Here is a 47,712-nt window from a genome sequence, read left to right as displayed (position 1 = left end):
TATAATTAGCATGCTGATATAATATCATGAAACAACATTGATGTTGATATACAAAGATTTAGTGACTAATATCCACACTACAAGGTATTTTTTTTTATATGTGTATAAGAGACAGCGCTGGAGCCGCCCCATGTCCACCGCCGCCCTGTTTTCCCCGACCCGCCTCGGCGCCATCGAGGTCCGCAACCGCATCGCCATGGCGCCGCTTACCCGCTCGCGCGCCGACATGGACGGCGTGCAGACGCCGCTGGCCGTGGACTACTACGGCCAGCGCGCGTCGGCCGGGCTGATCATCACCGAGGCCACCAACATCTCCCGCCAGGGCCGCGGCTACGCCTACACGCCGGGCCTGTATACCGATGCCCATGTCGCAGCATGGAAGCCGGTCACCGATGCCGTGCATGCCGCCGGCGGTCGCATCGTGGTGCAGCTGTGGCACGTGGGCCGCATGTCGCACACCAGTCTGCAGGAAGAAGGCGCTGCACCGGTCGCGCCCTCGGCGATCCAGGCCGGCGGCCATGTCTTCACCGAAGCCGGCTACGTCCCGCCATCCATGCCGCGCGCCCTCGCCACCGAGGAGATCGCCGGCATCGTCGACGATTACCGCCAGGCCGCACGGCGAGCGAAGGACGCCGGTTTCGATGGTGTGGAAGTGCACGCCGCCAACGGCTATCTGCTTGAGCAGTTCCTGCGCGACAGCACCAACCACCGCGACGACCGTTACGGCGGTTCGGTCGAGAACCGCGCGCGCCTGCTGCTGGAAGTGACCGCGGCGGTGGCCGAGGTCTGGGGCGCCGACCGCGTCGGCCTGCGCCTGTCGCCGCTGTCCACCGCGATCGGCGACACGCCACTGGACAGTCGCACGATGGAGACGCACCTGTACGTCGCGCGTCGCCTCGGCGAGCTGGGACTGGCCTACCTGCACGTGGTCGAAGGCCAGTTGCACGCCGGCAACGGTGCCGACGACTTCGATGTGAAGGCGCTGCGCGATGCCTTCGGCGGTGCCTACCTCGCCAACAACGGCTACGACCGCCAGCGCGCGCTCGACGCCACGGCCGGCGGCCATGCCGACATGATCGCCTTCGGCAAGCCCTTCATCGGCAATCCCGACCTGGTCGAGCGCCTGCGCACGGACACGCCGCTGTTCGATGCGCCGACGGCCGGCTACTTCGGCGGCGGCGCGGAAGGCTATACGCAGTTCACCGCACCGCAGGCAAACGTCGCCTGATCGCCGCCCTCCACCCCTCAACCCAGAACCTCAGGAGTCCACCATGTCCCTCCACGACCTGCTCCCCGGCAAGCTCGGCTTCGGCACCGCGCCGCTCGGCAACATGTTCCGTGACATCCCGGAAGCCGAAGCGCGCGCCACGGTCGACGCCGCGTGGAACGATGGCATCCGCTATTTCGACAATGCGCCCTTTTATGGCGCCGGCCTGGCCGAGATCCGCATGGGCGAAGCGCTTGCCGACAAACCACGCGACGCCTACGTCATCAGCACCAAGGTCGGCCGGCTGATCTTGGATGAAGTCGAGGACGTCAGCGCGCGCGACCCCGGCGAGAAAGGCGAGGTGTTCAAGTACGGCCGCCCGAACCGGATCGTCAACGACTATTCCTACGACGCCACCCTGCGCTCGATCGATGACAGCCTGACACGCCTGAAGATCGACCGCATCGAGATCGCGTGGGTGCACGACGTCGCGCAGGATTTCTACGGCGACGAATGGCTGTCGATGTTCGAACAGGCCCGCACCGGCGCGTTCCGGGCGCTGGATCGCCTGCGCGATGAAGGCACCATCAAGGCCTGGGGCCTGGGCGTGAACCGGGTCGAGCCGATCGAACTGCTGCTGGACCTGGAAGGTCCGCGGCCCGACGGCTTCCTGCTCGCCGGCCGCTACACCTTGCTCGACCATGGGCGCGCACTGCAGCGGGTGATGCCGAAGGTCGCCGAGCGCGGCCTGGGCATCGTGGTCGGCGGACCGTACAGTTCCGGTGCGCTGGTCGGCGGTCCGAACTTCGAATACGCGCCGGCCACGCCGCAGATCCTCGACAAGGTCGCGCGCATCAAGGCGCTCGCCGACCGCTACGGCATCAGCATGAAGGCCGCCGGCCTGCAGTTCGCGCTGGCGAATCCGGCCGTCGCCGCGGTCATTCCCGGTGCCAGCAGGCCCGATCGCATCGCCGAGGACAGCGCGGCGCTAAAGGAAGTGGTGCCTGCCGGCTTCTGGCGCGACCTGCGCAGCGCCGGCCTGGTGGATCCCGACGCGCCGCTGCCTGGCGAGGGCTGATCCACGAACCCGCAAGCCGTTCTCGTCAACGCAAGGGCGGCTTGCGGTCCGGTATGCGCCGGCGCGGCGCCTGCGCTTCACGCTCGTCCATCTCGCGCACGCGGCGTCCGGCATCGCGGATCAGGTCCGGCAGCAGGTGCGCTTCCGGCAAATGCTTCCAGTATTTCTGCGGCATCTCCTGCCGCATCATCCGCGTGTTGAGGCGCGCGGGATTGAAGATGTTGGCGTAGTAGGTGCGCCACAGCGCGTCCTCGGCATCGTCGGCAGGCGCGTCGGAACGCTGCGCGCCCTCGCCGGCCCACAACTGCTCGCCATCCCATTGCACGCTGCGATAAGGGGTGAGGATCGCCCAGCGCATGCCGGCGAAGCGGCGCATGAAGAAGGGCGCCACCCGGTCGACGATGTAATGGTCGGGTTCGAACCAGGCGATGTAGGCATCGTCCTCGCCGTCGATCTGACGGAACCGCACGAACGCCTTCATCTTGTGCGTGTCGCGGCGCACGGCCTGCGCCCAGCGCGTCGCACGGTGTACGTCGGCGTCGGTGGCACGGTCGAGCAGCGCGCGTTCGCCGTTGCCGATCCGCCACAACAGGCGGTACAGCAGTGCGTGCCGGCCCACATCCCGGTGGCACAGCACCGAGGCCGCGAACGGCATGAAGTCTGCCGGCACCGACAGGCCTTTCCGCTGCACCGGCTGCTCGATCACGCCCGCGGCCGCGAGCAGTTCGCGCTGCGCATCGGCCTGCCACTCGACCGCGTCGGGCGGCAATTCCGCTTCCCACGCGTGTCGCGCCTGCGCGCGCCAGGCATCCAGGTCCCAGGCAGGCATCACGGTGGCGCGGAACATCGTGCGCCTCAGCCGAACAGGTCGGCCTGGCGCGGCGCCGGCGCCAGTTCGCGCCGCAGCCGCACCGGATCGTCCAGGCGCTGGCGCGGGTGGTGGTCCAGCAGCACGACGAACGGCAGCACCTTCTGCAGCGGCGCCCGCAGGCGCGCCAGATCGGCCACGCGCAGCCTGCCCTGCCGGCGCGAATCGACGATGCGCTGCACGTTGCGCGCACCAAGCCCCGGCACACGCAACAACATCTCGCGTGGCGCCGTGTTGAGGTCGACCGGAAACCGGTCCGGGTGGCGCAGCGCCCACGCCAGTTTCGGATCGATGTCCAGGTCCAGCATGCCGCCCTGCGTCGCGGTGTAGTCGACGATCTCCTTCACGTCGAAACCGTAGAAGCGCAGCAGCCAGTCGGCCTGGTACAGGCGGTGTTCGCGCTGCAGCGGCGGAGCGCGCAGCGGCAGCTGTGTGGAGGCATCCGGGATCGGACTGAACGCGGAGTAGTACACGCGCCGCATGCGGAACTGGCGATACAGCGCATCGCTGCTGGTCAGGATGGCGCGATCATCGGCGGCATCGGCACCGACGATCATCTGCGTGCTCTGCCCGGCCGGCGCGAACTTCGGCGGACGTTTCCGCTTCGGCTGCACCTCTTTCCTGTCCGGCTTCGCCGCCTGGATGCGCCAGTGCAGTTCGCCCATCGCATCGCGGATGCCCTGCGCCTCCTTCTGCGGCGCCAACTGCTTCAGGCCGGCTTCGGTCGGCAGTTCGACGTTGATGCTCAGACGGTCGGCATAACGGCCCGCGGCAGCGAGAAGTTCCGGCGATGCTTCGGGAATGGTCTTCAGGTGGATGTAGCCGGCGAAGCGATGGTCCTCGCGCAGGCTGCGCGCCACCTCGACCATCTGCTCCATCGTGTAGTCGCCGTTGCGGATGATGCCGCTGGAAAGGAACAGGCCCTCGATGTAGTTGCGCTTGTAGAACTCCAGCGTCAGCCGCACCACCTCGGCGGTGGCAAAGCGCGCGCGCGGCACGTTGCTGGAGACGCGATTGACGCAGTAGGCGCAATCGTAGATGCAGAAATTGGTCAGCAGGATCTTCAGCAGCGATACGCAGCGCCCGTCCGGCGTGTACGAATGGCAGATACCCATGCCCTCGGTGCTGCCGATCCCGCCCTTGCCCAGCGAGTGCCGCTTGCCCGCGCCGCTCGACGCGCACGACGCGTCGTACTTGGCCGCATCGGCAAGGATCGCGAGCTTGTCTTTCAGTTGCATGCGGAGAGTCTAGCCATCGTGCGGTGCACGGCGTGAGACGGCGCAACGCCTCTGTTCCCGCGAGCGGTCCTCATCTTTCACACCGAGGACAGCTGATGGTGACAACTGCCCTCGATGTCGCAACGCCAAATCCGGATGCCGTCACAGCTTGAACAGCGGCTGCAGCTTGCGCGCGAACCAACCGGGGAACCGCAGCGGTGCATCCAGGGCGGAGACGCAGATGCAGGCAGTGCCGGGAACCGTGACGGGCTGGTGCTCGACATCGCTGTCTAGGTCGGCGACGTCGCCGGGGGCGAAGTGGCCGAGTGCGTCGTGGTAGGCGCCACGCAGGATCTGGGTCAGCTCGGTGCCGCCATGGCTGTGCACGGGCATGCTGCGGCCCGGACCGATCTTCAGCAGCAGCAGCGATCCCTTGCCGGTGTTGGCTGCACGGATGCAGTGCACGCCCGGTGCCATCCAGCGCCACTTGAGGGCGCGGTAGGAGGTGCCGAAGTAGGCATGCAGCGGCGTGGGCAGGCGATCGTCGTCCTCGTAGGGCGCGGCACGCGACGGCGCGGCGGCGGCCGGTGCCGGGGGTTCGTCGAGGCGTTCGAGGATCGACGCGCGCAGGCCGGCCAGGCGCGCAGCGTCGACGGCAGCGGGCTGCTGCTGTTCGACCAGCTGTCCGCCGACACGCTCGGCTTCGTCCACGCGCGCGCGGCAGTGCGCGCAGGTCTCAAGATGGGTGGCGGCCACGATCGCCACTTCCACCGCCAGCGCGCCGGCGGCGTAACTGACCACGGTGGACGGATCGAGATGATGGTGCGGATTCACGACTGACCTCGTACTTGACCCTGAAGCCGCAGGAACGCGCGGCGCAGGTGGGATTTCACGGTGCCCAGCGGCATCTGCAGCTCGTCGGCGATTTCCTGGTGGCTCTTGGCCTCGAAGTAGGACATGCGCATCAGCCGTGCCTGCACCGCCGGCAGGTCGTCGATGCGACGCTGCAGGTGCGCGTGCTCCGCGTGGTCCTCGGCCGAGGAGAAGGGACGCGCCATTTCCTCGTCGGCCGCCGGACCGGCATCCTCCAGGATCTGCACCCAGCCCGGCTCGCGCCGGATGCGGTCGATATGCAGGTTGCGTCCGATCCGGAACAGCCAGGTCGACACCGCGCCCTGCTGCGGGTCGTACCGGTCGGCGCGCTGCCACAGGCGCAGGAGCGCCTCCTGCCCCAACTCTTCGGCGACCGCTTCAGGACAGCCCAGACCGCGCAGGTAGAGGCACAGGCGCGGCATGAAGTGGTCGTAGATGCGCAGGAAGCTGGCACGGCAGCGCACGCGGGCGACGGCGAGCATGTCGCCGGTCCAGTCGTGGGCATCGCGCGGAACGGGCGTGGGGGTGGACACCGGACGTGCCGCCCGAGGGGGCGACGGTCTCCTTGTGAGGTCGGTGGGCATGGTATGCCAGGTCCCGCTGCGTTCGTGATGACGCTCTCTACGAAGATGACCGGGCTTCGGATGCAGCCGGCCTGAACGGCGCCAGGCATCCGTCGGGCGCGCGGCTGCGTAGAACCTGCCGACGCTCCAACGGATCCTGCCCATGCCCTGTCGTCCCGCCGCCCTCCCGATTGCCCTGGCCGTTCTGCTGCTGCCCGTCCCTCGGGCAAGCGCCACGACCGAGGTAACCCGCCAGGAAGCCACCGCCTACGCCCGCAAGGGGCAGGCCGTGCTCTACCGCGAGTCGCACTGGCGCTACCGGCAGGACGGCGCGGCGCGCCGTCTGGTGCTGTACCGGTGCGCGGATGGTCGGGCGTTCGCCCGCAAGACGGTGGTGGAGCGACCCACCGCCCAGGCGCCGGACTTCGCCTTCGAGGACGCGCGCGACGGCTATCGCGAAGGGGTCCGCAGCACCGCGGGCGGGCGGGTAGTCTACGTCCAGGAGGCTGCGGGCGGCCGCGCGAAGGAGCGCACCGTGACGGCACCGACCGGCGCGGTGATCGATGCCGGGTTCGACGCCAGCGTGCGCCTGCACTGGGATGCCTTGAATGCGGGACGGCCGGTAACGCAACCGTTCCTGCTGCCGAGCCGCTTCGACTTCGTGCCGGTACGCCTGGATCCAGGACCCGAGGTGCGCTGGAACGGCGTCGCGGCCCGGCGCCTGTCGATGAAACTGGACCGCTGGTACGGCTTCGTCGCACCGACGATGCAGCTGACATATGCCGAGACCGACCAGCGCCTGCTCGAATTCGCCGGCATCGCCACGATCCGCGATGCGAAGGGCCGGCATCAGGACGTGCGCATCGTGTTTCCGCAGCCGGCCGCGCCGGCGGAGGCGCGCGCGCTGCAGCAGGCGCTGGCCACGCCGCTGGTGCGCCAATGTCAGGCATGAGCGTCCTTCACGCATCCGATGCGGGCGTTCGTCCGTAGTAAGGGTTCAAGTGATCGAGACTCCATGATGCCGGCCAGCGATTCCTCCCCTCTTCCGCCGGCGCCACGCAGGATCGCGGCGCTGCGGCGCTGGTTCGACACCCAGTCGCCGGACGAGGACCAGGGCGGCGGCGACCGGATCGACTGGCTGCGTGCGGTGCCGTTCGTCGGGCTGCACCTCGCCTGCCTCGCCGTGTTCTGGGTGGGCGTGTCGCCCGTGGCGGTGATCGTGGCGGTGGCGCTGTACGCGGTGCGTATGTTCGCCATCACCGGCTTCTACCATCGCTACTTTTCGCACCGCACGTTCCAGACCTCGCGCGTGCTGCAGTTCGTGTTCGCGCTGATCGGCGCCTCCAGCGTGCAGCGCGGTCCGCTGTGGTGGGCCGCGCACCATCGCAACCATCATCGCCATGCGGATACGGTCGCCGACCCGCATTCCCCGACCGTGCACGGGTTCTGGCGCAGCCATGCCGGCTGGTTCCTCACCCGGGAAGGCTTCCGGACCGACTGGTCGCGCATTCCCGACCTGGCGCGCTATCCGGAGCTGCGCTGGCTGGACCGCTACGACACCGTCGTTCCCGTCGTGCTCGCCGCCGGCCTCTATGCACTCGGCGCGGTGCTGGAACGGGTCGCTCCTTCGCTCGATACCAGCGGCCCGCAACTGCTGGTCTGGGGCTTCTTCATCTCGACCGTCGTGCTGTTCCATGCCACGGTCACCATCAACTCGCTGGCGCACCGCTTCGGCAAGCGTCGCTTCGATACCCGCGACGACAGCCGCAACAACCTGTGGCTGGCACTGCTGACCTTCGGCGAGGGCTGGCACAACAATCATCACTTCTTCCCGGGCACCGCGCGCCAGGGCTTCCGCTGGTGGGAAATCGACCTGACCTGGTATGGCCTGCGCGCGATGGCGCTGCTCGGGCTGGTGCGCGATCTCAAGCCCGTACCCGCCTGGGTGCTGGCCAAGGCGAGGCGCTGAGCATGCGGATCGCGGTGATCGGATCGGGCATCGCCGGGCTGGCCTCGGCCTGGTGGCTGTCGCAGCGGCACGACGTGGTGCTGTTCGAGGCCAACGACTATCTGGGCGGACACACCCACACGCACACGGTCCAACAGGCCGGACGCGACTACCGGATCGACAGCGGCTTCATCGTCTTCAACCCGGACCACTATCCGTTGCTGTGCGGCCTGTTCGACGAACTGGGCGTGGCGTCGCAGCCGACCACGATGAGCTTCTCCGTACACAGCGAACGCAGCGGCATGGAGTACAACGCGACCTCGCTGGACACGCTGTTCTGCCAGCGCCGCAACCTTGCATCGCCGCGCTTCTGGGGCATGTTGCGCGATCTCGCACGCTTCTACCGCGAAGCGCCCGCGTTGCTGGAGGGCGACGACACCGGCCCGACGCTAGGCGAATATCTCGAGCGAGGCGGTTACGGCGCGATGTTCCGTGACGAACATCTGGTGCCGATGGCCTCGGCGCTGTGGTCCTCGCCGCCGCAGGGCATCCTGGCCTTCCCGGCGCGGTATCTGGTGCAGTTCATGGCCAACCACCACATGCTGACGCTGGGCGAGCGGTCGCCATGGCGCGTGGTCGCCGGTGGCTCGGCGACATACGTCGCAGCGCTGCGCGAGCGCTGGCGCGTGCAGGAGCGCGTGGCCACGCCGGTGCACGCCGTGCTGCGATGCGAAGACAAGGTCGGCGTCGTCACGGCCACCGGCACCGAACGCTTCGATCACGTGGTGATGGCCTGCCACAGCGACGATGCGCTGCGCCTGCTGCACGATGCCGACGCGCGCGAACGCGGCGTGCTGGGCGCCATCCGCTATCAGTCCAACGACACCGTGCTGCATACCGACGCCCGCCTGCTTCCGCGCCGACGCAAGGCGTGGGCCGCATGGAACGCGCACGTGCCGCGAGATCCATCCGCGCCCTGCACGGTCAGCTATTGCATGAACCTGCTTCAGGGCGTGGAGTCGCCCGAGCCGTTCGTGGTGACCCTCAACCGCAGCGACGCCATCGATCCCGCGCGGATCCTGCGCCGCATGCATTACCGCCACCCTGTGTACGACCATGCGATGGTGGCGGCGCAGCGCCGCAAGGCGGAGATCCAGGGGCAGCGGCGCACGTGGTTCGCGGGTGCCTACTGGGGGTGGGGCTTCCACGAAGACGGTATCCGCAGTGCGCGCGAGGTGGTCGACGCGCTGGAAGCGACGCCGGCCGACGCGCGATACGCGGCGGAGGCGGTGACGGCGTGAGTACGCCCCTGGCCAGCGCGGTCTACGAAGGCATGGTGCGCCACCGGCGCCACACGCCACGGCCGCACGCGTTCCGCTACCGCATGGCGCAGCTGTATCTGGACCTGGACGAACTGGACCGCGTGTTCGACCGGCGATGGCTGTGGTCGGTCGATCGCCGCAACCTGGCCGAGTTCCGCCGCAGCGACTACCTCGCACCGCACGACCAGCCACTGGCCGACGCCGTGCGCGACCGTGTCGAACGCGATGTAGGTCATCGCCCGCGTGGCCCCGTGCGCCTGCTCACGCACCTGCGTTACGGCGGCTACGTCTTCAATCCGGTGAGCTTCTACTACTGCTTCCAGCCCGACGGCACCACGCTGGAGGCGGTGGTCGCGGAGATCACCAACACGCCGTGGCGCGAACGCCACAGTTACGTGCTGCCGGTACGCGATGGCATGCCGTACGGCGACGGCTGGCAATGGGGCTTCGACAAGGCCTTCCATGTCTCGCCGTTCCTGCCGATGGACTGTGCCTACCAGTGGCGCTTCGGCACGCCCGACGAGGCGCTGCGCGTGCACATGCAGGTGGATCGCGGCGGTCAGCGCGCCTTCGACGCCACGCTGACGCTGCTGCGGCGACCCTTGGACGGCGCCTCGCTGGCACGCGTGCTGTGGCGCTACCCGCTGATGACCGCGCAGGTGATCGGCGGCATCCACTGGCAGGCGCTGCGCCTGTGGCTGAAACGCACGCCCGTGTACGACCACTCCCCTCTTGCCCGCGAGACCCCATGAACCAGATCGTCGACGTTTCCGCTGCACCGTCCTATGGCGCGCTCGACCGGCTGCTGCGCTCGCAGCTGCTGGCGCGCCTGGATGCGCTGGACCATGGCGTCCTGGTGGTCAGCGATGCGCTGGGCGAGCACCGTTTCGGCACGCCCGGCGAAGGTGCGCTGCCGACCGTCCACCTGTGGATCGACGATCCGGCCTTCTATCGCGCGGTCGCGGCACAGGGCAGCGTCGGCGCGGGCGAGTCGTGGATCGAGGGCCAGTGGCGCTGCGACGACCTGGTGGGCCTGGTGCGCCTGCTGGTGCGCAACCGGGCGCTGCTCGACGGCATGGAAGGCGGGCTGGCGCGACTGGGCGGCTGGGCGCTGCGCAGCTGGCATGCGCTGCGCCGCAATACCCGCGAGGGCAGCCGCCGCAACATCGCCGCGCACTACGACCTGGGCAACGACTTCTTCGCACTGTTCCTGTCGCCGGACCTGATGTACTCGTCGGCGATGTTCGCCTCGCCGGACGACGACCTGGATACCGCGTCGTACCGCAAGCTGGACACCGTCTGCCGCAAGCTGGCGCTGGGGCCCGACGATCGCGTCATCGAGATCGGTACCGGTTGGGGCGGTTTCGCCCTGCACGCCGCGCGCCACTGCGGCGCGCACGTCACCACCACCACGATCTCGCGCGAACAGCACGCGCTGGCCAGCCAGCGCGTGGCCGCCGCCGGCCTGCAGGACCGCGTCACCCTGCTGCTGCAGGACTACCGCGACCTGCAGGGTACGTACGACAAGCTGGTGTCGATCGAGATGATCGAGGCGATCGGCGCACAGTACCTCGACACCTTCTTCGGAAAACTCGGCAGCCTGCTGCGGCCCGGGGGTCAGGCCTTGCTCCAGGCGATCACCATCGAGGACCACCGTTACGTACAGGCGCGCGATTCGGTGGACTACATCAAGCGCTTTGTGTTTCCGGGCAGTTTCATTCCGTCGCTGGAGGCGATGTACGGCGCCAAGACCCGCGCCAGCGACCTGCAGGTCGTCCACCAGGAGGATTTCGGCCTGTCGTACGCCTACACGCTGCGCGCGTGGCGGCGCCGCTTCATGACCCGCCTGCCCGAGGTGCGCGCGCAGGGGTTCGACGAACGCTTCATCCGCCTGTGGGAGTTCTACCTGGCGTACTGCGAGGGTGGATTCCTGGAACGTTCCATCGGCGTGTCGCACCTGCTGATGGCGCGACCCACGCACGGGGCGACGGCATGAACCCGCTTGGCGCCCTCGGCCTCGTCGCTGCGCTGGCTGCCGGCGTGATGACGCTCGGCTGGTGGTGGCAGAAGCGCCACGACAACGCCGGCATCGTCGATGTGCTGTGGTCTGCCTGCGTTGGCGGCAGCGCGGTACTGCTGGCCGTGCTGGGCGACGGTGCGGTGCCCGCACGCATCGCCCTGGCCGTGCTCGGCGGCCTGTGGGGTGCGCGGCTGGCGCTGCACCTGTGGCATCGCGTGCGCAGCGAACCGGAAGACGGTCGCTACCGCTACCTGCGCGAACACTGGCACGGGCACCAGGGCAAGTTCTTCCTGTTCTTCATGGCGCAGGCGTTGCTGGTGCTGCTGTTCGCCCTGCCTTTCGCCGCCGCCGCGCGCAGCCCGGTGGACACCGCATGGCCGTGGATCGTGCTGGCAGTGGCGATCTGGATCGGCAGCGTGGCCGGCGAGGCCATCGCCGACCGCCAGCTGGCCCGCTTCCGCGCCGATCCGGCCAATCGCGGCAGGACCTGCCGCGAAGGGTTGTGGCGCTACTCCCGGCATCCCAACTATTTCTTCGAATGGCTGCACTGGTTCGCCTACATCGCCCTGGCCATCGGCTCGCCATGGGCGTGGCTGTCGTGGTGCGGGCCGGTGGTGATGTACGTGTTCCTGCGCTGGATCAGCGGCATTCCGTACACCGAAGCGCAGGCACTGCGCACGCGGGGCGAGGCATACCGCGAGTACCAGCGCACCACGCCGATGCTGTTCCCCTGGTTTCCCAAATCCGCCACCAAGGAGGCGACACGATGAACGCGATGGTGGAAGAACTGGCGGCCGACCGTGCCGCTCACGGCCTGCTGGGCCTGGCCGAACGCGGGCTGCTACCCGACGCACTCGTCCGCCACGGCATCCGTCAGCTGTGCGCACAGCGGCTGCGCGACGAGCGCCACGGCGGACAGGAAGCGCAGTCCGCGCTGCTCGCGCATCGCCTGCGCGCGCTCCGGCAGGGCGCGCTGGCCGTGCATACCGATGCCGCGAACCGCCAGCATTACGAACTGCCGGCGGATTTCTTCCGTCATTGCCTGGGCCACCGGCTCAAGTACAGCAGTTGCTACTACCCGACGGGAACCGAAACACTGGATCAGGCCGAAGAGGCGATGCTGTCCCTGTACGGCGAGCGTGCCGCGCTGGCCGACGGGCAGGACATCCTGGAACTGGGTTGCGGCTGGGGGTCGCTGACGCTGTGGATGGCCGAGCGCTACCCGAACGCACGCATCACCGCGGTGTCCAATTCGCACTCGCAACGCCAGTTCATCGAAGCGCGCTGCGCCGAACGCGGCCTGGGCAACGTGCGCGTCATCACCTGCGACGTCAACCAGCTGCAGCTCGAGGCGCAGGCATTCGACCGCTGCGTGTCGGTGGAGATGTTCGAACACGTCAGCAACCATGCGGCGCTGATGCGGCGCATCCACGATGCGCTGCGACCGAGTGGCGCGCTGTTCGTGCACATCTTCGTCCACCGCGACCTGATGTACCCGTTCGAGACGCAGGGCGAGGACAACTGGATGGGCCGGCATTTCTTCACCGGCGGCATGATGCCGTCCGCCGACCTGCTGCTGTTCTTCCAGGAGCACCTGAAGCTGCAGGAACGCTGGCTGCTCGACGGCACCCACTACCAGCGCACCGCCAACCACTGGCTGGCGCAGCACGACGCCAACCGCGATGCGGTGATGACAGTGCTGCGCGAGGCCTACGGCGAGGCCGCGGCGCTGTGGAACCAGCGCTGGCGCATGTTCTGGATGGCCTGCGCCGAACTGTTCGGCTACCGCGATGGCCAGGAATGGCTGGTGGCGCATTACCGTTTCCATCGTCCGGCCAGGGAGCACTGACATGCGCACCCTGCCCTTCGTGCTGCTCGCCCTGGTCGTGGCGACCACCGCCGCCTGCCGCTCGGGCAACGTCAAGCCTTCCATCCCGACCGCCGCACCGGTGGACGTGGACCGTTTCATGGGCGACTGGTACGTCATCGCCCACATCCCGTCATTCCCGGAGCGCGAGGCCTACAAAGCGGTGGAGTCCTACGCCCGCATGCCCGACGGCCGCATCCAGACCACGTTCCGCTTCCGCAAGGGCGCGCTGGATGGCCCGGAGAAGACCATGCACCCCGTCGGCACGGTGAAGCCCGATGGCGGCGGCGCGGTGTGGGACATGCAGTTCGTCTGGCCGATCCAGGCCGAGTACGTCATCGCCTGGGTCGATGCCGATTACCAGCAGACCATCGTCGGCCGCAGCAAGCGCGACTACGTGTGGCTGATGGCGCGCACGCCGCGGATTCCGGAAGCCGACTACCAGGCCCGGGTGAAGCAGATCGAAGCGCTGGGCTACGACGTGTCGAAGCTGCGGCGCGTGCCGCAGTAACGGGACGCACGGCATCCCGGCGCATCATGCCGGGAGGAACAGTTCCTGTGCCCAGCCGATGAAGGCCCGAAGCCGGGGCGATGGCAGCCGGGTACGCGGATACACGATCGACACCGGACTGGGAAGCGGCGGACAAGCCTCGAGCAGCGGAAGCAGCCGGCCTTCGGAGAAATAGGCATCCAGCCGGTAGCGCGGCGCCTGGATGATGCCGAACCCCGCGAACGCGGCACCCACGTAGGAGTCGGCGCCGCTCACGCGCACCCGCGTCGGCAGGGTCACGAGTTCGATCCGCCCATGCCGCTGGAACTCCAGCGGCAGCAGTCCGCCCAGCGAAGACGACTTGAAGCCGACCATGACGTGGCCACCCGCCTCCAGTGATTCGATGGTGTCCGGCGTGCCCAGACGCTCGCAGTAGGCCGGCGACGCTGCCGTCGCTTCCGGCAGTTGCGTCAGCCGCCGCGCGATGAGATCGCTGTCGCGCAGTTCACCCACGCGCACGGCACAGTCCACGCCCTCGCGTACCAGGTCGACATACCGGTCGCCTTCGCCGACGTCGAGTTCGATCTCCGGATAGCGCTCCAGAAAATCCGGCAGCCGGGGAAACAGAAGATGACGCGCCAGCGTGCCGTGCACGTCGATGCGCAGCGGCCCGTGCGGCCGCGCATCGCGGAACGCGCTCTCGGCATCCTCGACGTCGGCGATCAGGCGCAGGCAGCGACCATAGAAGGCCTCCCCCTCCAGCGTCGGCGTCACCGTCCGGGTCGTGCGTTGCAGCAGCCGCACGCCAAGCCGGGCCTCCAGCGCCTTGATGGCATCGGTGACCGTGGCCCGCGGCAACGCCAGATCGTCGGCGGCGCGCGTGAAGCTGCGACGTTCGACGATCCGCGCGAACACCTTCATCGCATCGAAACGATCCATTATCCGAACTTCCGAATGGTGATGCCGGATTGTGCCTGATTATCCGGAAGTAGAACGCCAATAAGGTGGTACCACGCCAATACGGCGCGAAGTGGAGACCCCCCATGAACGAACCCTCCCGTCCGGTCGCCATCGTCACCGGCAGCTCCCGCGGCATCGGCGCCGCCATCGCCGAACGCCTGGCCCGCGACGGCCACGCTGTGGTCATCAACTATGCCGGCCGTCGGCAGGATGCCGACGCCATCGTCGAACGCATCGCCGCCAGCGGCGGCGACGCCGTGGCCCTGCAGGCCGACATCGCCGACCCGGACGCCGTGCAGCGCCTGTTCGACGCGGCCGAAGCGCGCTTCGGCGGTGTGGACGTGCTGGTCAACAACGCCGGCATCATGAAGCTGGCAACGTTGGCCGACAGCGACGACGCGCTGTTCGACCGCCAGGTCGCCATCAACCTCAAGGGTACGTTCAACACGCTTCGCCAGGCGTCGCGCCGGCTGCGAGACGGTGGCCGCATCGTCAACCTGTCCACCAGCGTGGTCGGCCTGAAGCTGGAGAGCTACGGCGTGTATGCCGCGACCAAGGCGGCGGTGGAGACCCTGACCGCGATCCTGTCGAAGGAACTGCGCGGCCGTTCGATCACTGTCAATGCCATCGCACCGGGGCCGACGGCCACCGACCTGTTCCTGGATGGCAAGTCGCCCGACCTGATCGAGCGCATGGCGAAGATGAATCCGCTCGAACGCCTCGGTACGCCAGCCGACATCGCCGCGGCCGTGTCGTTCCTCGCCGGCCCCGACGGCGGCTGGATCAACGGCCAGGTCGTGCGCGCCAACGGCGGCATGGTCTGAGCCCCCTCATCCCGTTGGAGACATCGACATGAAGAAGATCATCCTGGTCACGGGCGCATCGTCCGGTTTCGGCGCGCTGACCGCGCGCCGCCTCGCCGATGCGGGCCACACGGTGTACGCCAGCATGCGCGACACGCAGGGCCGCAATGCGCCGCAGGTGGAAGACGCCACGCGTTACGCCAACGAGCACGGCGTGGACCTGCGCACGGTGGAGCTGGACGTGCTGTCGGACGCATCGGCGCAGCACGCCATCGCGCACATCCTGCGCGAAGCCTCCCGCATCGACGTGGTCGTGCACAACGCCGGGCACATGGTGTTCGGCCCGACCGAAGCGTTCACAGCCGAGCAGTTCATCGAACAGTACGACGTCAACGTTGTCGGCACGCAACGCGTGAACCGCGCCGTGTTGCCGCACCTGCGCCAGCAGCGCAACGGCCTGCTGGTCTGGGTCGGTTCCAGCAGCACGCGCGGCGGAACGCCGCCGTACCTCGCGCCGTACTTCGCCGCCAAGGCCGCGATGGATTCGGTCGCGGTCTCCTATTCCACCGAGTTGTCGCGCTGGGGCATCGAGACGTCCATCGTGCTGCCCGGGGCCTACACGTCCGGCACCAACCACTTCGCGCATTCGGGAAAGCCCGCGGACGCGGCGCGGGCGGCGGAATACGAGTCTGGTCCGTACGCCGGCCTGCCCGACCGGATCCTGGAGGGCCTGAAGTCATTGGAACCGGCGGATGCGGATGTCGCCGATGTGGCAGCCGCCATCGTCCGCGTGGTCGGCTTGCCGCACGGAGAACGCCCGTTCCGCGTGCATGTCGATCCGTCGCAGGACGGTGCCGAAGCGGTGAATGCGGTCGGCGACCACGTGCGCCGCGAGATGTACCGCAACCTGGGCCTGGAGAGCCTGCTCAGGCCACAACGCCACGAATGACCCGAGCCGCGATCGGCGACGACACCGTCGTTGCCGACGCCCGCCCCACCTCCCCATCCATTCCGGAGCAAAGCATGAACACGACGATGTCGCGGAATACCTATGTGCTGACAACCCTGATCGCAGCAGTGACGGCCGCAGGCGCGGCCGCCATCAGCCTGTCGCTGGCCCTGCCGGTGTGGGCGATGTTCATCGGCTGGATCGCGTTCTACACGCGCGGCCTGACCTTGCGCGCCGCGATCGAGAACCTCGCCTGCGTCGGCGCGGGCCTGGTGCTTGGCCTGATGGCCACACTGGGCCTGCAGGCGCTGTCGGGCGCGACAACGCCCGCCGTGGCACTGCCCATCATCGTCTTCTGCGTGGCGATCCTGGTGGTGTCGTTGCGCGGCCTGCCGGTGATGAGCAACCTGCTGGGCTACTTCCTTGGCCTGGTGGCGTGGTTCGCCGCGCATCTGGAGCCCTCGCTCGAGAGCGTCGGAAAGCTGTTCGGCGCGGGCACCGTCGGCACCACGGCCGGCCTGGTATCCCACACGCTGGCCTCGCGCCTGTTGCGTACGCCGGCACGGGCAGCCCATTGAGCCCGCTGCAGAGCCTCACCCTTCCCGATGAACAACCTGAAATCCATGTTCAAGGAGACATCGAAATGAATAGTCGACACTATGCTGTGCGCTCCACCTGCACCGCACTCCTGCTGTTCGCCTGTCTCGCCAGCCTTTCTGTCGTGGCCTCAGCCACGACCGGAGAACGACCCGCGACCTGCGCTACCCGTGGCCCAGCAAGTCCTGGCGAATTGCACCGCGAATGGATCCTCGTCGGATGGGAGAAGCATCGCGGCGATCCGCCCTTCGATTTCCGCCAGCGGCTTGGCCATCTGTATCACTGGAACTCCGACGACGTCAGGCTCTACGACACTTTCGACCCCCAGCACCGGGTCGCCCGCAGCGCCGACGAGTGGGCCTCGATCTGGACGGAACCCTTCACCACGCTGAGAGAAGCCAGGCACAGCGTCCTGGACGGCCCGGACGTCATCGACGGCGGAACGTTGTCCGCCTCCACCCTCGAGTTCGCGGCGCGCCTGGAAACCTCCGCGGGCGAGATCATCGGCAATCGGGCACGGACCTCGCTGGTCTGGGAGTGCACACCGGGCGGCTGGAAGATCGTCCGAGAGCACACCTCTGTCCGGATCGTGTCGCGCGAGGAGATCGACACGATTGTTCCCCATTCCGACAAGTGATCGCCCGTCGACAAGCGGGCTGACCGGTCCACCACCGTAGGACACCCAGGAGCAAACACCATGATGGCACGAACGAATTTCTTCGCACTGGCACTCTCGACACTCGCCATACTGGCCAGCGGTCGCGCGCAAGCCCACCCGGAACAACCGACGGCCGAGCACAATCGCCAATTCATTGCACAGGCATTCGCACGCTGGGCCGCAGGCGGAGCGACCTTCTTCGATGACGTGCTGGCGCCCGACATGGTGTGGACGATCAAGGGCACCAGTCCGATGGCCGGCCGTTACGAAGGACGCGACGCGTTCGTGGCCAAGGCGGTCACTCCCTTCGCCGCACGGCTCTCGTCGCCCATGCGACCGACGGTGAAGCACATCTGGGCCGAGGACGATCACGTCGTCGTCCATTGGGACGGCGCCGCCACCGCTGCCGATGGCCAGCCGTACCGGAACAGCTATGTGTGGATCTTCCGGATGGAGAATCTTCGTGCCGCGGAGGTCACCGCGTTTCTCGACCTGGTGCCATACGACGACATCTTCCGGCGAATTCCTTTGCACTAACGGACCGACCGTTGCGTTGTATCGCGCAATCCGGACCGCCACAAGGCATCGAAGTTTATCCATGGGCCAGTCCGCGATCGGACGAGACGCACCGAAAGCCAGCATCGACTTGCGAGAACTTTCAGCGGGGACGGCAAGATCCGCCTGGTACGGAAGTGCATCCCCCCGCGGACTGATAGCCCTTACAGCCGTCCTCGCTCGGCTTGGGCGTAGCGCCCCGGCGATACGCCCATCACCCGCTTGAATGCGGTGTTGAATGCGTGCTCCGACTCATAGCCCAGCGATAGTGCGATCCGCGATAGCGTGTCTCTGCCCTGGAGAAGGCGCTCCCCGGCCAGCATCATCCTCCAGCGCGTCAGATAAGCGATGGGGGTTTCTCCGGTCGTCGCCCGGAATCTCGCCGAAAACGTTGACCTCGACAGGTTCGAGCGTTCCGCCAGAGCGTTGACCGTCCATTGAAGTGAGGGGCTATCGTGCATCGCTCCCAATGCCGCGCTCAGCTGGGGGTCGGACAGGGCGGCGAGCCAGCCCATGTGGCGAGGCGATGGCTCCGACAGGTACAGCCTCAACGCCTGTGTCAGCATCATGTGCGCAAGCTGTTGCGCGATCAGCGAGGAGCCGGGCAATGCCGCGCGCAACTCTTCCATCATGAGTTCGATCGACCAGCGCAACCTGGCGCGATCATCCGAGGTCTTCACCTGGATAAGAGGTGGCAGCGTGCGTAGCAAAGCCTCCGAATGACGGCCGTTCACTTCAAAGCGACTTCCCACCAGGAAGACATCGCCACCACCGTTGTAGGTGACGGTCTGGCCGCCGCGATTGGCGTCGAGCACTTCCGTGGCACGCTTCGCCGCAACCCCTGGGGCACTCCCCAGCACCGCGTGCCGGCCGCTGGGCAACACGAAACAGTCGCCGGCCACGAGTTCTACCGGGGCTTCGATGTCCTGCATCGACAGCCAGCACGCCCCTTCGATGACGGCGTAGCACTTTATGCGCCCCGCCAAGTCATCCAGCGCGATGGCCCACGTGCCACCGGCGTCAAATCCTGCAGTGATGTAACTCCGGGGCTTCAGAAGCGAAAGCACTTCAGACAGGGGGTCCATGCCTTACTCGGACGATTGCGAACAAACGAGCGCCGATGAAGCATAGTTGCGGTGCTCATGGCCGTCTACATTGCACGCACGAACGATCTCCTTGAAGAGATCCCCGCCATGTACCCGGAGCAACGCCCCATGAAAGCAGCTGTAGTCACCACGTTCGGAACCTCGCCATCATTCCAGGAATTCAGGGATCCGGAGGCCGGCGAAGGTCGCGAGGTCGTCGCGGTAAGGGCTGCCGCCATCAGTCCTATCGTCAGGCTGCTGGCCGCTGGCAAGCACTACACGAGTGGAGAGAATGCCGGCTTTGTCCCAGGCATTGACGGGGTAGGCATCGACGGAACTGGACGCCGGGTGTACTTCCTGTTTCCCGCATCGCCCTTTGGCTCTCTGGCAGAGAAGTCGCTCGTTGCCAGCGAGATGATGGTGCCGGTGCCGGAGGCGCTTCCGGACAATCTGGCGGCTGCCATTGCCACAGCGGGGCTCGCCTCCTGGATCGCGCTTACGCGGCGCGCAGGATTGCAGTCCGGCGAGAAGGTCATGGTGCTCGGAGCGACAGGCTCGGCCGGCGGCATGGCCGTGCAGATCGCGCGTCACCTTGGCGCCAGCACGGTCATTGCCGTGGGCCGCGATGCAGCCAAGCTTGAGCGTGTGGACGCAGACGTCCGGATTCCCTTGGATAATGGCGCCGAAGCCGCGTTGCGAGCGCAGTTCGAAAAGGGCGTCGATGTGGTGCTCGACTTCGTTTGGGGTGAACCGGCTGTTCGTGTGCTGAAAGCGGCGACCCACAACCGTGCCGCCCGTACCGGTGAGCCCCGCATGCGCTACGTGCAGATCGGTACGTCAGCCGGTGACGAGGTCCCGCTTCGCGGCGACATGCTGCGAAGCAGCGGCCTGGAGCTGATTGGAAGCGGGATCGGCAGCGTGTCGGTGAGCGATTTCATGGCAGGCGCGGCCGAACTGCTCGCTGCGGCGTCCGCTGCCGGCTTCGATACACCCTTCAACAGCGTGCCACTTCATTCGATTGCCGACGCCTGGCACGGTGATACGGATACTCGCTACATAGTTACCTCCGCAACGTAAAGACAAGCCCGTTACGCCTGGAGCTGGCGACGAATGACGCCTGGCGCGACCAGGTTCAGGCGTTCTTGAGGTCCCGCGGCGGACGCCAGCTTCGATTTGCGCGAGCAAATCCGCCTCCGCCCTGTAATCAACCTATCGCCGCCACGGCTTTTCGATCTCGCCCTACCGGCGTTTCGTAGCTGGCTATTGCGTGATCGCTCGTTCAGTTGGCCCCACCGCAGCCAACCTTGTCCCAGCGACATCCATGCGCGCGCATGAACGCGTAGTTCGCCATCGACGAAGTACGCGGCGGCTTCTTTTTTCTGGATATCGCACTCCTCGGTTATCCGTCGAAGCTCGGCAAGGCTTGTTCCTCGTCCGCACCGCTCGCTGCCCAACTGCGCAGTTGCCCGTGCCGGCAGACATCCGGATCGGGTGGAAGATCTTCGACGACCGCAGCAAGGCTTAAACGCTTCTTAAAGTCTGCGCGCCACGCTGCATCGCCTGCCGAGGTTCGCAGGCCACTCCCCCAACGCTTTCCCTCGAGGTGCCGATCGTGATCAACCGGCGTGTTTCCCATGTTCCTTCGCTAGCGGCGCCTTCGCGAACCGCTCCGTCGCCATCGACTGGTCGCGGTTCGTTCCGCGGGCTTTCCGGATGGTCCGTCATGCTCATGTTCGCCTTCGCGCTGCTGATGTCCGCGTGCTCGGCCAGTGGCAGGACCGCCCAGCCAGCACCCAAGCCTGACTGGAGCACCGCCGACATGCCTCCCCAGGCCGGACGCATCTTCGTGGTAACCGGCGGTACGAGCGGCATCGGCTTCGAAAGCGCCAAGGCGCTGGCCGCCGCCGGTGCGGAAGTCATCATTGCCGCACGCAATCCGCAGCGCGGTGAAGAAGCGGTCGCCAGCATCCGCCAGGCTGCGCCCGGCGCCAACGTGCGCTTCGAAGCACTCGACCTCGGCGACCTGGCGTCGGTGCACGCACTGGGAAGCCGCCTCGCCCTGTCGTTGCCACGGCTGGATGGCCTGATCAACAACGCCGGCATCATGGAGCCGCCGCAGCGCGACACCACGCCCGACGGGTTCGAGATGCAGTTCGCGACCAACTATCTTGGCCACTTCGCATTGACGGCCGATCTGTTGCCTCTGCTGCGCAAGTCGGATGCTCCGCGTGTCGTCACCCTCTCCAGCATCGCGGCGCGACGAGGCACAATCCACTTCGACGACCTGCAGTTCGAACACGAATGGGATACGGCGCAGGCCTATCGGCAATCGAAGCTGGCATGCCTGATGTTCGCGCAGGAGCTGCAGCGGCGCAGCGACGCACAGGGCTGGGGCATCGCCAGCATCGCAAGCCACCCGGGCCTGTCGCGCACCAACCTGCTGCCGTCGCAGGGCCGCAGCACGGTGCTGTGGCGTTTCTTCCAGACGGCAGAACAAGGTGCGTTGCCGACGCTGTACGCCGCGACGGCGCCGGACGCGCAGGGCGGACGCTACTACGGGCCGACCGGCCTGCTGGAAGCACGTGGCGAGCTGGGTCATGCCCGTGTTCCCGAGGCTGCGACCGATACCGAAGCCGCATCACGCCTGTGGAACGTCAGCGAGACGCTGGCAGGCGTGCACTACCCATCGGCCGCAGCCGAATGAGTGGCCAGGACAGCGCAGTCCGGGACCTTGGCCGATGAACGGGAACGCGATGCCACCCTCGCACCGACAACGCTTGCCTTATCGCGCGTTCAATCTCCGGCGCGAAGAAGTCGCGCCGGTCCTGATCGCCGCGCTGTTCTTCTTCTGCGTGCTGACCGCGCTGATGCTGCTGCGGCCGGCGCGCGACGCGCTGGGCATGGAGCGCGGCATCGAGAGTATCCGCTGGCTGTTCATCGGCACCGCCTTGGCGACACTTGCGGTGAACCCGGTGTTCGGCTGGCTGGTCGCACGCTTGCGGCGGCTGCAGTTCATCGGTGCCACGTACGGCTTCTTCGTGCTGAGCCTGGTGGGATTCTGGGCGTTGCTGGTGTTCGCGCCGGGGGCCGTCGGCCAGCGTAGTGGCCAGGTGTTCTACGTCTGGTTCAGCGTCTTCAACCTGTTCGTGACCATGGTGTTCTGGGCGCTGCTGGCGGACCGGTTCACCAGCGACCAGGGCAAGCGCTTCTTCGCACTGATCTCGGTCGGCGGGACGCTGGGCGCGATCTTCGGCCCGTGGCTGACATCGCGTCTGGCCGTGCCACTCGGAACTCCGAGCCTGTTGCTGGTCGCGGGCGGCTTCCTGCTCGCGGCACTGGCCATGGCGTCGCTGCTGGTGCGCGTGGTGCCGGACCGGAACGCGACGGTCGGCGCGACGGCCTCTCCCGTGAACACTACGGTCGGAAACGAACGCATCGGCGGCAGCGCCTGGGCCGGCCTGGCAGCCGTGTTCCGCTCGCGCTACCTCACCGCGATCGCCGGCTATGTCGTGCTGATGACCGTGCTCGCCACGTTCATCTACTTCACGCGCCTGCAGATGGTCGCGGCGGTGGCCGACGACATGGATGCGCGCGCCGCGATCCTGGGCAACATCGACATGTGGACGCAGGTTGCCGTGCTGGTGCTGCAGGTCACCCTGACCGGCAAGCTGATCCAGCGGTTCGGCCTGGGCGTGGCGCTGGCCATCCTGCCCGTCGCCACGGCGCTCGGCTTCGTCGGGCTGGCGATCTACGGCTCGTTCGTCGTGCTGGTGCTGCTGGAGGCCACCAACCGCGCCGTGCAGCGCGGCATCACCCGACCGGCGCGCGAGGCGTTGTTCACCGTGGTCAGCCGCGAAGAGAAATACAAGGCCAAGGCCTTCGTGGACACCTTCATGTACCGCGCCGGCGATGTCGTCGGTGCGCAGGCGGAAGGCGGACTCGGACGACTCGGGCTGGCCCTTGGCGGACTGGCCAGCGTAGTCGTGCCGCTCGCGCTGGCCTGGGCGGCGCTGGCGCTATGGCTCGGGCATGCGCAGGCGCGCCGGGCTGCCGCAGCACGTGGAACGCCGTCCCTTCTATCTGTTCCTCCCGCGCATGCGTCGCGCATGCCCGGCCGGTCGCCGACGCGGGACGGACCATGACCGCACCACGTCGATGCCTGGCAGCGCTTGATGTCGCCGCCTTGCCGACACGACGACCGGCGTCGCCAGCGGATACGCGTGGCGCCGCGCTCGAGCCGTTGCACCCGATGTTCGCGCACGACCCATTCCAACTCCCCCTGAGGAATCGATCATGATCCACCAACGCACCGCATCGCCCGTCTCCGTCCCGGCCTCCTGGCGGGGTCGCCTCGCCGCCCTCGGCCTGCTGCTGGGCAGCGTGGTCACCATCGACGCGTTTGCGCAGACACCGCCGCCACCGGCCTGGAGCGCGGACGACATGCCATCGCAGCAGGGGCGCATCTTCGTGGTCACCGGCGGCACCAGCGGCATGGGCTTCGAGGACGCGAAGGCGCTCGCATCCGCCGGTGCGCGCGTGGTGATCGCCGCGCGCAATGCGCAGCGCGGGCAGGAAGCGATCGACAAGATCCGCCAGGACGTTCCTGCAGCGCGGGTGGAGTTCGAAGCCGTCGACCTGTCCAGCCTGTCGTCGGTCCGCGACCTGGGCGAGCGCCTGCGCGCCTCCCTGCCCCGCCTGGACGGCCTGATCAACAACGCAGCCATCATGGCGCCGCCGACGCGCAGCGTGTCGGCTGACGGCATGGAAATGCAGTTCGCCACCAACTACGGCGGCCACTTCCTGCTGACCGCCGAGCTGCTGCCGTTGCTGCGCAAGAGCGACGCGCCGCGCGTGGTGACGCTGTCCAGCATCGCGGTGCATCGCGGCACGCTGGATCTGGACGACCTGCAGTCGACCGGTGCATACGAGCCCATGGCCACCTATGCGCAGTCGAAGCTGGCCTGCCTGATGTTCGCCTTCGAACTGCAGCGCCGCAGCGAGGCCGGTGGCTGGGGCATCCAGAGCATGGCCGCGCATCCGGGCGTGGCGGTCACCGAACTGGTAGCGCGCGGTCCCGGACTGGACAGCCCGCAGGGACGCCAGTGGTCCAGCAACCGGGCGAACTTCCAGACCGCCGCACAAGGCGCCATTCCCACGCTGTACGCGGCGACGGCAGCCACCGCGCAGGGCGGCAGCTACTACGGTCCGACCGGCCCGAACGAAGTGGCGGGCCCGCTGGGCCTGGCCACTGTTCCCGCCATCGCCCGCGATGCGGCGACCGCCGCACGCCTGTGGGAACTGAGCGAAACGCTCACTGGCGCGCGCTTTCCGACGACCGGCCACTGATCGCACGCCATGACGCGCAACCGGAACGACCGCATCGACCCGGCACATCGAGGTGAACCACCCGCAGCCTCCGCCGATGGCGCGACCGCGCATGCCGTGTCGCGCTGGGGCAGCGGCCTGCTGTTCGCCACCAGCTGGATCAGTGGCGTCGTCTTCGCCGCCTACATTGCGGCGTTCTTCGGCGGCACCCTGCTCGCAGGCGCCGGCGAACGATGGAACGAGTCCCTGCCCGGACTGCACGACCCCGCCACACCGATGGCCATCGTCGCCATCGGTGTGCACTTCCTGACGGGCGTGGTGCTGCTTCTGCTGGGCCCGATCCAGTTCATCGGTCACCTGCAGCGCCGCGTTCCCGCACTGCATCGCGGGCTCGGCCGCCTCTACGTGGCGTCGGCCGCACTGGCCGGCATCGGCGGCCTGTTCTTCATCGCCGCCAGGGGCACCGTGGGCGGCGCGGTGATGGACATCGGGTTCGGTCTCTACGGCATCCTGATGGTGGTGTGTGCCGCGCTGGCGTTCGTCCACGCGCGTGCGGGCCGTTTCAGCCAGCACCGCGCCTGGGCCATTCGACTGTTCGCGCTGACCATCGGCTCGTGGCTCTACCGGATGGAATACGGCGCCTGGTTCCTGGTTGCCGGCGGCGTGGGTACCGGCCGGGGATTCACGGGCTGGTTCGACGCCGTCATGGCGTTCTTCTTCTACCTGCCCAATCTGGTCGTCGCCGAATGGGTCATCCGCTCAACGCGGTCGCGACTGACCCCGCTGGCCAGCATCGGATCCGGCGCACTGATGCTGTTTGCCAGCAGCTTCGTTGCGCTGGTGACCTGGCTCTTCATCCAAGGGGCCTGGGGCCGCCGCATCGCCAGCGGCCTGCTGCCGATGTCCTCCTGACGCCGCGTCGTCCGGCAAACGCCTGCATCCGCGCGAAGACGCCGCGGCGCCGGCGGCGCGCCCATTCCTCCGATTCCCCCATGAAGCAACCGTCATGGCTGGCAGGACATCCCTCGATAGTGGCGCGGTGGATGACGACGCTCTTCGACGTCCGTCGCGACGAGCGCGGCCCGTTGCTGACCGCGGCCTGCGGATTCTTCTTCGTGCTGTCGGCCTTGATGTTGCTGCGGCCCGTGCGCGATGCCGCCGGCGCGGCGGGAGGCATGGAAAGCGTCCGCCTGCTTTTCATGGTGACCGCACTGGTGACGCTGGCGCTCAACCCCGTCTTCGGTCTGCTGGTGGGCCGCGTCGGGCGGGCGCAGGCCATCACCACGACCTACGGCTTTTTCGGGGCGACGCTGATCGCGTTCTGGGCGCTGCTGGGTGCGGGCTCGGGCATGGAAGGACGCGGCGGCCAAGCGTTCTATGTGTGGTTCAGTGTGCTCAATGTGTTCGGCACCATGGTGTTCTGGGCGCTGGTGGTCGATCGCTTCACCCGCGAGCAGGGGACGCGCCTGTTCGCGCTCGTCGCAATGGGCGGCACGCTGGGCGCGGTCTTCGGATCCTGGCTGACGTCACGGCTGGCGCAACCGCTCGGCGCGCTCCACCTGCTTCCGGTGTCGGCTGCGTTCCTGGCACTGGCCATGCTGGCCGCGTGGCGGCTGGACCGCGTCATGCCCGCGCAGGGGGCAGCGAACGGGCCAGCGGAGGCATGGCCACCGGACGATGCGGCACCGATCAGCGGCGGCGCATGGGACGGCATGCGTGCCGTGATGCGATCGCGGTATCTGGCGGGCATCGCGGGCTACGTGCTGCTGATGGCGGTCATGGCCACGCTGGTCTACCTCACCCGGCTGCGGATGGTCGGCACGGTCGCGGCCGGAGCGGATGCGATGGCGGCGATGTTGGCGAGCATCGACATGTGGACGCAGATCGTGTTCCTGGTCCTGCAATGCGCCATGGCGACCCGGCTGGGGCGTCGCCTGCGCACGGGGACCGCGCTGGCCGCGCTGCCGTTGGCCACGGCCTTCGGGTTCGCGGGGCTGGCATGGCAGGGCAGCATCGCCGTCCTGTTCGCGCTCGAGGCCATCAACCGCACGATGCAGCGCGGCGTCGCGCGTCCGGCCCGGGAACTGCTTTTCACGCGGATCGCACGCGACGGCAAGTACAAGGCCAAGGCGTTCATCGATACGTTCGTCTACCGGATGGGCGATGTCGTCGGTGCGCAGCTGGACGCGTTCGGCGGCCGCGCCCTGCCGGGTTGGGGAGGCATGGCCGCCATGGCCATTCCGCTCGGGCTCGCATGGGCACTGCTCGCGCTCTGGCTGGGACGGCGCTACGAACAAGGCCGGCACGGCGCCGCCAAGCGGTAGTGGACCACAGCGACTTGCGCGGGCTGATGGAGGTGGCGTCCGGCGAACAGCGGTCGCAGTGAGGAATGCACGGCCATGCCGGTCCGGTGCTGGTGTGCATGCGCCGCCCGTCCGACCACGCTTCCTGCGCGCCGGCGTACACGTTACGGTGATGCCCTGCCGGCGGCAGGAAAGGGATTCCGGCGCCTCACGTCGGCGCGGCGCGTGCCGATGCCTGTCCAGGGGCCGGTCGTTCGTGGCGGGCAGCGTTCGGACTGCAAGGGAGAACTGCGTGGGAATGCGAGGATCTCGACAGGCCGACGCACTCAGGCAGCGGATCGTGGATGCGGTGTGCCACGAGAAGATCTTTCCCGTGTACCAGCCCATCGTCTGCCTGCGCAGCGGTGCGGTGCACAGCCTGGAAGTGCTGGCGCGCTGGACCGATCCCGAACTGGGTCCGGTGCCGCCGGACGACTTCATCCCGATCGCGCTGGAAGCCTCGCTGCTGCCGCTGCTGACCCTGAACCTGGTCCGGCGCGCCTGCGCCGAAGCCAGCGCATGGCCCGGCGTCCCGCGACTGGCGTTCAACGTGCCTCCTTCGCTGCTGCAGGATGCGCCCGCCGTGCGCCTGCTGGTCGAAGCGATTTCCGGCTCGGCGTTCCCGCAGGAGCGCGTCTGCATCGAGATGACCGAAGACGAGCTGATCGAGGACGATGCGACCGCGGAAAAGGCCCTGGGTTACCTGAAGTCGCACGGTATCCGCGTGGCGCTCGACGACTTCGGGACCGGCTTCTCGAACCTGGTCCGGTTGAGCCGCTTCGGCTTCGACGAACTGAAGATCGACGGCAGCCTGATCCAGCGCCTGGCGACCGACCGCGAAAGCCGCAAGGTCGTGTCGGCCGTCATCGGCCTGGGCCACAGCCTGGAGGTCGCGGTCGTGGCCGAGGGCGTGGAGACCGAAGCGCAGGCCTCGGTGCTGCGCGAGCTGGGCTGCGATTTCGCCCAGGGCTGGCTGACCGGGCGGCCCATGTCCAGCCACGACGTGATCGCCCTGCTGACCGCGACGCCGGCAAGCACCCTGTCGACGGGCCTCGCCCCGCTGTCGCCCTATCTCCGCCAGCACCAGCTGTCATCGCTGTACACGGGCGCGCCGGTGGGCCTGGCCTTCCTCAGCCCGGACATGCGGTACTCGGCGGCGAACACCGAGTTCGCGCGCATGGTGGGCCGGCCGCTGTCCGAGATCGTGGACGCGCACGTGTCCCAGGTCTATGCGCCGGGCATCGCCGAGTGGATCCTGCGCGAGTCGCGCCAGATCCTCGGCGACGGCACCACCTCCACCGTCGAGTTCCGCTTCCCGGACCGCGACGAGACCTTCCTCGTCGTCGGCACCTGCGTGACCGACGAGACGGCGCAGGCGATCGGCGTGTCGGTCGTCGCGATCGACATCACCGACCGCAAGCATGCGGAGGAAGAGATCCGCGCGCGCGAAGCGATCTACCGCGGCGCCGTCGAACTCGGGCCGAACGTGGCCTGGGTCAGCGATGGCGACGGCAAGCTGACCTACATCAGCCCCGCGCCGCACGAGCCCGAGGGCGGCACGATGGACGCGCGCATGGCCGCCTGGTACGCGCGCATGGACCCGGACGACCGCATGCGCGTGCATGCCGAGTGGCTGGCCGCCATCCCGACACAGGATGCGTTCGAGACACGCTTCCGCCTGCGCTGGTTCGACGACCGCTGGCGCTGGGTGTCCAGTCGCGCCGTCCTCAGGACGACCGCCGACGGAGGTCGCGGGTGGTTCGGCGTGTTCACCGACATCTCGCGCCAGGTGGAACTGGAAGAACAGCTGGCCCGCATCGACCCGGGCATCGACGCGCGGTGAGTGAGTAGCGCCGGCACGCGGCGCCCTGCAGCGCGCGTGGCGTTTCGCCTGTTCCGGGCATGCGCGCCACGAGGGTTCGCCGGATGCCCGGCATCAGAACCCGGTGGCCGCCGCCTCGTCGCAACTCATCCGCAGGAACTTGGCGGCGTACTCGATGCGATCGGCCAGCTCGGGGTCGCCGGGCACGAACGACAGGATGTTCGTGGCGAACGCCTGGCCTTTCACGCGCACGTCGATGCGGCCGCCATCGTTGCTGCGCACGACCTGCGCCTGCCTCCAGTCGATGAAGTGGGGACCGGCGAACTTCCGGAAGCCTTCCGTATAGTTCCACGACTCGTTCTTCATCACCGTCACCGACACCATGAAACCGGGCTCCTCCCATGAGGTGCTGCTGTGTTCGTAGGCGCTGGCGGGCATCTGGATGCCGTCGATGCGGGTCGTGCAGGCATCGGCGGTGCCCTGCGCATCGCCATAGGCGAGGTCCGTGAGGGCGAACTCGCCCAGCGATTTCTCCACTGCGTTGGTGCTCTTCTCTTCCTTGATGGAGAGCTTGATGCGGCTGATCTCGACGGTATGCGTGCCCGCCACGTAATTGGGACGGCCCAGCGTGTCGAGGAAGGTGGCGCGGGCGAAGCCTCGCTTGGCCATCGTGGCGAGGAACGCCTGGGCGCCTTCGGCCGTCTGGGCGCCCTGCGCCCCGGCGTTCGTCGACACGAGACACAGGGTCGTGGCGACCAGCACGACGCCGAAGGCAGAGATCTTGGGCATGGCGTTTCCTGGCATGTTCCGATGATGGGCTCGCTTCTTCACAACGACACCAGCACGTCTTCCCGGTGCCGCGGACGCACTTCCTGCATGCCGGCCTCTGAGCCCTGGCTCTGGTTCCACGCATAGTTGAAGTGGCCGTCGCTGATGATCTCGCGGCCGCTGGCGCGACAACGCGCGATGAAGGCCGCCTTGAACGACTGGACGATGTCGTGCGCCTGCTGCCCCGAACCGGGTGGCAGGAAGCCGGGAGCGCCCCATCCCGGTGGTCCGGGACGGGTGATGACGTTCGAGTAGCACATGGGATTGACGGTATCGCCCGGCTTGTTGAGCAGGCCGATGCTCAGGACGAAGCGCAGCGGTTTGGCGGCGGCTTCGGTGGAGGGTGGGCCCGGCACGACCGGCGTGGACGCCACCGCCGGCTGACGCTGCGCACGCAGTTGCTGCTGCCGCGCGCGCTCTGCCGCCGCCTGCTCGGCGAGTTGGCGCTCGCGCGCCTCGGCGGCCTGCGTCCGCTCCGCCTGCTGCGCGACCTCCGCCGCGCTGGGCGCGCGTTGCGGCAAGGCGGCCGCCTGGGCGGAGGCCTGCTGGCGGACGCGCTCGGCCTCGCGGCGCTGGCGCTCCTCCTCGCGCTGGCGACGCTCGATCGCCATGGCCTGCTGGCGCTGGACATCGCGGATGAATGCATCCTGCGCGTCGCGCTCGGCCTGGTTCTTGGCCATTTCGCTGCCGAGGGTATTGAGGAAGACCGCCGCCAGGTTCGGGGCCGGCGCAGGCGCCTCCTCTTCCCAGTACTCCTCTTCCAGCGCGGCCATCTGCTGCATCTGTTCGAGCTGTTGGCGCTGCTGTTCGGCGGCGGCCTGTTCCTGGCTGAGCGCCTGGGCACGGCGCGCCCTGTCGGTCTGGATACGCTGCTGCAGCGTGGCCAACTCCGCCTGCGACAGCGTTCGAGGGCCGGACTTGGGCGGCGTCGGGCTGGCGACGGGCGCAGGTGCCGGCGCAGGCGGCGCCGCGGGTGGCGGGGGATTCGGTGCCGGATCCGGGAGTGCAGCGGCCGGCGCCGCCGCCGGCACGACCGACGCCAGGACGGGCTCCCCGGCTACCGTCGCCACGCTGGGGCCTCGCTTCTGCTCGAAGCGCAGGGTCTTGGTCACCCGGACGATCTGGTCGTCCTTGTCGAGCTTGAGCGCCTCCTCGACGTACTGGCCATCGACGATCGACACCCGCGAGGGCATCTTGAGGAACGAACCCCGACGGATCCAGGTGACCGATCCGTCGGGGCCGATGCGTCCATCGAACGTGTGCAGGCCGCCGCCGTAGACCGAGACCAGCTCGCCCGCACGTGCACCGGGGCGGATCACGGTCTTGGCCAGGATCGCGCGCCCCTCGACGATCGTGTCGTCCGGGCCCCATCGCCACGACGCCCAGTCCCCGTTGCCCGCGAAGTCGGTATCCACCAGGCGCGCGTAAATGCCCCATACCGCTGGATCGGCCGCAGGCTGCGCCATCACCGTCGCAGGGACGGACAGCGACAACACCGCCACCAGCAGCCATGCGAAGACCGGCCGGCTTCTCTTGCATTCCGTCATGGCGCTCCCCAGCGCGTATCGACGCCGGGAGTGTAACGCGTAGTTCGCTCTTTTCCAGACGGCCTGCGGACCACCTGGGCGCGGCCGATCACGGCGGCGGCAGCCGTCCCGCGCGCGGGTCCACGCTGCGTCGGGCGCCTCCGCTCACACCATCGGCAGCTTCAGCCCCTGCTCCTTCGCGCACTGCACGGCGATGTCGTAGCCGGCATCGGCATGGCGCATGACGCCGGTGCCGGGATCGTTCCACAGCACGCGGGCGATGCGCTTGTCCGCCTCCTCGCTGCCATCGCAGACGATGACCACGCCGGAGTGCTGCGAGTAGCCCATGCCCACGCCGCCGCCGTGGTGCAGCGACACCCAGGTGGCGCCGCCGGCGACGTTCAACATCGCGTTCAACAGCGGCCAGTCGCTGACCGCATCGCTGCCGTCCTTCATCGCCTCGGTCTCGCGATTGGGCGAAGCCACGCTGCCGCTGTCCAGATGATCGCGGCCGATCACCACCGGCGCCTTCAGCTCGCCGTTGCGCACCATCTCGTTGAACGCCAGGCCCAGCTTGTGGCGCAGGCCCAGGCCGACCCAGCAGATGCGCGCCGGCAGGCCCTGGAAGCTGATGCGCTCGCGCGCCATGTCCAGCCAGCGATGCAGGTGCGCATCGTCCGGAATCAGTTCCTTCACCTTGGCATCGGTCTTGTAGATGTCCTCCGGATCGCCGCTCAGCGCGACCCAGCGGAACGGCCCCACACCGCGGCAGAACAGCGGACGCACGTAGGCCGGCACGAAGCCGGGGAAGTCGAACGCATTCTGCAGGCCTTCGTCGAACGCCATCTGGCGGATGTTGTTGCCGTAGTCGAAGGTCGGCACGCCCATCTGCTGGAATGCGAGCATCGCTTCCACGTGCACGCGCATCGCCTGCTTGGCGGCATCGCGCACGCGTTCGGGATTGGCCTTCTGTTCGGCCAGCCACTGCTCGACCGTCCAGCCGATCGGCAGGTAGCCGTGCACGGGATCGTGCGCGCTGGTCTGATCGGTAACCGCATCCGGACGCACGCCGCGCTTCACCAGTTCCGGCAGGATCTCGGCGGCGTTGCCGAGCAGCGCGATGGACTTCGCTTCGCCGGCCGCGGTGTATTTCGCGATGCGGGCAAGCGCATCGTCGAGATCGGTGGCCTGTTCGTCCACGTAGCGCGTGCGCAGGCGCATGTCGATGCTGGACTGGCGGCATTCGATGTTGAGCGAGTTGGCGCCGGCCAGCGCCGCGGCCAGCGGCTGCGCGCCGCCCATGCCGCCGAGGCCGGCGGTGAGGATCCACTTGCCGGTGAGGTCGCCGCCGTAGTGCTGGCGCCCCATCTCGACGAAGGTCTCGTAGGTGCCCTGCACGATGCCCTGGCTGCCGATGTAGATCCACGACCCGGCCGTCATCTGGCCGTACATCGCCAGGCCCTTCCTGTCGAGTTCGTTGAAGTGCTCCCACGTGGCCCAGTGCGGCACCAGGTTGGAGTTGGCGATCAGCACGCGCGGGGCATCGGCGTGCGTGGGGAACACGCCGACCGGCTTGCCCGACTGCACCAGCAGCGTCTCGTTGTCGTCGAGTTCGCGCAGCGATTTCAGGATGGCGTCGTAGCAGGCCCAGTCGCGCGCGGCACGGCCGATGCCGCCGTAGACCACGAGCGACGTGGGATCTTCCGCCACTTCCGCATCCAGGTTGTTCTGCAGCATCCGGTACGGCGCTTCGCTGAGCCAGGACTTGCAGGTGAGCGTGGCGCCGCGCGGGGCGCGGATGACGCGGGACGGATCGTGGCGAGGATCGGACATGGCGGGTTCCAGATGCAGATTGGCCGCCATTATCGGCGCCAGGCCCCATCCGGCGCGAGCGATGGCCATGCTGCGGTGCGCGATGGCCCGCGTGGCAGAATCCGGCCATGAATGCCTTCCGCACCGTCGCCGCCGCCCTGGCGCTCGCCAGCCTGCCGCTGATGCCGCCGGCATCCGCCGCGCCACCCGAGCGCGTGCTGGTCTTCACCAAGACGGCAGGCTTCCGCCACGACGCCATTCCCACCGCCGTGGCGACGTTGAAGACGCTGGCGGGTGAGGCCGGCATGGTGGCCGACCATACCGAGGATGCGAAGGTCTTCACCGTCGGCAACCTGGCACGCTACCGCGTGGTGGTGTTCGCCAGTACCACCGGCGACGTGCTGGACGAAGCGCAGCAGGCGGCGATGGAAGGCTTCATCCGCGGCGGTGGCGGTTTCGTCGGCGTGCATGCCGCAGCGGATACCGAATACGACTGGCCGTGGTACGGACGACTGGTCGGCGCCTACTTCAAGAACCATCCGCCGGGAGTGCAGGCCACGCATGTGCAGCCCGAGCGCGACGGCAAGCCGGTCGACACGCGCTGGCCGATCACCGATGAGCTCTACAACTACCGTGCGAATCCGCGACCTCGCGTGCACGTCGTCGCCACGGTGGACGAGCGCGAGTACGACGGCGGAGAGATGGGCGACGATCACCCGATCACGTGGTGCCATGCCTTCGACGGTGGCCGCAGCTGGTACACCGGGCTCGGGCACGACGCGAAGGTCTACGCGAACGAGAACGTCCTCGCCCAACTGGCGCGCGGGCTGCGCTACGCCGCAGGTCGCTCCGACGATTGCTGAGTCGCCCGCCTCCCGCGCATCGCGCGCGAGGCGGCTCACACGACGGGGATCAGTTCAGCGCCGGGTCGAGCGCACGCAACGCATCGGCCAGGTTGGTGTGACCGGTGCTGTCGATGTCGTCCTTGCTGTAGACACGGCCCGGCTGACCGGTGCAGCGTGGCTTGCCGTCGCGCTGGGTGATGCGGCTGCCGGTGTGGCGCAGGCAGTTTTCGTCGGACAGGCGCTTCTTTTCGACGGCCGCCACGGGCGTCTGCGCGTCGGAAGCCGCCGTCTGCGTTTGCTCTGCAACGGCCGGCGCGGGGGTCGGGGCCGGTTCGGGGGCGGTCTGCGCCTGCGCAGTCGCGGCGGCCAAGCTGACCGCCAAGGCCAGCATCAGGGGAAGGCATTTCATGGGCGGCTCCCGGGCGTGAATGTGACTTCACGATACGCCTCCCGCCTGCGGGTGGTACCCCGGCAACGCCCTGCGTTTAGGCCGGCCTCAGGCAGCGGGACAGGCGGCACCCTCGCCGTCGCGGAAGCGCTGCACGGCCGCGGCGTCGGCCGGTTGCGGCGGGATGCCATCGTCGAACAGCACGCGCCAGACGCCGTCATCGCCGCGCTGCCAGACCGAGCCGAAGCGCCCCAGCCGCATGGCCCCGGTCTTCGGGTCCTCGTACAGCGCCGGACCGCTGGAATAGGCGGTACGGCCGTCGCCCCCCAGGGTGACGACGGCGGGATACCAGCGCAGGACCAGCGCAGTGCCATCGATCAGGCCGGCCCACTCGCGGGTGATCGCCTCGCGGCCGCGGGTCGGCTTGCCGCTGACGCCGAACGCGGCGTCCGGATGCAGGTGTTCGGCGAACGCGACGGCATCGTGCTCGGCAACCGAGCGGGCGAAGTCCAGTTCACGCTGCCAGACGGCGCATTCGGCCTTGCGGATATCCTCGGGTGCGACCGCATGGACCGGGGCGATGACGCAGGCCAGCAGCAGGGCGGACGAAAGTCGAAGCGACCGTGTCATGCGGATGTTCCCGGAGTCTGCCAAGCTGTACGCGATTTCAGCTCCTGTCCGTACCGCATGCGCCTGCCATTGGTCAGGGTGACGGTGCTGGCCGTCCTGCTATGGGCGGCCGGCTGCACCACCACCCCCTCCGCTCCCTCCACGACGCCGCCCGCACCGCACAGCGTCGTCCTGATCTCCGTCGACGGCCTGCCGGCCAGCGCCCTGGGCCGCGGCAACACCCCCGTTCTGGATGCGCTCGCGCGCGACGGCGTGCGGGCCGACTGGATGAATCCCTCCTACCCGGCGCTGACGTTCCCGAACCACTTCACCCTGGTCACCGGCCTGCGCCCGGACCGCCACGGCATCATCCACAACAGCATGCGCGACGAGACCGTGGGCGGTTTCAAGGTGGCCGACAAGGCCGCCGGCGCGGATGCGCGCTGGTGGCAGGCCGAGCCGATCTGGAACACCGCCGGCAAGGCCGGTCTGCGCACCGCCATCTGGGCGTGGCCGGGCAATGCCGCGCCGATCGAAGGCCTGCGACCCACGCGCTGGAAGCCGTACTCGCCGGAGATCGATTCCGCCGCGCGCGCCGACCAGGTGGCGGCCTGGATGACCGAACCGCCGGCCACGCGCCCGCACCTGGCGGCGCTGTACATCGAACGCGTCGACAACGTCGGCCACGAGAAGGGCCCGGAGGCACCGGAGACGCAGGCTGCGATCCGCGAAGTGGACGCCGCCATCGGGCGCATCGTGCAGGCACTGGACGCGCGTGGACTGCGGGCATCGACCGACATCGTCGTGGTCTCCGACCACGGCATGGCGCCGGTGCAACCGGACCAGTACATCGCGATCGAGGACATGGCCACGATCGAACAGGCCGAAGCGGTGAGCACGGGTCAGGTGATCGGCTTCAATCCGCGCGCGGGCCATGAAGCGTCCACTGCGCAGCGCCTGCTCGGCCGCCACGACCACTACGAATGCTGGCGCAAGCAGGACCTGCCGGCCCGCTGGCATTACGGCGTGCATCCGCGCGTGCCGGCGATCGTCTGCCAGTTCGACGAGGGCTGGAACGCGCTGCCCGCCGAACAGCTGGCGCGCACGCCTAAGGACCGCCTGAACCGGGGTTCGCACGGTTACGACAATGCGCTGCCGTCGATGCGCGCGGTGTTCTTGGCCGCCGGCCCGAGCTTCCGTCGCGGCGCCAGGCTGCCCGCGTTCGACAACGTCGATGTCTATCCGCTGCTGGCGAAGCTGCTGGGCGTCACGCCGGCACGCAACGACGGTTCGGCCGACGTGTTCGCGCCCGTACTGACGCCGCGGACGCCCCCCGCGCATTGATGTCCGGAAACGGCGAGTTCGTGCACGGGGCCGGTGCTAGCCTGCGCACATGCCCGCCGTCGACACCTCCGCCCTGCCCGATCCGCGCGTCTGCGAACAGGCGCGGCTGAGCCGCGACGCGCGCTTCGATGGCCTGTTCTTCACCGCCGTCACCAGCACGCGGATCTACTGCCGGCCGGTTTGCCCGGCCCCTGCGCCGAAGCCGACGAACATCGTCTATTACCGCCATGCGGCGGCCGCGGAAGCGGCGGGCTTCCGCCCCTGCCTGCGCTGTCGCCCGGAACTCGCGCCAGGCGACGGTGCGTGGCGGCGTGGCGACGATGTCGTCGCCCGCGCATTGAAGATGATCGACCAGGGCGCACTGGTCGACGCGCCGCTCGCGGACCTAGCGGACAAGGTCGGCCTGGGCGAACGGCAATTGCGTCGCCTTTTCAGCGAACGGCTTGGCGCGACACCCAACGAAGTGCACGGCACGCGCCGGCTGCTGTTCGCCAAGCAGCTGCTGACCGAAACCACGTTGCCGATCACGCAGGTCGCGCTGGCGGCCGGCTTCGGCAGCCTGACCCGCTTCAACACCGCGTTCCGCGAGGAGTACCGCATGGCGCCGCGCGAGCTGCGCAAGCGCGACGTGCCACCCGCGCACGACGGAGTGACGCTGCGACTGGGGTATCGCCCGCCCTACGACCTCGCGGCGATGCTGGATTTCCTGCGCGGACGTGCGCTGCCCGGCGTGGAAGTCGTGGACGAACGCAGCTACCGGCGCGTGATCGGCACCGCCGATGCGCCGGGCTGGCTGCGCGTCAGCGCATGGGGCGGCGATGCGCACGCGCTCAGGCTGGAACTGCATGGCGCCGCACCTGCGCAGTTGCTGGACATCGTGCATCGGCTGCGCCGCATGTTCGACCTGGATGCGGATCCGCACGTCATCGCACAGGCACTCGGCGACGATGCACGCCTGCGCCCGCTGCTGGAAGCTCGCCCGGGCCTGCGACTGCCGAGCGGCTGGGACGGTTTCGAGATCGCCGTGCGTGCGGTGATCGGCCAGCAGGTCAGCGTCGCAGCCGCACGCACGTTGACCGCACGCTTGGCGCAGCGGCATGGCACGCCGCTGGCGCTGGCCTCGGAGGGACTGACGCACCTATTCCCGACGCCGGACCGGCTGGTCGATGTCGACCTGGCCGAGATCGGCCTGACCCGCGCGCGTGCCGACACGATCCGCGGCCTGTCGCGCGCGTTGCTGGACGGTCGCGTCGATTTCCTTCCCGAACGGACGCTGGAGGATTTCACCTCGCGTTGGGTCGCACTGCCCGGCATCGGCCCGTGGACCGCGCACTACATGGCGCTGCGTGCGCTCGGCCATCCGGACGCGTTCCCTGCCGACGACCTGGTGCTGCAGAAGGCCGTACCGACCGATGGCGTACGCATGACCGCGAAGGCGCTGACTGCGCGCGCGGAAGCCTGGCGCCCGTGGCGTGCGTATGCGGTGATCCATGTATGGAAGGGCAGCATGGCGCCACCAAAATCCCTGAAGGCCGTGGGAGCGACGTAAGTCGCGATGAGGCTTTACCGACACCCCATCGCGACTTACGTCGCTCCCACGCAACCTCACGTTGCTCCTCTATCCTCTCGATCATGATCCTCTACCGCCACCTCGACAGCCCCGTCGGCCTGCTCACCGTCGCCGCGACCGATGCCGGCCTGCATGCGATCGAGTTCCCGCGCAACCGGCACCCTGCCGACCGGCACGGATGGACCGAAGGCGACCACGCGTTGATCGACCTGGCGGCCCGGCAACTGGACGAATACTTCGCAGCGGAACGCCAGGTGTTCGACCTGCCGCTGGCGCCGCGCGGCACCGACTTCCAGCGCACGGTATGGATGACGTTGGCCGGCATCGGCTACGGCGAAACGATCAGCTATGCGCAACTGGCGCAGCGGGTCGGCAAGCCGACCGCGATGCGCGCGGTCGGTGCGGCGAACGGACGCAATCCGCTGCCGATCGTGCTGCCCTGCCATCGCGTGATCGGCGCGGACGGCTCGCTGACCGGTTTCGGCGGCGGCCTGCCGACCAAGCAGTTCCTGCTGGAACTGGAAGGCGCGCTGGCAAAAGCGGACGACCTGTTCGGCTGACGCCGCTACATGCCACGGAAGCGCTGCTGGAACGCGCCACTGACCGGCAGCACATCGTTGCGCCCCTTCACGCTGAGCTGGTAGCGGCCGAGTTCGTCCTTGCGCACGCGGTCGATCGCCTGCACACGCACCAGCACGCCACGATGCACCTGCCAGAACACGTCCGGATCCAGCCCGCCCAGCAGTTCCTTCAGCGGCATGCGGATGATCGCCTCGTCGACGGCGGTGACTACGCGCACGTACTTGTCCTGCGCCTGGAAGAACAGCACATCGTCGATGGCGATCATGCGCACGCTGTCGCCGACGCTCGCGGTGATCCAGCGGATCAGCCGGTCGCCCTGCGGACGCAGGCGCGCTTCCAGATCGTCGATCAACGTGCGCAGGTCCGGCGCACGCGTGTCGGCCAGGCGTTCGCGCACGCGCGCCACTGCCTGTTCGAGGCGCGCGTCCTGCACCGGCTTGAGCAGGTAATCGGCTGCGCCGGCCTCGAACGCACGGATCGCGTAGTCCTCGTAGGCCGTGGTGAAGACGACCAGTCCGCCCTGCGCGACGACCTGCCGCGCCACGTCCAGCCCGCTGACGCCCGGCATGCGGATATCGAGGAAGGCGACCTGCGGACGATGTTCCGCGACGGCTTCCAGCGCGGACACGCCGTCCTCGCAGACGGCCACCACGTCCAGCTCCGGCCACGCCGCGCGCAGCTGCTGCTGCAGCGCACGTCGTTGCGGGGCTTCGTCTTCGGCGATCAGCGCGGTGACCGGATTCATGCCGGCGACCCTATCGGTAGCTGGATCTCGGCGCAAACGCCGCGTCCTTCCGCGCGCGTGGTCAACGAGAACGTTGCCTGGGCACCATGGCGCGCCGCCAGTTGTTCGCGCACGTTCGCCAGGCCAACGCCTGTGCTCAGTCCCGGCTGCAGGCCTGCGCCGTCGTCGATGACACGGACACGCAGGCGCTCGTCTACACGCTCCGCCATCACCGCGACGTGACCGGCGCCTGGACGCGGTTCGATGCCGTGCTTGATCGCGTTCTCGACCAGGGTGATCAGCAGCGAGGGCGGAAACGGCAGCGCACGCAGCCCATCATCGGCCCGGACGGCGTACGTCAGCCGCCCACCCATGCGCACCTGCATCAGCGCCAGGTAGCTCGCGCAGAGGTCGAGTTGCTGGCCCAGTGTCGCGTGCAGGCCGCGGTCGTCGCGCAGCTTGGGAATGGTGGCGCGCAGGAAGTCGACCAGCGCATCCAGCGTCGCCTCTGCCTGTGCCGGATCCTGACGCACCAGCGCGCGCACCGACGCCAGTGTGTTGAACAGGAAGTGCGGCTCCACCTGCGCCTGCAGCACGCCCAGGCGCAGGTCGGCTTCGTGCACGCGGCTTTCGAGGTCGCCCAGCGCCTGCGCATGCCGATGCAGATCCCAGCGCTGGCGCTCGCTGAAATAGGCACGCAAGGCCAGGCCGCCACCGAACAGGCCGTAGATGACCACCAGCCCGGCCAGGTTGAGCGCCAGACCGATCGCCTGAACCAGCGGCGCCGGCGTCGGCATCGTGGGCTTCAGCCCGATCGCGGCCAGGCCGGGCGCCATCAACTGCTGGATGTAGGCCGATGCCACCCGGTCGATGAAGAAACTGAGCACCATGCCGACCAAAACGGCGATCACCAGCGCCTTGCGTTCGCGCGCCACGGGCCAGCGCCGGTGCCGCACCGCCGTGGCCAGTGCCGGCCCCAGCATCGCCATCAGGCTGAACGCGACGAACTGGGTGGCCGCCACTTTCAGCGCGACCCCAGGATCCTGCACCGCGATGCCGGTCCCCGCACCGATGAACGCGGCAACCACCGCGATGATGCTGCAGAACAGCAGAGTGCGACCCACCAACCAGCGCAGACCGAATACCGGGTACCGCCGGTAGCGGCTCCACACCGCATCGCCGCCGACCAGCACGTCGGGCGGCAGCGTCTGGCGCAGCGAATAGTCGTCGTGCCGGGTCATTGCTTCTCGCCGCGCAGTGTCTGACCCGCCTGCTTCAGTGCCAGCGCGATGACCTTGCCGCCGGCATCGCGCTCGAACCGGATTTCCGCACCCACGGCCTCCATCACGAAGACATCGCGCTCCACCGCCTGCACCGGCAACGCCGGCTGGCCGGTGCCCTGGACGGTCAGTGCATCGCCCTGGACCTTCACGCTCAGCCCAAAGCCCGGCACCAGCGGATACTCGCCTTCGTACTCGCGCAGCGTGGCGGGCTCGACGGCGAAGGCCGGCTTCGTGGTCGCGTTGTCGATGCGCGTTGCCGGAACGGCGGCGCCCATCTGCATCCAGATGAAGCCATGGCCGTTGGCACCGCGCTGCGGTCGCAGCACGGCATCGAAGTCGCGCGGATAGAAATCGCCAGCGCTGTCGTAGCCCATCAGATACGTGCCCTGCCCCGCCGGCTGGATTTCGAGCGCATCGCCTTTGCGACGCACGCTCATCTTCATGCCACCGATGAGCTGGTACTCGCCGACCAGCGCATCGAGCAGCGTGCCGTCGGCCGGAATGTCGCGACGCGGCTCGCCGAGCGGGAAACTGGCGTCGACCAGGTGCAGGCCGAGCGAACCCAGGCTGCCGATGGAGTTCCATGTCGTGTCTGACAGGATCACCACGCCGCGCCGCTTCTCCCGATCGAACGACACGAACGACGAGAAGCCGCCCGTGCCGCCTTCGTGCACATGCACGGTGCGGCCTGCCACCGGCATCAGCATCCAGTTCATCGCCATCGGTGGCGCGTCGGAGACCTTCTGCTGCGACCGCTGCAAGGCAGGCGAGATCGAGGTCGTTTCGGTGCCGAGCTCGCCCTGCACGTAGCGCACCATGTCGTCGAGGGTGGCGCGCACGCCGCCCACGCCGGCGAGATTGGTCTGGAAATGCCAGGCCGACGTCGGCCGCCCATTCGGCGTATGCCCCACGGCGGCACGCACGTCGGCGGGTGCAGCATTGAGGTAGGCGTGCTGCATGCCGAGCGGCGCGAACAGGCGCTGCTTCAGCAGGGTTTCCATGTCGGTGCCGGCGCGGCGCGCGACGGCATACGACAGCACCATCGAGGCGAAGTTGGAGTATTCGAATTTCGTGCCTGGCGCCGCGGTCAGCACGACATCGCCGAGCGAGGCGAGCAGTACCGCTTCGTCCAGCTTCGCGTACGGGTCCGTCATGTCCGGCGCGCCCATCCGCGTAGGCAACGACGGCAGACCGGAGGTATGGGTGACGATGTGCCGCAGCAGGATGGGCTTGCCCTGGTAGTCGGGCAACTTCGTGCCCGGCGGCAGCCAGGCCGAGAGCGGATCGTCGAGCGAACCCTTGCCCTGACCGATCAGGTCGGCCAGCAGCGCGGCCGTCATGGTCTTGCTGACCGAACCGATCTCGAACGCGGTATCGGGCCCGATGCGGGCGACATCCTTCGGATCCGCGCACTGGAACGTACGGGCCACGGACCCGTTCTCGACGACGGCCACCGCCATGCAGGCGCCGGTGCGGTCGCCGGTCAGGCGCTGTCCGACGATGTCGGCCAGGGCAGCGTCGCTCATCGCATGGGCGGAACCGCTGGCGATCGCCAGCGTCAGGGCAAGGGTGTGCGCGTAGGGCATGGTGGGTCTCCTGAAAGGACGAGGACCATGCTGCCGCGCGCGCTCGACCGGGATGCGCCTATCGGATGGGACCTGGCCTGCCGGCGATGGAACCCCCGATCCGGCGGATGACCGATGGCGCGGACGGATCATCGTCGGCCGGTCTCAGTCACGCAGCAGTCGCCGGAGCGTTTCGCCGTAACGGCGCGCGATGGCCTCGCCTTCGACATGCCTTCCCTCGGAGACGACGGTGCGTCCCGCCACGCGGACCTGCTTCACCAACGGCCGGTTGCCGGCGAACAGCCAGCGGTCGACGACGTCGTCGGCCATGGCGCCAGCCAGAGCGGGCGCGGCCGCATCCAGCAGCACCTCGTCCGTGGCCTGACCGAAACCGGTCGCATCGGCCGCGCTGTCCAGCACGCCGCGCAGCAGGGTTTCGCCAACGCTCGGCGAGTGCGCGGTCACGGCGATGTTGCGGTGACGCGTGACCAGGCGTTGGCCGTACTCCAGCCAGCGCAACTCCTCCACCGGCGACACCGACACATGCGAATCCGAGCCGATGCCCCAGCGTCCGCCGGCCTGCAGGTAATCGCGCAACGGGAACAGGCCGTCGCCGAGGTTGGCCTCGGTGGTCGGGCAGATCGCGACGGTGGCGCCGCTGGAGGCGATGCCGCGCGTCTCTTCCTGCGTCAGGTGGGTGGCGTGCACCAGCGTCCAGCGACGGTCGACGGGAAATTCCCGCAGCAGCCATTCGACGGGACGCGCGTTGCGCACCGCCAGGCTGTCCTGGACTTCACCCACCTGTTCGGCGATGTGGATGTGCACCGGCGCGTCGGTCGGCAGCGCCGCCAGCACCTCGCGCATCGCCGCCTCGGGCACCGCGCGCAGGCTGTGGAACGCGCAGCCGATGCGCAGGGATGCATCCTGCAACGCGCGCAAATCCTCGTGCAGTCGCAGGAAATCTTCGACGCCGTGGCCGAAGCGCCGCTGGCGCGCCGACAGCTCGCGCCCGTCGAATCCGCCGGTCATGTACAGCACCGGCAACAACGTCATGCGGATGCCGGTGTCGCGCGCGGCGGCGATCAACGCCTTCGACATGGCCGCCGGATCGGCGTAAGGCCTTCCGTCCGGCTGATGGTGGACGTAATGGAATTCGCAGACCGTGGTGTAACCGGCCTCCAGCATTTCCGCGTACAGCTGGGTGGCGACGGCGTAGGTGCTGTCCGGATCCATCCGTGCGGCGAAGCGGTACATGATCTCGCGCCAGGTCCAGAAGCTGTCTTCCGGGTGCGTCTGCCGTTCCGCCAGCCCCGCCATGGCGCGCTGGAAGGCGTGCGAATGCAGGTTGGCGATGCCGGGCACGCGCCAGCCACCTTCAGTGGCATGGACCAGGCCTGCGGTGGAATCGGGGTTGGACATGGCGATGCTTACGGCCGGCGACAAGGGTGCGTTAGGCTACCGCGTCGCCCTTGCCAACACACCTCCATGGACGCGTCGTTCAAACCCTTCATCGCGGTCGCCCTGGCGTTGTTCGCCGTGGCCGCTACGTTGACGGTGGTCGCCATCGCCATGCGCGCGCAGAAGCAAAGCGCCCGATCGACAGACGGTGCTACAGGCGGAGGCGAAGGGAACAGCGGCCATCACCACGATGCGGGGTGCGGCGCGGACAGCAGCGGTGGCTGCGACGGAGGCGGCAGTGGCGACTGACCCCGTGGACGTGCGCTGGGACGGCATGCTGGTGAACGCACGTCTCGCCACGCTGGTCGGCGATGCGGGCTACGGCGTGATCGAGGACGGCGCATTGGGCTGGCGCGACGGCGTGCTGGTCTTTGCCGGTCCACGCACCGACTTGCCTTCGTTGCCCCACGCATTGGCAAGCGATGTCGTGGACGCGCAGGGCGACTGGATCACACCCGGCCTGATCGACTGCCATACGCACATCGTGTTCGGCGGCGACCGTGCCGGTGAGTTCGAGCAGCGCCTGCAGGGTGCGAGCTACGAGGAGATCGCACGCGCAGGCGGCGGCATCGTGTCGACCGTACGCGCCACCCGCACCGCCAGCGAGGACGAGTTGCTCGCGCAATCGCTGCCGCGCGCGCGCGCCTTGCGCGACGATGGCGTGACCACGCTGGAGATCAAGTCCGGCTACGGGCTGGACCTGGAGAACGAGCGCAAGATGCTGCGCGTCGCGCGCAGGATCGGCGAGGCGCTCGACATCACCGTGCGCACGACGTTCCTGGGCGCGCATGCGCTGCCGCCTGAATATGCGGGACGCGCGGACGATTACATCGCCGCCGTCTGCGAATGGCTGCCGGTCCTGCATGCGGAGGGACTGGTCGATGCGGTGGACGCATTCTGCGAGCGCATCGGCTTCACCGCCGCACAGACGCAGCGCGTGTTCGAAAGCGCCCACTCGCTCGGGCTGCCGGTGAAGCTGCACGCGGACCAGCTCAGCGACGGCGGTGGTGCGGCGCTGGTGGCCGGCTTCGGTGGCCTGTCCGCCGACCATGTCGAGTACACGTCGGAAGCCGGCGTCGCCGCGATGAAACAGGCGGGCAGCGTGGCCGTGCTGCTGCCGGGCGCCTTCCATGTGCTGCGCGAGACGACGCTGCCGCCGCTGGACGCGTTCCGCACGCATGGCGTGCCGATGGCGGTGGCGACCGACTGCAATCCGGGCACGTCGCCGCTGCAATCGCTGCGCCTGGCGATGTCGCTGGCCTGCACGCACTTCCGCCTGACGCCCGAGGACGCGCTGCGCGGCGCGACCGTCCATGCGGCCCAGGCGTTGGGAATGTCGGACCGCGGACGTTTGGTCGCCGGACAACGCGCGGACTTCGTGCGCTGGCGCATCGGCCAGCCTGCGCAGCTGGCGTACTGGCTGGGTGGAGACCTGTTGTCCGGCGTCTACGCCGGCGGTCGCGCAATCACGACGGACCGATAAAAACGGAAACCCCGGCCAGGGCCGGGGTTCCGTGTTCGCTGCCGGACGTGCCGGCGCGGATGGCTTACGCCTTGGCGACGGCCTTCTTGGCCACGGCCTTCTTCGCCGGCGCCTTCACGACCGACTTCTTGGCGGTGGCGGTGGCGGCGATGCCAGCCTTGGCCACGGTGCGCTTGCGTGCATTGCCGTAGCTGGACGAATAGCGCTTGCCCTTGGCCGTCTTGCGATCACCCTTGCCCATCTCTGTTCTCCTGATTCGATGAAAAGTCCGCCCGGATCCGGGCGGCTGCGCGGGCGTCCACCGGTTCGGGGGCCGCGCGCGAGGCCGCAAAGGCTACCACAGCGGGGCCTTCCCGGCCGCTGCCGGAGCGTCTGAACGGGCTCAGTGCGCGCAGCTGGCGTCGTGGACGTGCCAGTGGTTCAGGCGCAGGTTCAGCAGATGGGCCAAGCCCACCAGCATGCCGCCGATCGTCATCACGATCGCGTGGGGCACGACGGACTCGTGCAGCGGCGCGTACAGCACGCCTGCCCACAATGCGGCCAGGCCGAACAGCAGCATGCCGAGCGCGCGGAAGACCCGGTGCCGGCGATAGCCCCAGACCAGGCTGAAAAGGCCCAGCACGGTCACGAACACCACGAAGGCACGTTCGAACCCATCGCCCAGCCAGACCGACAATCCCAGCGACGGGATGACGGCCAGCAGCAACGGCGTGATGGCGCAATGCAGCGCGCAGACCAGTGAGCCGGCAGCGGCGAAACGGTCAAGCAGGGAGCGGAAGGAGGACTTCATGGGGGACAAGTATGACTTCCGGGAGGGTTATATTGTCACTATTGGTATAATATAACATCATTCTTCACCCTCACGAGCGCGCCACCCCCATGCCCAACACACACCGCCTGTCTCCCGTCCCCTCGACCCTTGCCGTCGCACTCGCCCTCGCGCTGATCTCACCGCTGGCGTCGGCCGACGACGCCTCCGGGACGACACCCAAGGATCTGGACGCTGTGGTGGTGACCGCCTCGCCGCTGAAGGGCAATACCGAATCCGTGGCGACCCCGGTCGACGTGCTTTACGGCGAGGACCTGGACAAGGCCAAGGCCGGCACCCTCGGCGAAACCGTCGCCAAGTTGCCCGGCGTGCAGACCACCTATTTCGGCACCGGCGTCGGCCGCCCGATCATCCGCGGCCAGGAGGGTCCGCGGGTACAGGTGTTGTCCGGCGGCATCGGCTCGATGGACGCCTCCACGGTCAGCGCCGATCACGCCGTCAGCATCGAGCCCTTCCTAGCCGACCAGATCGAAGTCCTGAAAGGCCCGGCGACACTGCTGTTCGGCAGCGGCGCGATCGGTGGCGCGGTCAACGTGGTGGATGGCCGTCTGGCCGAGTCGATTCCCGACCAGCCGCTCAGTGGTCGCGCCGAGGTGCGCGGCAACACGGTCAATGACGAGCGCACCGGCATGTTCCGCCTCGACGGCGTGAACGGGAACTGGGTGCTGCATGTCGACGGCCTGGTGCGCGACACCGACGACTACGACATCCCCGGCGTCGCCATCCTGCACGACCATGAGGAAGGCGAAGAGCACGAAGAAGCGCCGCAGCCCAACGGCACGCTGCCCAACAGTTCAGTGAGGACGAAGGCCGGCGCGATCGGAGCGACCTATCTGGGCGACCGCGGCTATTTCGGCCTGGCCGGCAGCACCTACCGCAGCAACTACGGCATTCCCGCCGGTGCGCATGTGCACGGCGAGGAAGACCACGATCACGACCATAACGGCGAAAACGACCACGAGGAGCACGAGGAAGGTCCCGTTCGCATCGACATGGTGCAGAACCGTCTCGACCTGAAGGCCGGCGTGTACAACCCGGCGTCCTTCCTGGAAAGCATCAACCTGCGCGCCGCGTGGAATGACTACGAACACGTCGAGCTGGAAGGCGACGAGATCGGCACGCGCTTCACCAACGAAGGCTACGACGCGCGCCTGGAAGCGGTGCAGAAGACATGGAATGGCTGGCGCGGCGCGTTCGGCCTGCAGTTCGGCAGCACCGATTTCAGCGCGGTGGGCGCGGAGGCGTTCGTGCCCTCCACCGTCACCGACACGCTGGGCCTGTTCGTGCTGCAGCAGAAGGATTTCGGCCCGTGGAAGCTGGAACTGGGCGGCCGCTACGACCAGGTCAAGCTGAAGCCCGACGATCGCGCGTCGACCGATTTCAGCGCCACCAACCTCTCGGCTGCCGCCATCTGGCGCCTGAGCGACGGCTTCGATCTGCGCTTCGGCCTGGACCGCTCGGAGCGTGCGCCGACCAACGAAGAGCTGTTCGCGGGCGGCACGCATGTGGCCACGCAGTCCATCGAGATCGGCGACGCCGCACTCGATACCGAGAAGGGCGTGCGAGCGGAGATCGGCGCGCACTGGCACACCGATCGCGTCGACCTGAAGCTCGCCGTGTACCAGACGAAGTTCAAGGACTTCATCTATCTCACCGACACCGGCGTGGAAGAGGAAGGCTATCCGGTGCGCCTGTGGACGCAGGACGACGCCACCTTTACCGGCGCGGAGGCCGAAGCCAAGATCCAGCTCGCCGACACCGCCGCCGGCGCGTGGGACCTGCGCGTCTATGGCGACTACGTGCGGGCGAAGCTCGACGGCAGCGGACTGCGCACGGTGGCCTTCGACGTGCCCCATGGCGATCACACGCACGGCTACGAGGTCGATATCGCGCAGGGCGGTTACCTGCCCCGCATCGCGCCGATGCGCGTGGGCGCCGACCTGGGCTGGTCGCTCGGCGGCTGGCGTGCATCGCTGGGTGCGGTGCGTTACAGCAAGCAGGGTGATCTGGCGCAGAACGAGGAACCGAGCGCCGGCTACACGCTGGTCGACGCGCATGTGGCCTATCGCTGGGACCGCCCGGCATCGAGCTGGGAAGTGTTCCTGGATGGCAGCAATCTGACCGACGAGGAAGCCCGCCCGCATACCTCGCTGCTGCGCGACTATGCGCCGTTGCCGGGTCGCGGCGTCGCCTTCGGCATCCGCGCGTACTTCTGATCCACCGCTGAGCTCCTCCCCCGGGGCGGCTGGCCGGCATGGCAGCCGCCCTTCTTGACAATCATTACGTGCATATACACATAATTGATCGAATCCCCGCC

45 protein-coding genes and 1 pseudogene are annotated in these 47,712 nt (G+C 68.2%); 29 read left to right on the top strand and 17 right to left on the bottom strand.

Features of this window, described 5'->3' with window-relative positions:
* Positions 1-130: 130 nt before the first annotated feature.
* On the top strand, positions 131-1,228 hold the full coding sequence (locus CSC78_RS16935) for an alkene reductase (protein ID WP_162339040.1): 1,098 nt from the start codon (positions 131-133) through the stop codon (positions 1,226-1,228).
* A 43-nt stretch (positions 1,229-1,271) separates the two neighbouring features.
* A complete protein-coding gene (locus CSC78_RS16930; protein WP_162339039.1) occupies positions 1,272-2,285 on the top strand; it encodes an aldo/keto reductase in 1,014 nt (337 codons plus the stop codon).
* Positions 2,286-2,316: 31 nt separating this feature from the next.
* On the opposite strand, the pseudogene CSC78_RS16925 reads toward CSC78_RS16930, so the two are convergent.
* From CSC78_RS16925 to CSC78_RS16910, 4 genes and pseudogenes are all read right to left on the bottom strand, one after another.
* Positions 2,317-3,132: pseudogene (locus tag CSC78_RS16925) on the bottom strand (TIGR03915 family putative DNA repair protein); the annotation flags it as partial.
* Between the two features lie 8 nt (positions 3,133-3,140).
* A complete protein-coding gene (locus tag CSC78_RS16920) occupies positions 3,141-4,391 on the bottom strand; it encodes a putative DNA modification/repair radical SAM protein (RefSeq protein WP_162339037.1) in 1,251 nt (416 codons plus the stop codon).
* A gap of 141 nt (positions 4,392-4,532) precedes the next feature.
* The gene (locus tag CSC78_RS16915; RefSeq protein ID WP_162339036.1) at positions 4,533-5,204 is read right to left on the bottom strand and encodes a ChrR family anti-sigma-E factor; all 672 of its coding nucleotides are present in this window, start codon (positions 5,202-5,204) and stop codon (positions 4,533-4,535) included.
* Entirely contained in the window at positions 5,201-5,827 is a 627-nt protein-coding gene (locus CSC78_RS16910) for a sigma-70 family RNA polymerase sigma factor (RefSeq protein WP_162339035.1), read from the bottom strand. Before CSC78_RS16910 ends, CSC78_RS16915 begins: the two co-directional genes overlap by 4 nt.
* 142 nt (positions 5,828-5,969) lie before the next feature.
* Between CSC78_RS16910 and CSC78_RS16905 the strand changes: the two genes are divergently transcribed.
* From CSC78_RS16905 to CSC78_RS16870, 8 genes are all read left to right on the top strand, one after another.
* Positions 5,970-6,758, top strand: coding sequence for a hypothetical protein (locus tag CSC78_RS16905; RefSeq protein WP_162339034.1), 789 nt, complete (start codon positions 5,970-5,972; stop codon positions 6,756-6,758).
* 120 nt (positions 6,759-6,878) lie between these two features.
* Complete coding sequence (locus tag CSC78_RS16900) at positions 6,879-7,775, top strand: acyl-CoA desaturase (protein WP_379608808.1); 897 nt, start codon at positions 6,879-6,881, stop codon at positions 7,773-7,775.
* Positions 7,776-7,777: 2 nt separating this feature from the next.
* Positions 7,778-9,055, top strand: coding sequence for an NAD(P)/FAD-dependent oxidoreductase (locus tag CSC78_RS16895; protein ID WP_162339033.1), 1,278 nt, complete (start codon positions 7,778-7,780; stop codon positions 9,053-9,055).
* Positions 9,056-9,087: 32 nt separating this feature from the next.
* Complete coding sequence (locus tag CSC78_RS16890) at positions 9,088-9,828, top strand: DUF1365 domain-containing protein (protein ID WP_162339045.1); 741 nt, start codon at positions 9,088-9,090, stop codon at positions 9,826-9,828.
* A complete protein-coding gene (locus tag CSC78_RS16885) occupies positions 9,825-11,072 on the top strand; it encodes an SAM-dependent methyltransferase (RefSeq protein ID WP_162339032.1) in 1,248 nt (415 codons plus the stop codon). Before CSC78_RS16890 ends, CSC78_RS16885 begins: the two co-directional genes overlap by 4 nt.
* A complete protein-coding gene (locus CSC78_RS16880; protein WP_162339031.1) occupies positions 11,069-11,866 on the top strand; it encodes a DUF1295 domain-containing protein in 798 nt (265 codons plus the stop codon). The genes CSC78_RS16885 and CSC78_RS16880 overlap by 4 nt, the downstream gene beginning before the upstream one ends.
* The gene (locus CSC78_RS16875; RefSeq protein ID WP_162339030.1) at positions 11,863-12,945 is read left to right on the top strand and encodes an SAM-dependent methyltransferase; all 1,083 of its coding nucleotides are present in this window, start codon (positions 11,863-11,865) and stop codon (positions 12,943-12,945) included. The genes CSC78_RS16880 and CSC78_RS16875 overlap by 4 nt, the downstream gene beginning before the upstream one ends.
* 1 nt (position 12,946) lies before the next feature.
* Complete coding sequence (locus CSC78_RS16870; RefSeq protein WP_162339029.1) at positions 12,947-13,474, top strand: lipocalin family protein; 528 nt, start codon at positions 12,947-12,949, stop codon at positions 13,472-13,474.
* Positions 13,475-13,498: 24 nt separating this feature from the next.
* Here the strand turns inward: CSC78_RS16870 and CSC78_RS16865 are convergent, their stop codons facing one another.
* On the bottom strand, positions 13,499-14,392 hold the full coding sequence (locus CSC78_RS16865) for a LysR family transcriptional regulator (protein WP_162339028.1): 894 nt from the start codon (positions 14,390-14,392) through the stop codon (positions 13,499-13,501).
* 104 nt (positions 14,393-14,496) lie between these two features.
* Between CSC78_RS16865 and CSC78_RS16860 the strand changes: the two genes are divergently transcribed.
* From CSC78_RS16860 to CSC78_RS16840, 5 genes are all read left to right on the top strand, one after another.
* Positions 14,497-15,237 (top strand): SDR family oxidoreductase, encoded by a 741-nt coding sequence (locus CSC78_RS16860; protein ID WP_162339027.1) that lies wholly within the window; start codon positions 14,497-14,499, stop codon positions 15,235-15,237.
* A gap of 28 nt (positions 15,238-15,265) precedes the next feature.
* The gene (locus CSC78_RS16855; protein WP_162339026.1) at positions 15,266-16,165 is read left to right on the top strand and encodes an SDR family oxidoreductase; all 900 of its coding nucleotides are present in this window, start codon (positions 15,266-15,268) and stop codon (positions 16,163-16,165) included.
* A 74-nt stretch (positions 16,166-16,239) separates the two neighbouring features.
* Positions 16,240-16,743, top strand: coding sequence for a DUF1097 domain-containing protein (locus tag CSC78_RS16850; protein WP_162339025.1), 504 nt, complete (start codon positions 16,240-16,242; stop codon positions 16,741-16,743).
* Positions 16,740-17,399, top strand: a complete 660-nt coding sequence (locus CSC78_RS16845; RefSeq protein WP_202924209.1) for a nuclear transport factor 2 family protein — start codon at positions 16,740-16,742, stop codon at positions 17,397-17,399. Before CSC78_RS16850 ends, CSC78_RS16845 begins: the two co-directional genes overlap by 4 nt.
* 60 nt (positions 17,400-17,459) lie before the next feature.
* Positions 17,460-17,957, top strand: coding sequence for a nuclear transport factor 2 family protein (locus CSC78_RS16840; RefSeq protein WP_162339024.1), 498 nt, complete (start codon positions 17,460-17,462; stop codon positions 17,955-17,957).
* A 182-nt stretch (positions 17,958-18,139) separates the two neighbouring features.
* On the opposite strand, the gene CSC78_RS16835 is transcribed toward CSC78_RS16840, so the two are convergent.
* On the bottom strand, positions 18,140-19,060 hold the full coding sequence (locus CSC78_RS16835) for an AraC family transcriptional regulator (protein WP_162339023.1): 921 nt from the start codon (positions 19,058-19,060) through the stop codon (positions 18,140-18,142).
* 57 nt (positions 19,061-19,117) lie between these two features.
* Here CSC78_RS16835 and CSC78_RS16830 point away from each other — a divergent pair, with 57 nt between their 5' ends.
* The 7 genes from CSC78_RS16830 (at position 19,118) to CSC78_RS16800 (ending at position 28,570) form a co-directional block, all read left to right on the top strand.
* A complete protein-coding gene (locus tag CSC78_RS16830) occupies positions 19,118-20,137 on the top strand; it encodes a quinone oxidoreductase family protein (RefSeq protein WP_202924208.1) in 1,020 nt (339 codons plus the stop codon).
* Between the two features lie 646 nt (positions 20,138-20,783).
* Complete coding sequence (locus tag CSC78_RS16825) at positions 20,784-21,764, top strand: SDR family oxidoreductase (protein WP_162339022.1); 981 nt, start codon at positions 20,784-20,786, stop codon at positions 21,762-21,764.
* Between the two features lie 73 nt (positions 21,765-21,837).
* Positions 21,838-23,202, top strand: a complete 1,365-nt coding sequence (locus CSC78_RS16820) for an NTP/NDP exchange transporter (protein ID WP_202924207.1) — start codon at positions 21,838-21,840, stop codon at positions 23,200-23,202.
* A gap of 151 nt (positions 23,203-23,353) precedes the next feature.
* Positions 23,354-24,406 (top strand): SDR family oxidoreductase, encoded by a 1,053-nt coding sequence (locus CSC78_RS16815; RefSeq protein WP_162339021.1) that lies wholly within the window; start codon positions 23,354-23,356, stop codon positions 24,404-24,406.
* 9 nt (positions 24,407-24,415) lie between these two features.
* Complete coding sequence (locus tag CSC78_RS16810) at positions 24,416-25,297, top strand: DUF2306 domain-containing protein (protein ID WP_162339020.1); 882 nt, start codon at positions 24,416-24,418, stop codon at positions 25,295-25,297.
* A 131-nt stretch (positions 25,298-25,428) separates the two neighbouring features.
* Positions 25,429-26,709 carry an NTP/NDP exchange transporter gene (locus CSC78_RS16805; RefSeq protein WP_162339019.1) on the top strand — a complete coding sequence of 427 codons (1,281 nt, stop codon included), beginning with the start codon at positions 25,429-25,431 and terminating at the stop codon, positions 26,707-26,709.
* A gap of 151 nt (positions 26,710-26,860) precedes the next feature.
* Positions 26,861-28,570, top strand: coding sequence for a sensor domain-containing phosphodiesterase (locus tag CSC78_RS16800; protein WP_338015141.1), 1,710 nt, complete (start codon positions 26,861-26,863; stop codon positions 28,568-28,570).
* 93 nt (positions 28,571-28,663) lie between these two features.
* On the opposite strand, the gene CSC78_RS16795 is transcribed toward CSC78_RS16800, so the two are convergent.
* The 3 genes from CSC78_RS16795 to hutU all read right to left on the bottom strand — a co-directional run bounded on the left by CSC78_RS16795 (position 28,664) and on the right by hutU (position 32,736).
* Positions 28,664-29,338, bottom strand: coding sequence for a hypothetical protein (locus CSC78_RS16795; RefSeq protein WP_162339017.1), 675 nt, complete (start codon positions 29,336-29,338; stop codon positions 28,664-28,666).
* 38 nt (positions 29,339-29,376) lie between these two features.
* A complete protein-coding gene (locus tag CSC78_RS16790) occupies positions 29,377-30,924 on the bottom strand; it encodes a hypothetical protein (RefSeq protein ID WP_162339016.1) in 1,548 nt (515 codons plus the stop codon).
* 144 nt (positions 30,925-31,068) lie between these two features.
* Positions 31,069-32,736, bottom strand: a complete 1,668-nt coding sequence (hutU, locus tag CSC78_RS16785; RefSeq protein WP_162339015.1) for a urocanate hydratase — start codon at positions 32,734-32,736, stop codon at positions 31,069-31,071.
* 107 nt (positions 32,737-32,843) lie between these two features.
* On the opposite strand from hutU, the gene CSC78_RS16780 reads away from it, so the two are divergent.
* Entirely contained in the window at positions 32,844-33,578 is a 735-nt protein-coding gene (locus tag CSC78_RS16780) for a ThuA domain-containing protein (protein ID WP_162339014.1), read from the top strand.
* 49 nt (positions 33,579-33,627) lie between these two features.
* Here the strand turns inward: CSC78_RS16780 and CSC78_RS16775 are convergent, their stop codons facing one another.
* Together CSC78_RS16775 and CSC78_RS16770 are read right to left on the bottom strand one after the other, a co-directional pair.
* Complete coding sequence (locus CSC78_RS16775; RefSeq protein WP_162339013.1) at positions 33,628-33,969, bottom strand: hypothetical protein; 342 nt, start codon at positions 33,967-33,969, stop codon at positions 33,628-33,630.
* Between the two features lie 87 nt (positions 33,970-34,056).
* Positions 34,057-34,578 carry a YybH family protein gene (locus tag CSC78_RS16770; RefSeq protein WP_162339012.1) on the bottom strand — a complete coding sequence of 174 codons (522 nt, stop codon included), beginning with the start codon at positions 34,576-34,578 and terminating at the stop codon, positions 34,057-34,059.
* Positions 34,579-34,635: 57 nt separating this feature from the next.
* On the opposite strand from CSC78_RS16770, the gene CSC78_RS16765 reads away from it, so the two are divergent.
* From CSC78_RS16765 to CSC78_RS16755, 3 genes are all read left to right on the top strand, one after another.
* Complete coding sequence (locus CSC78_RS16765) at positions 34,636-35,901, top strand: alkaline phosphatase family protein (protein ID WP_162339011.1); 1,266 nt, start codon at positions 34,636-34,638, stop codon at positions 35,899-35,901.
* A 49-nt stretch (positions 35,902-35,950) separates the two neighbouring features.
* Positions 35,951-37,450 (top strand): DNA-3-methyladenine glycosylase 2 family protein, encoded by a 1,500-nt coding sequence (locus tag CSC78_RS16760; RefSeq protein WP_162339010.1) that lies wholly within the window; start codon positions 35,951-35,953, stop codon positions 37,448-37,450.
* Positions 37,451-37,533: 83 nt separating this feature from the next.
* Positions 37,534-38,031, top strand: a complete 498-nt coding sequence (locus CSC78_RS16755) for a methylated-DNA--[protein]-cysteine S-methyltransferase (RefSeq protein ID WP_162339009.1) — start codon at positions 37,534-37,536, stop codon at positions 38,029-38,031.
* A gap of 5 nt (positions 38,032-38,036) precedes the next feature.
* Here the strand turns inward: CSC78_RS16755 and CSC78_RS16750 are convergent, their stop codons facing one another.
* The 4 genes from CSC78_RS16750 to CSC78_RS16735 all read right to left on the bottom strand — a co-directional run bounded on the left by CSC78_RS16750 (position 38,037) and on the right by CSC78_RS16735 (position 43,044).
* Complete coding sequence (locus CSC78_RS16750) at positions 38,037-38,798, bottom strand: LytR/AlgR family response regulator transcription factor (protein WP_162339008.1); 762 nt, start codon at positions 38,796-38,798, stop codon at positions 38,037-38,039.
* Complete coding sequence (locus CSC78_RS16745; protein WP_162339007.1) at positions 38,795-40,018, bottom strand: sensor histidine kinase; 1,224 nt, start codon at positions 40,016-40,018, stop codon at positions 38,795-38,797. The genes CSC78_RS16750 and CSC78_RS16745 overlap by 4 nt, the downstream gene beginning before the upstream one ends.
* Positions 40,015-41,646 carry a serine hydrolase gene (locus CSC78_RS16740; protein WP_162339006.1) on the bottom strand — a complete coding sequence of 544 codons (1,632 nt, stop codon included), beginning with the start codon at positions 41,644-41,646 and terminating at the stop codon, positions 40,015-40,017. Before CSC78_RS16740 ends, CSC78_RS16745 begins: the two co-directional genes overlap by 4 nt.
* Positions 41,647-41,790: 144 nt before the next feature.
* Entirely contained in the window at positions 41,791-43,044 is a 1,254-nt protein-coding gene (locus CSC78_RS16735) for a formimidoylglutamate deiminase (protein ID WP_162339005.1), read from the bottom strand.
* A 66-nt stretch (positions 43,045-43,110) separates the two neighbouring features.
* Here CSC78_RS16735 and CSC78_RS16730 point away from each other — a divergent pair, with 66 nt between their 5' ends.
* On the top strand, positions 43,111-43,332 hold the full coding sequence (locus CSC78_RS16730; RefSeq protein WP_162339001.1) for a hypothetical protein: 222 nt from the start codon (positions 43,111-43,113) through the stop codon (positions 43,330-43,332).
* A 25-nt stretch (positions 43,333-43,357) separates the two neighbouring features.
* Positions 43,358-44,566, top strand: coding sequence for an imidazolonepropionase (gene hutI / locus CSC78_RS16725; RefSeq protein WP_238391324.1), 1,209 nt, complete (start codon positions 43,358-43,360; stop codon positions 44,564-44,566).
* A 64-nt stretch (positions 44,567-44,630) separates the two neighbouring features.
* On the opposite strand, the gene CSC78_RS16720 is transcribed toward hutI, so the two are convergent.
* A complete protein-coding gene (locus CSC78_RS16720; RefSeq protein ID WP_162339004.1) occupies positions 44,631-44,807 on the bottom strand; it encodes a 30S ribosomal protein THX in 177 nt (58 codons plus the stop codon).
* 141 nt (positions 44,808-44,948) lie between these two features.
* Complete coding sequence (locus tag CSC78_RS16715) at positions 44,949-45,356, bottom strand: MerC domain-containing protein (RefSeq protein WP_162339003.1); 408 nt, start codon at positions 45,354-45,356, stop codon at positions 44,949-44,951.
* Between the two features lie 89 nt (positions 45,357-45,445).
* On the opposite strand from CSC78_RS16715, the gene CSC78_RS16710 reads away from it, so the two are divergent.
* Positions 45,446-47,611 (top strand): TonB-dependent receptor, encoded by a 2,166-nt coding sequence (locus CSC78_RS16710; protein ID WP_162339002.1) that lies wholly within the window; start codon positions 45,446-45,448, stop codon positions 47,609-47,611.
* Positions 47,612-47,712: the final 101 nt, after the last annotated feature.

Origin of the sequence: Pseudoxanthomonas japonensis, assembly GCF_010093445.1 — a bacterium.
Lineage (GTDB): Bacteria > Pseudomonadota > Gammaproteobacteria > Xanthomonadales > Xanthomonadaceae > Pseudoxanthomonas_A > Pseudoxanthomonas_A japonensis.
The sequence above is the reverse complement of the archived record's forward strand: the minus strand, read 5'-3'. Positions and strand labels throughout refer to the sequence as shown.

Bases quoted from the DNA above. Each gene is read 5' to 3' on its own strand.
- CSC78_RS16935 (WP_162339040.1), top strand. From the start codon at position 131: ATGTCCACCGCCGCCCTGTTTTCCCCGACCCGCCTCGGCGCCATCGAG.
- CSC78_RS16930 (WP_162339039.1), top strand. From the start codon at position 1,272: ATGTCCCTCCACGACCTGCTCCCCGGCAAGCTCGGCTTCGGCACCGCG.
- CSC78_RS16920 (WP_162339037.1), bottom strand. From the start codon at position 4,391: ATGCAACTGAAAGACAAGCTCGCGATCCTTGCCGATGCGGCCAAGTAC.
- CSC78_RS16910 (WP_162339035.1), bottom strand. From the start codon at position 5,827: ATGCCCACCGACCTCACAAGGAGACCGTCGCCCCCTCGGGCGGCACGT.
- CSC78_RS16905 (WP_162339034.1), top strand. From the start codon at position 5,970: ATGCCCTGTCGTCCCGCCGCCCTCCCGATTGCCCTGGCCGTTCTGCTG.
- CSC78_RS16895 (WP_162339033.1), top strand. From the start codon at position 7,778: ATGCGGATCGCGGTGATCGGATCGGGCATCGCCGGGCTGGCCTCGGCC.
- CSC78_RS16890 (WP_162339045.1), top strand. From the start codon at position 9,088: ATGGTGCGCCACCGGCGCCACACGCCACGGCCGCACGCGTTCCGCTAC.
- CSC78_RS16885 (WP_162339032.1), top strand. From the start codon at position 9,825: ATGAACCAGATCGTCGACGTTTCCGCTGCACCGTCCTATGGCGCGCTC.
- CSC78_RS16880 (WP_162339031.1), top strand. From the start codon at position 11,069: ATGAACCCGCTTGGCGCCCTCGGCCTCGTCGCTGCGCTGGCTGCCGGC.
- CSC78_RS16875 (WP_162339030.1), top strand. From the start codon at position 11,863: ATGAACGCGATGGTGGAAGAACTGGCGGCCGACCGTGCCGCTCACGGC.
- CSC78_RS16870 (WP_162339029.1), top strand. From the start codon at position 12,947: ATGCGCACCCTGCCCTTCGTGCTGCTCGCCCTGGTCGTGGCGACCACC.
- CSC78_RS16865 (WP_162339028.1), bottom strand. From the start codon at position 14,392: ATGGATCGTTTCGATGCGATGAAGGTGTTCGCGCGGATCGTCGAACGT.
- CSC78_RS16860 (WP_162339027.1), top strand. From the start codon at position 14,497: ATGAACGAACCCTCCCGTCCGGTCGCCATCGTCACCGGCAGCTCCCGC.
- CSC78_RS16855 (WP_162339026.1), top strand. From the start codon at position 15,266: ATGAAGAAGATCATCCTGGTCACGGGCGCATCGTCCGGTTTCGGCGCG.
- CSC78_RS16850 (WP_162339025.1), top strand. From the start codon at position 16,240: ATGAACACGACGATGTCGCGGAATACCTATGTGCTGACAACCCTGATC.
- CSC78_RS16840 (WP_162339024.1), top strand. From the start codon at position 17,460: ATGATGGCACGAACGAATTTCTTCGCACTGGCACTCTCGACACTCGCC.
- CSC78_RS16835 (WP_162339023.1), bottom strand. From the start codon at position 19,060: ATGGACCCCCTGTCTGAAGTGCTTTCGCTTCTGAAGCCCCGGAGTTAC.
- CSC78_RS16830 (WP_202924208.1), top strand. From the start codon at position 19,118: ATGGCCGTCTACATTGCACGCACGAACGATCTCCTTGAAGAGATCCCC.
- CSC78_RS16825 (WP_162339022.1), top strand. From the start codon at position 20,784: ATGCTCATGTTCGCCTTCGCGCTGCTGATGTCCGCGTGCTCGGCCAGT.
- CSC78_RS16815 (WP_162339021.1), top strand. From the start codon at position 23,354: ATGATCCACCAACGCACCGCATCGCCCGTCTCCGTCCCGGCCTCCTGG.
- CSC78_RS16810 (WP_162339020.1), top strand. From the start codon at position 24,416: ATGACGCGCAACCGGAACGACCGCATCGACCCGGCACATCGAGGTGAA.
- CSC78_RS16805 (WP_162339019.1), top strand. From the start codon at position 25,429: ATGACGACGCTCTTCGACGTCCGTCGCGACGAGCGCGGCCCGTTGCTG.
- CSC78_RS16800 (WP_338015141.1), top strand. From the start codon at position 26,861: ATGCCCTGCCGGCGGCAGGAAAGGGATTCCGGCGCCTCACGTCGGCGC.
- CSC78_RS16795 (WP_162339017.1), bottom strand. From the start codon at position 29,338: ATGCCCAAGATCTCTGCCTTCGGCGTCGTGCTGGTCGCCACGACCCTG.
- CSC78_RS16790 (WP_162339016.1), bottom strand. From the start codon at position 30,924: ATGACGGAATGCAAGAGAAGCCGGCCGGTCTTCGCATGGCTGCTGGTG.
- hutU (WP_162339015.1), bottom strand. From the start codon at position 32,736: ATGTCCGATCCTCGCCACGATCCGTCCCGCGTCATCCGCGCCCCGCGC.
- CSC78_RS16780 (WP_162339014.1), top strand. From the start codon at position 32,844: ATGAATGCCTTCCGCACCGTCGCCGCCGCCCTGGCGCTCGCCAGCCTG.
- CSC78_RS16775 (WP_162339013.1), bottom strand. From the start codon at position 33,969: ATGAAATGCCTTCCCCTGATGCTGGCCTTGGCGGTCAGCTTGGCCGCC.
- CSC78_RS16770 (WP_162339012.1), bottom strand. From the start codon at position 34,578: ATGACACGGTCGCTTCGACTTTCGTCCGCCCTGCTGCTGGCCTGCGTC.
- CSC78_RS16765 (WP_162339011.1), top strand. From the start codon at position 34,636: ATGCGCCTGCCATTGGTCAGGGTGACGGTGCTGGCCGTCCTGCTATGG.
- CSC78_RS16760 (WP_162339010.1), top strand. From the start codon at position 35,951: ATGCCCGCCGTCGACACCTCCGCCCTGCCCGATCCGCGCGTCTGCGAA.
- CSC78_RS16755 (WP_162339009.1), top strand. From the start codon at position 37,534: ATGATCCTCTACCGCCACCTCGACAGCCCCGTCGGCCTGCTCACCGTC.
- CSC78_RS16750 (WP_162339008.1), bottom strand. From the start codon at position 38,798: ATGAATCCGGTCACCGCGCTGATCGCCGAAGACGAAGCCCCGCAACGA.
- CSC78_RS16745 (WP_162339007.1), bottom strand. From the start codon at position 40,018: ATGACCCGGCACGACGACTATTCGCTGCGCCAGACGCTGCCGCCCGAC.
- CSC78_RS16740 (WP_162339006.1), bottom strand. From the start codon at position 41,646: ATGCCCTACGCGCACACCCTTGCCCTGACGCTGGCGATCGCCAGCGGT.
- CSC78_RS16735 (WP_162339005.1), bottom strand. From the start codon at position 43,044: ATGTCCAACCCCGATTCCACCGCAGGCCTGGTCCATGCCACTGAAGGT.
- CSC78_RS16730 (WP_162339001.1), top strand. From the start codon at position 43,111: ATGGACGCGTCGTTCAAACCCTTCATCGCGGTCGCCCTGGCGTTGTTC.
- hutI (WP_238391324.1), top strand. From the start codon at position 43,358: ATGCTGGTGAACGCACGTCTCGCCACGCTGGTCGGCGATGCGGGCTAC.
- CSC78_RS16720 (WP_162339004.1), bottom strand. From the start codon at position 44,807: ATGGGCAAGGGTGATCGCAAGACGGCCAAGGGCAAGCGCTATTCGTCC.
- CSC78_RS16715 (WP_162339003.1), bottom strand. From the start codon at position 45,356: ATGAAGTCCTCCTTCCGCTCCCTGCTTGACCGTTTCGCCGCTGCCGGC.
- CSC78_RS16710 (WP_162339002.1), top strand. From the start codon at position 45,446: ATGCCCAACACACACCGCCTGTCTCCCGTCCCCTCGACCCTTGCCGTC.